This window comes from Halomonas borealis (assembly GCF_004798905.1).
In the GTDB taxonomy this organism is placed as follows: Bacteria; Pseudomonadota; Gammaproteobacteria; order Pseudomonadales; family Halomonadaceae; genus Halomonas; species Halomonas borealis.
On record NZ_SDMO01000006.1, the window covers coordinates 1 to 57,671 of the forward strand.

The 57,671-nt window shown below is 62.3% G+C and carries 48 protein-coding genes, 1 tRNA gene and 1 pseudogene (1 of these 50 running past the window's edge); 17 read left to right on the forward strand and 33 right to left on the reverse strand.

The window, feature by feature from the left end; genetic code table 11:
• The 8 genes from ETC07_RS07440 to aldA form a co-directional block, all read right to left on the reverse strand.
• On the reverse strand, positions 1 to 244 hold a 244-nt coding region (locus ETC07_RS07440; protein WP_497706966.1), incomplete at its 3' end, for an ABC transporter permease family protein.
• A gap of 1,357 nt (positions 245 to 1,601) precedes the next feature.
• Complete coding sequence (locus ETC07_RS07445) at positions 1,602 to 3,023, reverse strand: aldehyde dehydrogenase family protein (protein WP_136247880.1); 1,422 nt, start codon at positions 3,021 to 3,023, stop codon at positions 1,602 to 1,604.
• A gap of 165 nt (positions 3,024 to 3,188) precedes the next feature.
• Positions 3,189 to 4,154 carry an NAD(P)-dependent oxidoreductase gene (locus ETC07_RS07450; RefSeq protein ID WP_136247881.1) on the reverse strand — a complete coding sequence of 322 codons (966 nt, stop codon included), beginning with the start codon at positions 4,152 to 4,154 and terminating at the stop codon, positions 3,189 to 3,191.
• A 222-nt stretch (positions 4,155 to 4,376) separates the two neighbouring features.
• Positions 4,377 to 5,285, reverse strand: a complete 909-nt coding sequence (locus tag ETC07_RS07455) for a LysR substrate-binding domain-containing protein (RefSeq protein WP_136247882.1) — start codon at positions 5,283 to 5,285, stop codon at positions 4,377 to 4,379.
• 39 nt (positions 5,286 to 5,324) lie between these two features.
• Positions 5,325 to 6,080 (reverse strand): IclR family transcriptional regulator, encoded by a 756-nt coding sequence (locus ETC07_RS07460; RefSeq protein ID WP_240724588.1) that lies wholly within the window; start codon positions 6,078 to 6,080, stop codon positions 5,325 to 5,327.
• Between the two features lie 110 nt (positions 6,081 to 6,190).
• Positions 6,191 to 7,810, reverse strand: a complete 1,620-nt coding sequence (locus tag ETC07_RS07465; protein ID WP_136247884.1) for a GMC family oxidoreductase — start codon at positions 7,808 to 7,810, stop codon at positions 6,191 to 6,193.
• Positions 7,811 to 7,814: 4 nt separating this feature from the next.
• Positions 7,815 to 9,050 (reverse strand): mandelate racemase/muconate lactonizing enzyme family protein, encoded by a 1,236-nt coding sequence (locus ETC07_RS07470; RefSeq protein ID WP_136247885.1) that lies wholly within the window; start codon positions 9,048 to 9,050, stop codon positions 7,815 to 7,817.
• A 187-nt stretch (positions 9,051 to 9,237) separates the two neighbouring features.
• Positions 9,238 to 10,662, reverse strand: coding sequence for an aldehyde dehydrogenase (gene aldA, locus ETC07_RS07475; protein ID WP_136247886.1), 1,425 nt, complete (start codon positions 10,660 to 10,662; stop codon positions 9,238 to 9,240).
• A 340-nt stretch (positions 10,663 to 11,002) separates the two neighbouring features.
• Between aldA and ETC07_RS07480 the strand changes: the two genes are divergently transcribed.
• Complete coding sequence (locus ETC07_RS07480; RefSeq protein WP_136247887.1) at positions 11,003 to 11,275, forward strand: gamma-butyrobetaine hydroxylase-like domain-containing protein; 273 nt, start codon at positions 11,003 to 11,005, stop codon at positions 11,273 to 11,275.
• Positions 11,276 to 11,360: 85 nt separating this feature from the next.
• Here the strand turns inward: ETC07_RS07480 and ETC07_RS15905 are convergent, their stop codons facing one another.
• The 3 genes and pseudogenes from ETC07_RS15905 to ETC07_RS07490 form a co-directional block, all read right to left on the reverse strand.
• A complete protein-coding gene (locus ETC07_RS15905; RefSeq protein ID WP_240724589.1) occupies positions 11,361 to 11,570 on the reverse strand; it encodes a type 2 periplasmic-binding domain-containing protein in 210 nt (69 codons plus the stop codon).
• Positions 11,571 to 11,646: 76 nt separating this feature from the next.
• Positions 11,647 to 11,844 (reverse strand): annotated as a pseudogene (locus ETC07_RS16050) (helix-turn-helix domain-containing protein); the annotation flags it as partial.
• A 330-nt stretch (positions 11,845 to 12,174) separates the two neighbouring features.
• The gene (locus ETC07_RS07490; protein ID WP_136247889.1) at positions 12,175 to 13,029 is read right to left on the reverse strand and encodes a LysR family transcriptional regulator; all 855 of its coding nucleotides are present in this window, start codon (positions 13,027 to 13,029) and stop codon (positions 12,175 to 12,177) included.
• Positions 13,030 to 13,118: 89 nt separating this feature from the next.
• Here ETC07_RS07490 and ETC07_RS07495 point away from each other — a divergent pair, with 89 nt between their 5' ends.
• Complete coding sequence (locus tag ETC07_RS07495; protein ID WP_136247890.1) at positions 13,119 to 13,997, forward strand: HalD/BesD family halogenase; 879 nt, start codon at positions 13,119 to 13,121, stop codon at positions 13,995 to 13,997.
• Between the two features lie 131 nt (positions 13,998 to 14,128).
• Here the strand turns inward: ETC07_RS07495 and ETC07_RS07500 are convergent, their stop codons facing one another.
• The 4 genes from ETC07_RS07500 to ETC07_RS07515 form a co-directional block, all read right to left on the reverse strand.
• Positions 14,129 to 14,824 carry a FadR/GntR family transcriptional regulator gene (locus ETC07_RS07500; protein ID WP_136247891.1) on the reverse strand — a complete coding sequence of 232 codons (696 nt, stop codon included), beginning with the start codon at positions 14,822 to 14,824 and terminating at the stop codon, positions 14,129 to 14,131.
• An 83-nt stretch (positions 14,825 to 14,907) separates the two neighbouring features.
• Positions 14,908 to 16,428: a tripartite tricarboxylate transporter permease gene (locus tag ETC07_RS07505; RefSeq protein ID WP_168709189.1), complete on the reverse strand. Its 1,521-nt coding sequence runs from the start codon at positions 16,426 to 16,428 to the stop codon at positions 14,908 to 14,910.
• Positions 16,425 to 16,898: a tripartite tricarboxylate transporter TctB family protein gene (locus ETC07_RS07510; protein ID WP_136247892.1), complete on the reverse strand. Its 474-nt coding sequence runs from the start codon at positions 16,896 to 16,898 to the stop codon at positions 16,425 to 16,427. Before ETC07_RS07510 ends, ETC07_RS07505 begins: the two co-directional genes overlap by 4 nt.
• 33 nt (positions 16,899 to 16,931) lie before the next feature.
• Entirely contained in the window at positions 16,932 to 17,897 is a 966-nt protein-coding gene (locus tag ETC07_RS07515; protein ID WP_136247893.1) for a Bug family tripartite tricarboxylate transporter substrate binding protein, read from the reverse strand.
• 457 nt (positions 17,898 to 18,354) lie between these two features.
• On the opposite strand from ETC07_RS07515, the gene ETC07_RS07520 reads away from it, so the two are divergent.
• A complete protein-coding gene (locus tag ETC07_RS07520; protein WP_136247894.1) occupies positions 18,355 to 19,131 on the forward strand; it encodes an SDR family NAD(P)-dependent oxidoreductase in 777 nt (258 codons plus the stop codon).
• Positions 19,132 to 19,273: 142 nt separating this feature from the next.
• Positions 19,274 to 20,845 carry an aldehyde dehydrogenase (NADP(+)) gene (locus ETC07_RS07525; protein WP_136247895.1) on the forward strand — a complete coding sequence of 524 codons (1,572 nt, stop codon included), beginning with the start codon at positions 19,274 to 19,276 and terminating at the stop codon, positions 20,843 to 20,845.
• A gap of 174 nt (positions 20,846 to 21,019) precedes the next feature.
• Here ETC07_RS07525 and ETC07_RS07530 read toward each other — a convergent pair whose 3' ends face one another.
• From ETC07_RS07530 to ETC07_RS07550, 5 genes are all read right to left on the reverse strand, one after another.
• Positions 21,020 to 22,300: a TRAP transporter large permease gene (locus ETC07_RS07530; RefSeq protein ID WP_136247896.1), complete on the reverse strand. Its 1,281-nt coding sequence runs from the start codon at positions 22,298 to 22,300 to the stop codon at positions 21,020 to 21,022.
• Positions 22,297 to 22,908 carry a TRAP transporter small permease gene (locus ETC07_RS07535; protein ID WP_168709190.1) on the reverse strand — a complete coding sequence of 204 codons (612 nt, stop codon included), beginning with the start codon at positions 22,906 to 22,908 and terminating at the stop codon, positions 22,297 to 22,299. The genes ETC07_RS07530 and ETC07_RS07535 overlap by 4 nt, the downstream gene beginning before the upstream one ends.
• 23 nt (positions 22,909 to 22,931) lie before the next feature.
• Positions 22,932 to 23,906: a sialic acid TRAP transporter substrate-binding protein SiaP gene (locus ETC07_RS07540; RefSeq protein WP_136247898.1), complete on the reverse strand. Its 975-nt coding sequence runs from the start codon at positions 23,904 to 23,906 to the stop codon at positions 22,932 to 22,934.
• Between the two features lie 191 nt (positions 23,907 to 24,097).
• The gene (locus ETC07_RS07545; protein WP_205742517.1) at positions 24,098 to 25,768 is read right to left on the reverse strand and encodes a GMC family oxidoreductase; all 1,671 of its coding nucleotides are present in this window, start codon (positions 25,766 to 25,768) and stop codon (positions 24,098 to 24,100) included.
• Positions 25,765 to 26,466, reverse strand: coding sequence for an FCD domain-containing protein (locus tag ETC07_RS07550; protein WP_136247900.1), 702 nt, complete (start codon positions 26,464 to 26,466; stop codon positions 25,765 to 25,767). Before ETC07_RS07550 ends, ETC07_RS07545 begins: the two co-directional genes overlap by 4 nt.
• Before the next feature lie 206 nt (positions 26,467 to 26,672).
• Here ETC07_RS07550 and ETC07_RS07555 point away from each other — a divergent pair, with 206 nt between their 5' ends.
• The 9 genes from ETC07_RS07555 to ETC07_RS07595 all read left to right on the forward strand — a co-directional run bounded on the left by ETC07_RS07555 (position 26,673) and on the right by ETC07_RS07595 (position 36,812).
• Entirely contained in the window at positions 26,673 to 28,142 is a 1,470-nt protein-coding gene (locus tag ETC07_RS07555; protein WP_205742518.1) for an aldehyde dehydrogenase family protein, read from the forward strand.
• A gap of 96 nt (positions 28,143 to 28,238) precedes the next feature.
• Positions 28,239 to 29,240 carry an ABC transporter substrate-binding protein gene (locus ETC07_RS07560; RefSeq protein ID WP_136247901.1) on the forward strand — a complete coding sequence of 334 codons (1,002 nt, stop codon included), beginning with the start codon at positions 28,239 to 28,241 and terminating at the stop codon, positions 29,238 to 29,240.
• Positions 29,241 to 29,275: 35 nt separating this feature from the next.
• Positions 29,276 to 30,868, forward strand: a complete 1,593-nt coding sequence (locus ETC07_RS07565) for a sugar ABC transporter ATP-binding protein (protein ID WP_205742519.1) — start codon at positions 29,276 to 29,278, stop codon at positions 30,866 to 30,868.
• On the forward strand, positions 30,865 to 31,878 hold the full coding sequence (locus tag ETC07_RS07570) for an ABC transporter permease (RefSeq protein ID WP_168709191.1): 1,014 nt from the start codon (positions 30,865 to 30,867) through the stop codon (positions 31,876 to 31,878). The genes ETC07_RS07565 and ETC07_RS07570 overlap by 4 nt, the downstream gene beginning before the upstream one ends.
• A gap of 1 nt (position 31,879) precedes the next feature.
• Positions 31,880 to 32,860, forward strand: a complete 981-nt coding sequence (locus ETC07_RS07575; RefSeq protein WP_136247902.1) for an ABC transporter permease — start codon at positions 31,880 to 31,882, stop codon at positions 32,858 to 32,860.
• A gap of 7 nt (positions 32,861 to 32,867) precedes the next feature.
• Positions 32,868 to 34,010, forward strand: a complete 1,143-nt coding sequence (locus tag ETC07_RS07580; protein WP_136247903.1) for a mandelate racemase/muconate lactonizing enzyme family protein — start codon at positions 32,868 to 32,870, stop codon at positions 34,008 to 34,010.
• 38 nt (positions 34,011 to 34,048) lie between these two features.
• Complete coding sequence (locus ETC07_RS07585; RefSeq protein ID WP_136247904.1) at positions 34,049 to 35,068, forward strand: zinc-dependent alcohol dehydrogenase; 1,020 nt, start codon at positions 34,049 to 34,051, stop codon at positions 35,066 to 35,068.
• Positions 35,065 to 35,838 carry an SDR family NAD(P)-dependent oxidoreductase gene (locus ETC07_RS07590; RefSeq protein WP_136247905.1) on the forward strand — a complete coding sequence of 258 codons (774 nt, stop codon included), beginning with the start codon at positions 35,065 to 35,067 and terminating at the stop codon, positions 35,836 to 35,838. Before ETC07_RS07585 ends, ETC07_RS07590 begins: the two co-directional genes overlap by 4 nt.
• Positions 35,839 to 35,849: 11 nt before the next feature.
• Positions 35,850 to 36,812, forward strand: coding sequence for a C-terminal binding protein (locus ETC07_RS07595; protein WP_136247906.1), 963 nt, complete (start codon positions 35,850 to 35,852; stop codon positions 36,810 to 36,812).
• A 253-nt stretch (positions 36,813 to 37,065) separates the two neighbouring features.
• On the opposite strand, the gene ETC07_RS07600 is transcribed toward ETC07_RS07595, so the two are convergent.
• From ETC07_RS07600 to ETC07_RS07620, 5 genes are all read right to left on the reverse strand, one after another.
• Entirely contained in the window at positions 37,066 to 38,595 is a 1,530-nt protein-coding gene (locus ETC07_RS07600; RefSeq protein ID WP_136247907.1) for a tripartite tricarboxylate transporter permease, read from the reverse strand.
• Positions 38,596 to 38,657: 62 nt separating this feature from the next.
• Positions 38,658 to 39,161: a tripartite tricarboxylate transporter TctB family protein gene (locus tag ETC07_RS07605; RefSeq protein WP_136247908.1), complete on the reverse strand. Its 504-nt coding sequence runs from the start codon at positions 39,159 to 39,161 to the stop codon at positions 38,658 to 38,660.
• A gap of 165 nt (positions 39,162 to 39,326) precedes the next feature.
• Positions 39,327 to 40,334: a Bug family tripartite tricarboxylate transporter substrate binding protein gene (locus ETC07_RS07610; RefSeq protein ID WP_136247909.1), complete on the reverse strand. Its 1,008-nt coding sequence runs from the start codon at positions 40,332 to 40,334 to the stop codon at positions 39,327 to 39,329.
• A gap of 54 nt (positions 40,335 to 40,388) precedes the next feature.
• Positions 40,389 to 41,135, reverse strand: coding sequence for a ribonuclease activity regulator RraA (locus ETC07_RS07615; RefSeq protein WP_136247910.1), 747 nt, complete (start codon positions 41,133 to 41,135; stop codon positions 40,389 to 40,391).
• 247 nt (positions 41,136 to 41,382) lie between these two features.
• A complete protein-coding gene (locus ETC07_RS07620) occupies positions 41,383 to 42,000 on the reverse strand; it encodes a LysE family translocator (RefSeq protein ID WP_136247911.1) in 618 nt (205 codons plus the stop codon).
• Positions 42,001 to 42,172: 172 nt separating this feature from the next.
• Between ETC07_RS07620 and ETC07_RS07625 the strand changes: the two genes are divergently transcribed.
• Positions 42,173 to 42,787 carry an exopolysaccharide biosynthesis protein gene (locus tag ETC07_RS07625; protein WP_136247912.1) on the forward strand — a complete coding sequence of 205 codons (615 nt, stop codon included), beginning with the start codon at positions 42,173 to 42,175 and terminating at the stop codon, positions 42,785 to 42,787.
• A 22-nt stretch (positions 42,788 to 42,809) separates the two neighbouring features.
• Positions 42,810 to 43,622 (forward strand): DUF1206 domain-containing protein, encoded by an 813-nt coding sequence (locus ETC07_RS07630; RefSeq protein ID WP_240724591.1) that lies wholly within the window; start codon positions 42,810 to 42,812, stop codon positions 43,620 to 43,622.
• 290 nt (positions 43,623 to 43,912) lie between these two features.
• Here the strand turns inward: ETC07_RS07630 and ETC07_RS07635 are convergent, their stop codons facing one another.
• From ETC07_RS07635 to ETC07_RS07660, 6 genes are all read right to left on the reverse strand, one after another.
• A complete protein-coding gene (locus ETC07_RS07635; RefSeq protein ID WP_136247913.1) occupies positions 43,913 to 45,637 on the reverse strand; it encodes a sodium:solute symporter family transporter in 1,725 nt (574 codons plus the stop codon).
• A 64-nt stretch (positions 45,638 to 45,701) separates the two neighbouring features.
• Positions 45,702 to 46,394: an oligogalacturonate-specific porin KdgM family protein gene (locus tag ETC07_RS07640; RefSeq protein WP_168709192.1), complete on the reverse strand. Its 693-nt coding sequence runs from the start codon at positions 46,392 to 46,394 to the stop codon at positions 45,702 to 45,704.
• Between the two features lie 253 nt (positions 46,395 to 46,647).
• Positions 46,648 to 48,438, reverse strand: a complete 1,791-nt coding sequence (locus ETC07_RS07645; protein ID WP_136247915.1) for a sodium:solute symporter family protein — start codon at positions 48,436 to 48,438, stop codon at positions 46,648 to 46,650.
• 203 nt (positions 48,439 to 48,641) lie between these two features.
• Positions 48,642 to 50,717, reverse strand: a complete 2,076-nt coding sequence (locus tag ETC07_RS07650) for a heparinase II/III domain-containing protein (RefSeq protein WP_168709193.1) — start codon at positions 50,715 to 50,717, stop codon at positions 48,642 to 48,644.
• Between the two features lie 76 nt (positions 50,718 to 50,793).
• The gene (locus ETC07_RS07655) at positions 50,794 to 52,947 is read right to left on the reverse strand and encodes a heparinase II/III domain-containing protein (protein ID WP_168709194.1); all 2,154 of its coding nucleotides are present in this window, start codon (positions 52,945 to 52,947) and stop codon (positions 50,794 to 50,796) included.
• 121 nt (positions 52,948 to 53,068) lie between these two features.
• The gene (locus ETC07_RS07660) at positions 53,069 to 53,842 is read right to left on the reverse strand and encodes an SDR family NAD(P)-dependent oxidoreductase (protein ID WP_136247918.1); all 774 of its coding nucleotides are present in this window, start codon (positions 53,840 to 53,842) and stop codon (positions 53,069 to 53,071) included.
• Between the two features lie 361 nt (positions 53,843 to 54,203).
• Between ETC07_RS07660 and kdgR the strand changes: the two genes are divergently transcribed.
• On the forward strand, positions 54,204 to 55,001 hold the full coding sequence (gene kdgR / locus ETC07_RS07665) for a DNA-binding transcriptional regulator KdgR (protein ID WP_136247919.1): 798 nt from the start codon (positions 54,204 to 54,206) through the stop codon (positions 54,999 to 55,001).
• A gap of 516 nt (positions 55,002 to 55,517) precedes the next feature.
• Positions 55,518 to 56,510 carry a polysaccharide lyase family 7 protein gene (locus ETC07_RS07670; protein ID WP_276605506.1) on the forward strand — a complete coding sequence of 331 codons (993 nt, stop codon included), beginning with the start codon at positions 55,518 to 55,520 and terminating at the stop codon, positions 56,508 to 56,510.
• Positions 56,511 to 57,099: 589 nt separating this feature from the next.
• Here the strand turns inward: ETC07_RS07670 and ETC07_RS07675 are convergent.
• A tRNA-OTHER gene (locus tag ETC07_RS07675) sits at positions 57,100 to 57,178 on the reverse strand.
• Between the two features lie 163 nt (positions 57,179 to 57,341).
• Positions 57,342 to 57,671: the 3' portion of a DUF2335 domain-containing protein gene (locus tag ETC07_RS16055; protein ID WP_368733076.1), read on the reverse strand. Its footprint extends 39 nt past the window's final position; 330 of the gene's 369 nt are visible here — the last part of the coding sequence; its start codon lies off the right edge, out of view; the stop codon is at positions 57,342 to 57,344.

Below are 57,671 nucleotides of genomic sequence, written 5' to 3' on the forward strand. Positions count from 1 at the left end.
CCTGGCCGATCAGCGACAGCACCGGGATCATGATCCCGAACAGCGCGATGGAGGGCACCGTAACGATGATCGAGGCGACGTAGAGGACGCCTTTGGCCAGGCGTTCGTTCTTGGTGATGGCGATGCCGATGGGTACCCCGGTGAGGGTGGCGATGCCGACGGCGACCCCGACTAGCGCGATGTGCTCGAGCATTCTCGAGAACAGCAGGTCGAGGTTGTCCACAGCATATTGGATCAGTTCCAAGTCAACTCTCCTCTTGATGGGCAGGCCCCGTCGCCCTGTGTGTGGCAAACGATAAGCGACGGTAACATGTTGCTATTATGGCTTCCTTGTGGTCCTGAGCGAGGTGCCGGTAGCGACGGGTCCTGGCCGAGCCAGCGTAAAAGACTATCATATACCCCCCCCTACCTTGATCTCGCTAGCATGCCGAGTCACGGGGAAAGCCATGAAGCTAAAACGTCAAAAAAGTCCGTGTCGATATCGCAGCGCCCCGTTTCGTGTTACTCCCGGGAGGGTGGCGGCCTTTCCTTGCCAGAGCGGTCTGCTCTGGTGCCACTGAGTTGAGGGAGGCTCCCTCCGCGGCAAAGCCGACACGGCCAGCTTTATTCGGAAAGGCGCGGACAGTGGCCGCTCAAGATCACCCACTCTAGCGCGTGGCTGTCGTGGACAGCTCTTATCGATCAACAAAAAAATAAACGGAGACACCACCTGGCGAGTCATGACTCAAAAAAGCACAACATGAACCCTGTAGGCCTCGACCCGGGAACCATATGGAAGATGTCCTTACCGTACAATTCACTGTTTTTTTCGACTGGTAAATTTTCTCTTAACCCATATTTTCATAGCACCATAATAAAAAATAAATCGCTAAATTATCGATACACTTCGACGGCATTGATGTTTTTTATTCTATAAAAATCGAAGAACAACTACTCATCATGCTATCTAATATAGCCCCACAGCAACGTCCAAAAACACAACCTCTACCGGGAACGCACTTTTTACCATTAACCCCTGAAAAACCGGATTAATGTTTGACGAAGGGATCGCACCAACATCGATATCCCTTGCCGCCATTAGGAAGAAAAAGCGGCACAAGGGAGATGATGATGCACCGCCATTTCCCCGCCCTTTCTGCGCAGAAAAATGGTAGAGACATGAAGTACCCTTCTACATTTCCCTCGATACCCCGAGGAGAGGCGGGAGGATGTTAAAGCAGGAAGCCAGGGAGGCAAGTCCCGTGACGAGCGATAGCCAACCCAGCTGATCGAGGCATCGCGCATTGCGGCATGAGATCAGCGACGGAGCGTGATCCGGCATCGACCTGGGCCATCATCCCTCGCCACCCCATGTCAAAAAGGCCGACACCATGCTCCTCATACCGAGACTTCTTCTTGCTACGGCTTCCACGGCATCAGCTCTCTGCCTGCTGAGCCCGAGGCCCGGCAAGCACGAAATGGTGATGCGATATGAGAGCCTATGCTTCAGCGGGAGGGAGGGGTGGCGCGAATACGGCATAGCCGGCACCACCCTCTCGGAGCTTGTTCTTTTTATGGATAAAATGCATTACCGGTGACCCGAGCGGTCTCACCGGAAGAGATCAGGTCCCGATGATGGACTTGACCTCGACATACTCGAGCAGGCCTTCTTCACCCCATTCGCGACCATTGCCGGAGTGCTTGTAGCCGCCGAAGGGCGCCTCAAAGGAAAACTCGGCATCCTGCAGATAGCATTGCCCCGCCTTGAGTCGCCGGGCGATCGGCAATGCCTCATCCACATCGCGGGCATACACCGCCGAGGACAGCCCGTAGATGGTGTCATTGGCGATCTCGACGGCCTCGTCAATGCTGTCATAACCCAGCAGGCATAACACCGGTCCGAAAATTTCCTCCTGAGCGATCTCCATATCATTTTTCACGTCGCTGAAGATCGTCGGACGCACATAGTAGCCGCGATCCAGATGATCCGGTGCATCGACTCCACCCTCGACGAGAGTCGCCCCCTCTTCCAGGCCACGCCGTAAGAAATGCTGCACGATGGACTTCTGACGCTCGGACACCACAGGCCCCATAGTCGTACCGGGGCTCTTCGGATCCCCCACGACCTGCTCTCTGGCAATCTTACCGGCCAGTGCCGCAGCGTCTTTCAGCAGTGCACGCGGTACCAGCATGCGAGTGAACGCATCGCACGTCTGGCCGGTATTGGCCATCACGTTCTCTACCCCCAGGCGAACGGCCGCTTCGAGATCGGCGTTCTCGGTAATCACCAGAGGAGACTTCCCCCCCAGCTCCTGGCAGACACGTTTCACAGTAGAAGCCGCATTCTCCGCGACCTGGACACCCGCCCTGGTGGACCCGGTAAATGAAATCATGTCCACATCGGAATGAGCGGCCATGACCGGGCCGATATCCGAACCGACGCCGGTCACCAGGTTGAACACGCCGGGGGGAAGGCCGATTTCCTCGAAGATTTCGGCCATGATGAAGTCCTGGAGGGGCGTCTGCTCGGCCGGCTTGGCGACCACCGTGCAGCCTGCCGCCAGCGCGGGGGCCAACTTGCCGATCAGCTGATGCAGCGGGTAGTTCCAGGGATTGATCAACGCACAGACACCGATAGGCTCGCGCACCAGGGAAACGCTCCCTTTCTGCTCGACTTCCTCCATTCGGCTGGCGCGTTCGGCATAGTACTGCATGCCCTCGATCGGACCATCCACGTGAATCGCGCCGGCCATCTCGATCGGGCTGCCCACGGTCAGAACATGCGCATCGCGGAGTTCGTCATAGCGCCGCTGCATTTCCTTCGCCGCCGCCATCAATAGATCATGGCGCTCGCTGGCTGGCGTCGCAGCCCAGGACGGAAGCGCCTGGCGGGCGGCATGAACCGCGGCATCAATATCCTCTTGAGTAGCACTAGGCACCGAGGCACAAGCCGCCTCGGTAGCCGGATCCACTACCTTCAGGCGCTCGTTGCCATGAGGGGTCTGCCAGGTTCCATTGATGTAGAAATGCGTCAAGTGTTGCATGCGATACTCCCGTCATATCGTGGTGAAGCGAGGCTAGGGGCGGCAGGGGCGTGTGACTCCTACCGTGTCATCAACAGACAAGCCCTGGAAGAGCCTGGGCCAACCGCCCCTGCCGACATGTCGGTCATCTCCCGGCGCTGGAGAGATTCCATGCGAATGGATGTATCAAGATGACCGCTTGTGGGGCACGGCGACCTCGTAACCCGCTTCTTCGGGCTCATCATCCGTCAGTTCGTCGGGGAACCCTTCACCCAGCACCTGTACATCGCAGGTCTCCTCGAAACGGCGAACGATGTTGGAAGACCATTCACGCGGGCCAAAGCGCTCCTGGCCGTCACGGAAGATATCCATGAGCAGAGGGGAAATCTCCAGCGGCACCTCCAGATCCTTCGCCAGCTCGTCGAACAGGCCGACATCCTTGAGCACCAGATCCATGGTAAAGCTGATGTTGCGGCTGCCGTTGAGAATGACCTGAGACTCGGTCTCATGGACGAAGGAAGTGCCCGAGGAAATGCGAATGGCCTCATAGGCAGTGTTCATGTCCAGGCCAGCCTTCTTGGCGACGGTCAGGGCCTCGACAACGGAACACAGGTTGGCGGTAGCCAGGTAGTTCGTCATCACCTTGAGTACCGAGGCCGATCCCAGGGGCCCGGTGTGCAGCACACGCCGCCCGAGCGTCGTCAGAACGGGAAGGACCTTGTCGAAGGCCTCCCTGTCGCCACCGGCGAAGATGGAAATGTTCCCGGTGGCGGCTCGGTGACACCCGCCGGAGACCGGCGTCTCCATGGCCAGCGCCCCTATCGCCCGGACCTTTTCGGCGATGCGGACCAGCTCGGCGTCATCGGTGGTGCTCATTTCGAGCCACACCTTACCCTCGGACAGGCCCGCGATGATGCCGTCCTCGTCTTCCATGACGGCACTGCAGGCGGCCGGAGAAGGCAGGCAGGTGATCACCATGTCGGTCGCTTCCGCCAGCGCCTTCGGGGACTCGACCCAGGAGGCGCCCATATCGAGAAACGGCTGGGCCACGTCCCGGTCCAGATCCCTGATGGTAACGTCATAGCCATTCCTAATCAGGCTACCGGCAAGCTTTCCACCTACATTTCCAAGCCCAACAAAACCCACTTTCATGATCAATCTTCCTTTAACCTAACACATACGGGAAATGGCCGGCTCTCCCTTGCAAGGGGACCAACACGACCATTCCACTCATCGAATATGAGAAGAGGCTAGGAAAAACAAAGAACCGGGGCAATTCATATTATTTTTTCAGCGTTAACCCCTGTTTACCAATCATGGTGGGAGGCATGCCAAGGACGAACCTATGAGCCGCACAGAGGGCGTCTCAACAACCTAATTGAGATGAGAAACCAGCCAGTCGGTGAAGGTCATCACCCGGGGATCTTTCGCCACATCTCGGTGACATATGATGCCCCACTCCCCCGATGTTTCCACCACCTTCTTGACAGGATTGGTCAACCTGCCCGCGGCCATATCATCATCTGCGAAAGGACCATTAACCAGCGCGACTCCCTCACCACGCACAGCCATTTCCAAGGCAGCAGCCAGTGTATCCACAATGACATGATCTCTGGGAGGCGACTCATTCAGGGAGGCTGATGATGACTGAAGCCTTAACCAACTGTCCCAACTCCAGCTTTCGGTATAGACACCGACCAGAGGAAACTGCTTCAGGTCCTCAGGAGAAACCTCATCTTCCATCACCATCGACGGACTGCAAACGGGGAAAAGCTCGGAAGGAAAAAGGCGAGTCCAGTGCAAGTGAGACGGCATCGGACTATCGCGAAAGATGATGGCAATATCGGCATTGGCCTCATCAAAAGCCCAGTCCACACTATAGGTCATCAGCTGCAGTTCCACTTCCGGGTGGTCTTCGTGAAACTTGGCAAGCCGCGGTGCCAGCCAGCGTATCGACGTCGTGACATACACCTGAACCCGCAGTGGAGAACTGTGCTGGAGCTGCCGGACGCCCTCCGCGCCATTGATCAGGGTGATAATGGCGTCACGCACATGGGGATAGAAGCGTTCACCCGCGGCGGTCAGCTCGATATGACGCCCCGCGCGCTTGAACAGCTTGACGCCGAGACTCTCCTCCAGGCGCTGCACCTGGTTGGCGACGGCAGGATGCGTCAGGTGGAGCTCTTCGGCGGCCGCCCTGAGGCTTTGCAAGCGCGCCGCGGCCTCGAACCCCCTCAGAGAACTCAGCGGTGGCAGCTTGTGGATCGGTAAGGGCGTCGACATGAGGACTCTCTGGGGTACGGAATGAGTCGCAGGGCGGCGTCAGATGACTCTCGCCGACAACTGGCGAGCCGCCTGGACAAGGAACTTGGAGTAGGACCTGGCATCTTCGGCCTTGATGACCCCTCCATGAATGACGGCACTGATCGCGGCAATCGGCTCATTACGCATATTCAGAACGGGCGTCGCGATACAGCCGGTACTTTCTTGATCCAGATTCGACGAAATGGCATAACCAAGCCGGCGCGCCCTGTCCAGAGAGTCGAACAACGTACCATGCGACTCATCGTCGAGCGCCTGGGGAAGCTCATCATCACAATAGTCTTTCCAATAGGCCTGGGGCCTCATGGAAAGAATCGCCTTCCCGGCTGCCGACTCCTGTATCGCCATCGTCTTTCCAATAAAGATATCAACGCTATCATTGGAAGAGGCATCGACCTTCGACACCACGACAACCTTGCTGCCGATTGGCACACAAAGGAAGATGGACTTATGAATCTCGTTCTTCAGGATCTCTGCTATCGGATAAAATAGCGGCACAAGACTTTGCTTGTTATAGATGGTCGATGATATCTGGAACACCCTGGAGCCAATGCAGTATGCCTTCTTTCTTCCCGGGTCTTTAGCCACCAGCTGATGCTGCAACAGTGCATTGACAACACGATGCCCTGTTGCCGGAGATATGCCGGTTGACTCACAGATCTCCGACAGCGTTAATGGATAGGATGAGGCCGAAAGAACATCGAGAATCATGACACCATGATCGATGGCAGGCGCTTTGGTCTTCTCATGACTCACGATCTACTTCCCTCAATACCCTCTCACTCATAGCGCACGCCATCTATTACCTGTCGGGTCCCGTGTTACTGATCATCCTCTCGGCGATAGCGACTCAGGACGTTCAACCATCACTTCCCGTTATCCTCTAGCACCATATCGGCGCCTTTTTCCGCCACCATCATGACCGCAGCATTCGTATTCCCGGAGGTTATATTAGGGAATATCGAAGCATCAATGACTCTTAGTCCTGCCACGCCATGAACCTTAAGACGCTCATCCACGACCGCCCTTTCTGCATTGGGTCCCATGGTGCATGTACCGCACAGATGATAGATAGAGCCTGAATGCCGTCGAAAATACTCTAACATACTGTCATCATCATGCGCCGCCCCCGCGGGTGAAACCTCGGCCTCGGTGACAGCCTTCATGGCCGGGGCCCGCATCAATCGACGAATGAGACGACTGCCCTGTATCACCTCGTCTTCATCGCGCCGGGTGCTGAGATAGTTGGGCCTTATGCCCGCCGCCACATTCGGGTCCGCCGACACGATGTCTACACTGCCACGGCTGGTGGGTCGACATGAATTGAACGCCACCAGAAACCCGGAGTAGGGGTCAGGCGTCAGTTTCGCCTTCGGGTCGTTGGGAATCTGATAGGACATGGGGTTGAAGTAGAGCTGCAGGTTCGGCTTCGCCTCCTGTTCGCTGCCACGGAAGAATCCCCCCGCCTGGTTGACGCTCATGCCCAGAGGGCCACTACGATTGATCAGGTACTGCAGCCCCGCCCGGGTCTTCCGCCACAAGGAGGAAAACTCGTCATTGAGCGTCTTGTCACGGGCCCTGAAGTAATAGCTGACGGCCAGGTGATCCTGCAGGTTCTTTCCGACGGCAGGCAGGTGACGGACCAGGGGAATGTCGAAGCGCCCCAGGTGCTCACCATCGCCCAGCCCCGACAGCTGCAGCAATTTCGGCGAATCCACGGCACCGGCACACAGGATCACTTCCCGACGCGCACGAACGGCCTGGAGCCTGCCTCGGTCACGATACTCGACCCCTTCGATACGCCGCTGGGCGTCCAGTCGCACCCGCTCCACTCGACCGACTCGCTTCAGATGCAGGTTCGAACGCGAGAGCGCGGGGACCAGATAGGCCGTATTGCTCGAGTCGCGCCGCCCATCACGAATATTGGCCTCGTAGATCCCGGCGCCTTCCAGGGAGGCGCCATTGAAGTCCTCGTTGATCGGATAGCCCAGCTCACGGGCACCGTCGAGATAGGACCGGCAGATCGGGTGCGCCCCATCCCTCAACGGGGTAATGCCGATCGGCCCCTGGCTGGAGTGAAACTCGGTATCCCCGGCGGGATGCTGCTCGAGCCTCTTGAAATAGGGCAGCACCTGCGTGTGCCCCCACCCCCGGTTGCCGGCTTTTTCCCAGTCATCGAAATCATCGGCCTGGCCTCGCACGTAGATCATGGCGTTGATCGAGCCAGATCCGCCTTGGACCTTGCCTCGCGGGGCGTAGATCTGCCGCCCCGCCAGCGACGCTTCCGCGTCGCTGTAGTACATGTAATTGTACCTGGGGTTATAGTAGGTCTTGGCGAAGCCCACCGGGACCTTGATCCAGGGCGAGCTATCACGCCCGCCCGCTTCGATGATCAGCACGCTGTAGTGCCCCGAGGCGCTCAGCCGATTGGCGAGAACGCACCCCGCCGAACCCGCGCCGACGATGATGAAATCGTAATCTTCCATCGCGTCATGCCCCCGGGCGTTGCTTCCAGCCGGCATCCGACTGTTCCTTGACGTCATAGGGCCGCGGATCCATTTTCAGGTGCAGCGGCCCGCCCGTATACGGCGAATGCTCCCGGACCATGGCCATGTCCAGCTCAACGCCCAGCCCCGGCCGGTCGGAAGGAATCACGTAGCCATCACGCCACTCGATCTTCTGCTCGAGGATGTCCGCATGGAACCCGCCCCAGGTGCCGATGCTCTCCTGTATCAGGAAGTTAGGCGTGGCGGTCGCCAGCTGGATGCTCGCCGCCGCCCCGACGGGACCGTTGTAGAGGTGCGGGGCAATCTGGGCATAGTGCACCTCCGCCAGGGTCGCTATCTTCTTGCCTTCGAGGATGCCCCCGACCCGTCCCAGGTTCATCTGCAGGATCGAGGCGGCGTTGTGACGCAACAGATCGTGGAACTCGTACTTGGTGGTCAGGCGCTCGCCGGTCGCCACGGGGATGGAAGTATGGTCCGCCACCCTTGCCATCGCCTCGCTCTGCCCCGGCGGCACGGGCTCTTCGAACCATAACGGGTCGAAGGGCTCCAGATATTGCGCCAGGCGAATCGCTCCCGCCGGCGTCATCTGGCCATGGGTGCCGAACAGCAGGTCACAGCCGTTACCCACCGCCTCGCGAATACGCTGGCAGAACGTGGCGCTCTTCTCCATCGTCTCCAGGGACAGCATATGGCCGGAGTAGGCCGTGTAAGGCCCGGCCGGATCGAACTTCAGGGCAGTGAAGCCCAGCGCCTGATTCTCGAGGGCGCTCTCGACGGCCAGCTCCACGTTGTCGTAGTCGAAATGACCATTGGCGTCGCGCGGGTACAGGTAGGTGTAGGAACGCAGCTTGTCATGCACCTTGCCACCGATCAGCTCGTAGACCGGAAGACCGGCGGCCTTGCCCACGATGTCCCAGCAAGCCATCTCGAGGCCGCTCAACACGCCCATCATGCTCAGGTCCGGGCGTTGTGTGAAACCACTCGAGAAGGCCTCACGATACAGGCGCTCCACGTGGTGCGGATCATGCCCGTTGAGATAGCGTTCGAACACGTCTTCGACGGCCGCGGCCATCACCTGTGGGTGAAAGGAGGCCGCATAAACCTCCCCGACCCCTTCGATGCCACAGGCCGTGCCCAGTTTGACGAAAATCCAGTACATGCCACCGACATGCGGAGGCGGGGTAGCGACGACATGGACCTCGCAACTGACGACTTTCATGAAAATTTCCTCTATGAGATACGCTGGCGTAGGGAGCAGACCAGGCATCATGCGGCGCTCGCCCGACGACCGGCGCCGAGCATGGTGGCAGCATCGATGCCTCTGGTGAGAGACGGTAGGTCATGGGGGCATCGGCGGCGCCCCGGCCAGCCAGGCCGAGGCACCGATGCCATGATCCGGGCGGGGCTCAGTAGTTCAGCACGACCAGGCGTGTCTGGGTGTAATCCAGCATGCCGTGCTTGCCGTCATCGCCGCCGAGGCCGGAACGCTTCCAGCCCGCGTGATAGCCCTGGAAGGGGTCGGAAGGCGTACGGTTGATATAGACCTCGCCCGCTTCGATGTTATTGGCCACGGTCATGGCCGTGCGGTAGTTCTCCGTGAAGACCACCGACGCGAGGCCGAACTGGTGGTCGTTGGCCAGCTCCAGGGCCTCATCGATGTCCCCGTATGTCAGAACGGGCAGCACCGGGCCGAAGATTTCCTCCTGGACGATTTCCATCTCCTGGCGACACTGCGTCAGCAGCGTAGGGGGATAGAAGTGGCCCTTGTGCTCGGGTACATAGCCCCCCGTTTCCAGCCTGGCCCCGTCGTCGATCGCGCGCTCCACCATCTGATGGATGTTGAGGCGGGCATTCTCGTTGATCAGCGGCCCCATATAAGAAGGTTCATCGGCGCGATTGCCGAAGGCACAGGCCTCCAGGTTGGCTTTCAGCAGTCCCACGAATTCCTCGTAGGCCGATTCATGCACATAGACCCGTTCAATCGCGGTACACAGCTGGCCGCAGTTAGTGGTCTTGGAGGCCACGATCTGCTGCGCGGCCTGCTCCAGGTCGGCGTCCGGCTCGACGATGGCCGGCGACTTTCCGCCGAGTTCCAGCGATGACTTGGCAATATTGACCTGGGAGTATTCCAGCACCTTGCGCCCGGCGCCGACGCTGCCGGTCAGGGTGATCATGCCCACCTTGGCATGCGTGCAGACGGCCTCCGCGGTGCCATGGTCCATCGTCAGGATATTCACGACCCCGGCCGGCAACCCGGCCGCCTTGACGGCAGCGGCGATCTCGAAGGCCGAGCGAGGCGTATTGTTGCTGGGGCGCACGACGACGGTATTACCGGTAATCAGCGCCGGCGCCACCTTGCGCAGCAGCGTGAAGACCGGATAGTTGAACGGGATCAGGCAGGCCACCACCCCGATGGGTTCGCGCTGCAGCAGCAGGCTCTCGTTGGGCGTGTCACTCGGCATGACCTCACCCTCGATGCGACGCGCCCACTCGGCATGGTAGCGCGTGATCTCTGCCGCATAGATCGCCTCGCTGGTCGCATCCTCGAGACTCTTGCCGGACTCCTCGGCCAGTGCTCGGCCGATCACCTCACGCCGTTCCATCAGGGCATCGGCCAGCCTGTACATATGGGCCGCGCGCTCGACGCTGGTCAGCTTGCGCCACGCCTTCTGCGCCTGGGCGGCGATGTCCACCGCCTCGAGCGCCTGCTCGGTGGTGGCCGCCTGGACCTGACCCACCAACGCCTCGGTGGCGGGGTTGTAGACCGGGATCATCGCGGCCTGGGGGCTAGAGACGAACTCGTTGTTGATGAAGTTACCGTCGGTGCTCATGACTCACTCCTCTGGAATTTGACGCCTAGGCTAAGGACCCTCTCCTCGAGGCGTCAATAAAATTCTATATACAAAATTATTATTCCATATACAGAATTTTAAAGGAGTGAGGTTCGACGGCCCGAGAGGTCCGCCACGCACCTCGCCGACCGGCCATGCCCTATTCGCCGACGACAGAGGGCTATAAGAAAAATGCATGGCGATGGATAAGGCTTCGCCTCTACTCGCCGGCCGCCGGGTTCTGCAGCATGCGCAGCGCATTATCCGCCCGCAATCGGAGCCTGGCGATGTCACCCACAGCCCGTCGTTACACCTTCGTCATCCATGAGCAGCCCCCGCCGTGATCATCGAGCATGAGGGGCAGCGCCACGAGCTCAGCCCGCTCTGGCTGCGCGAGCGCACCCAGGCCCCGGATCAGCTGGAAGCCATGACCCAGCAGCGGTTGTTCGACTCCCACGCCATCGACGCCGACCTGACCCTCACCCGGGCCGCACGCGTCGGCGAGCAAAAGCTGGGCCTCAGTTTCAGCGACGGCCATCACGAGCACTACGACCTGAGCACCCTGACCAACGAACTCGGCGGAACCGAGGTCTTCCCGACCGCCGAGCCCTAGGATGCCTCGCTGCCACCGCAACAGATCCGCTTCGGCTGGAACCGGGTGCTCAACGAGCCCGCCAACGGCTAGGCGAATTGCCGGCCTATGAAGTGCGCTTTTCCCTCGGCGCCGGCGCACTGATGCTGTTCGACAACAGCCCGCGTGAACGGTAGTCCGCACGCTCGATGGGCATCAGCCTGATCGTATATTCCGGGAAGGCCCGCTTCAGCGCCGGCAGGCGAGGCAACAGCCAGAGGTGGGTGAAGCCGGCATCCGCGGCAATGAGCACCGACGGCCCCTGCCCCTGCTGCATGAAGCGATCGCAGGCCTCGCGGAGGACATCGAGATTGGGCCCTATCTCCCGATAGAACTGCTCCCCCCTGTGCGGTCAGGCTCAAGCGCCCGCCACGTCGGTCGAACAACGGCAGGCCAACATGTTCTTCCAGCGCCCAGATACGCTGGAAAATGGTCGGCTGGGTCGTGCCCTCGGCATCGGCCGCCGCGGTCATCGAGCCCAACCTGGCGGTGGCCACGAAGGCAATCAAGGACTTCATGGAGGCAGGTCCGGGATTCGATGAGGGTTGCATCGCTAATATGCCGAATATCGAATGGTGACGAAGCCCCCTGATCGGGATGACCGGTTAATACTGCCCTGCGACGACATTGCCGTTCCCGGTGGCGATCCGGGTGAGGGGGTTGGCACGGGGATAGCCGTCCCGGATGAGGACCATCTCATGACGATCCAGGCCCGCCAAGCCACGCCAGCGGCGATCATATCGTCGAGCCTCCCCATGAGGGCCTGACGGGTTCAGGCTTGGCGCCCCTGGCTCATGGGCGAAACGGCCGACGGAGTGAACGGCATGCCCCGAGCCGAAGCGCCGACACGTGGCCGCACCTGCTGACAGCAAGACACCCGTTCAATCGGGGGCAATCAGGCGATGCACCTCCTCGATGGCCACCGTCAGTCGCTCCGGCTGGATAGGGTCATTTGGGTGCGCGATGTATGTCGGGCACGAAAACTCCGGGGCTCCCGGCACACGATGGAGATCACCACGTTCCAGATGGGCACGCACCGAGCTTTCCAGAAGATATGCGGAACAACCGCGCCCAAGGACAAAATGAAACGCCAGGCTGGGATGATCAATCTGCAGTTTCGGCGTACGTGCCTCCGGAAACGCGAGCGCATGCTGGTGGCGAAAGTCATCTCCCCAGTCCACGTAGATATAATCTTCCGACCAGGAAGCAGTGAGCTCACGGTCACGAGCCCCCGATACCAGAATGAGCTTCTCCTCCATCAACCGCTGGACCGTGAGATTCGGACGTTTCTGCGGCACGTAAATGATGGCGACATCCAGAAAGCCATCACATAGGAATCGAGTGAGTGGCTCCGAGTAGTCCACCACGGTACGTACCCCCAATTCAGGCGCACGAGACTGGATACGCTGAATCCACTCGTAGCCGATCCGGTCCCAGAGCGCCGTCTGGATTCCAAGACCGACCACCGAGTTCAACGTCTCAGGCAGCACGATGTCATGACGGGCCTGCTCCCAGGCCTGCACGGCCGTCGCCGCATAGCGATGGAATTGACGTCCCGCCATGGTGGGGTCGGCACCACTGGAACGGCGATCGAACAGCACACAGCCCAGGCGCTGTTCTAGCACCTTGATGCGGGCCGACACCGTGGACTGGGTGACATTCAGCCGCTGAGATGCCAGTTGGAAGCTACCCGTGGCGGCCACTTCCAGAAACGCGCGCATGTGGTCGATGTTCATGGCCTGCCCTATCCTGCCTATCGAATTTTTCGATCCACAACACTAACAAATATCGTTTCCCCAATCACAGGTGGAGCATCGACAATGCCGTGAACGAAGTAACGGAGACCATGATGAACACGAGAGCCGCACTGGACGATATCATCGACACGCAACGATATCCGATTCATGAACCCGGCACGGTCGCCTATGACAAACTCGTGGAGCGCTGCCAGGAATCGCTGTCCGATGATGGCTGCTGCACACTGCCGGGCTTCCTGCGTCCGGCTGCCGTTGAGCGCATCGCCCGTGAGGCAGAACTCCTCGCGCCCCAGGCCCATCGTCACCAGGCGAGTCACAACCCCTACTTCTGCGAGCCTCGCCCAGAGCTTGGAGAAACGCATCCGATCAACCGCTTTCAGGAGCGCACCAACGGATTCGTCTGTTCCGACCTGATCGATGCCGACTCGGACCTGCAGACGCTGTACAAAAGCGAGGGCATGACGAGATTCATTTCCCAGGCGTTCGAGATCGATCCACTACACCGGTTCGCGGACCCGCTGGCGTGCATGCCGTTCAATGCCATGCAGCCTGGCGACTCCTTTCCATGGCACTTCGACACCAACGAGTTCACCGTGACCTGGATGATCCGGCCACCCGAGCACGGCGGGGTATTCGAGTACGTGCCGGGCATACGCGACCCTGAAGATGAGCATTATGATGATGTCGCCGCCGTCATGGCGGGTCACCGCTCAAAGGTCCGGACCCTCGACCTCGGCGCCGGAGACATGCAGCTGTTCATGGGGCGCTACACATTGCACCGAGTGACACAGGTTCAGGGCTCACGCGCGCGTCATGTGGCCATTCCCTCATGGGCGCGCCAGCCCGACATGGTGGGAACGCCGCATCGGGTGAAGCACTTGTACGGCCGGGTGCTCCCTGTCCACCTCGAGCGTGCCAATATGCGCGAGGACAACCTCGTCGACTGATACCCCCACTGTGTTCCGGCAAGTGAGGGCGGCCACCTTCTCGGGCCGTGCGGCCTGAGTACCCCGCATGAGTCGATACGAAGCGGCCCGGGAATGCCCCGGGCCGCCGATACCTGCCCTTTTTCGCGGGGTTAGTGGGTGCCCTCGAACATGCGGTGACGGGCATTGTCGAGGTGTGTCCGCATGGCGACCTCGGCCCGTTCGCCATCCTGCGCCTCGATGGCCTCGACGATGGCCAGGTGTTCATCCTGGACCCTCTGCAGGCGCGCTTGTGAGGCGCGCAACGAGAGGCTACGCGTCAGGCTCATGCCCTTCTTGATGCTCTCGTTGAGCGATTTCAGCACGGTAGTGTAGTAATGATTGCTGGCCGCCTCGGTGATGGCCAGATGAAAACGGTAGTCTTCATCGGTGGCCAGGTCCTGCCGGGCATTGGCCGCATCGATGATGTCGTAGCAGCGACGAATATGCTCGAGCTGTTCCGGCGTACGACGCACGGCCGCCAGCTGCGCCGCCCGGGCCTCGACATTGGCGCGAAACTCGAAGCAGCGCTGGATGTCGGCGATGCTCGAGATCGGGGCGAACTCGAGCACCGCACTGTCGGGCTGACGCACCACGAAGCTGCCCGATCCACGGCGAGAGACCACCAGCTCGTCTTCCTTGAGCCGCGCCAACGCATCGCGCAGCACCGGCCGAGACACCTCATAGCTGCGGCACAGTTGCGCCTCGGTGGGCAGCTTCTTGTTGACCGGATACCGACCCTCGATGATCGCCGCCAGGATCTTCTCGTAGACCGCCGAAGCCAGTGAAAACTTCTCGTCTTGTGCCATATTCCCTTGCTCCGGTTATCCGCTCCCTCGAGGCCGCCCATCCTCCGGCGGCGACATCCTGTCATACCCTGGCCGCCGGGCCTTCAACGAGCCTGTGAGGCCGCCGCATCGGTCGGCGAGCCACGGCCCGGTCGCTTCCATATGCCATTGGCGATGATCAGCGTCCAGACCAGGATGGCAAGCCCCGCCAGCACCATGGCGATGGGCCGGTCGACGAAGGCCATCAGTTCACCGTCGGACTTGAGTATCGAGCGCATGAAGTTGCTCTCGATGATCGGCCCAAGGATGAACGCCAGGATCAGCGGCCCCAATGGGAAGTCGTTTTCCATCAAGAAGACCCCCACCAGCCCCAGGCCCAGCATCACCCAGACATCGAACATGCTGTTGTTGGCCGAAAAGGCGCCTACGATACAAAACATCAATATCAATGGGTAGAGAACCCCGGTCGGCACCGCGAGTAGACGGCCCGCTCCCTTGATCGCCATGAACCCCAGCGGCAACAGCAGCAGGTTGGCCAAGACGAAGACCAGGAAGATGGCATTGACCAGCGCCCCCTGCTCGGTAAACACATCGGGGCCCGGGGTGATCCCCTTGGTGGTCAGCACCCCGATGATGATCGCGGTGACGGTATCGCCGGGGATGCCGAACACCAGCGCGGGAATATAGGCACCGGACAGGGCCGCATTGTTGGCGGCGCTGGCGGAGACCAGCCCCTCGGGGTGACCGGTGCCATACTTCTGCGGTTCACGGGACAGCTTGCGGCTGATGGCATAGCTGATCCAGGAGGCGATATCCGCGCCGGCCCCCGGCAGGGCGCCGATCATGGTGCCCAACAGCCCGCCCCGAGCCACGCCCCCCTTGTAGCGCCAGGTCGTGCTGACCACGCCACCGAAGCCTTCGCGGCGTGGCGTGTCGGCCCGCGAGGCGCCCCGGCCGGCGGTGGGCAGGCTGCGTAACAACTCGGTGATCGCGAACAGCCCGATCAGCACCGGCAGCAGCGAGATGCCGGCCAGCAGGTCGTAACTGCCCAGGGTGAAACGCACCTGGCCGGAGACGCTGTCCATGCCGACCATCGCGAGCGACAGGCCGATCAGCATCGAGATCGCGCCCTTGAGCGGATCCCCACCGGCTACCAGGATCGCACACGACAGCCCCAGCAGCGCGAGCCAGAAGTATTCGTCGCTGGTGAACTCCAGGGCGAACTCGGCGATACGCGGGGCGAATAGCGCCAGCACCGCGACCCCGATGACCCCCCCCAGCATCGAGCAGGTCACGTTGATGCCAAGCGCCAGGCCGAGCTTGCCCCGCTTGCCCATCAGGAAGGCTTCATCGGCATAGACCGCCGAGGCCGGCGTTCCCGGCATGCGCAACAGCGCACCGGGGATATCGCCCGCGACGATGGCCATGGCGGTGGCCGACACGATGGCGGCAATCGCCGGCAACGGGTCCATGAAGAACGTCACCGGCACCAGCAAGGCCGTGGCCATGGTCGCCGTCAGGCCGGGAATGGCGCCCATGAAGAGGCCGAACAGGGAGGCGGCGATGATCACCAGGATCACCTCCCATTGGAACACCATCGAGGTCGCTTGCAGTAATTCGCTCATGGGTACAGCACCTGTTCAAGAAGCCCCGGGTCCAGCGGCACATGCAACAGCTGAGCGAACAGCAGCCAGATGACCGCCGTCGCCAGTGCCGCGATCAATAGGGCACGCCCCCAGCCACGACGGTGATAGGCCCGGAACAACAGGCTGAGCAGCACGAAGGCCACGACGGGAAAGCCCAGCACCGGCGTCAGCAGTACATAGGCGACCACGCTCGCCACCACGGCGACGAGGGCCAGCAGGAAGGGGCGTACCGCCACCTTGCTCGTCCAGCGGCACCAGGGCTGGCGCTGCCTGAGGCCCTTGGCCACCAGCAGCCCCCCCATCAACAGCAGCAAGCCGCCGATCACCTTGGGGAAGGTGCCCGCCCCATACACCTGACGCGGCAGCGGGCTCAGGTCAGCCGACGCCACGATGAGGGCAGCCCCCAGGGCTGCCGCCATCGTGCCCGACACCGCATCACTGGTGCGCATGGCGAACACCTCCCGGTCGCCGGAACGTTCCCATCACTGGGCCAGCCCCAGCGTGTCGATGATGGCTTCATTGTTACTGTCCTGCTCGGCCATGAACGACTCGAAGCCTTCGGGCCCCTTCCACACGGCGCCGTAGCCGCGACCGCTCATGAACGACTGGAAGTCGTCGGAGTTCCAGACCTCTTCCGCCGCGGCCTGCAGCCGCTGCGAGATATCATCCGGCAGGCCCTCGGGGGCGACCAGGCCACGCCAGGAGCCGTGAGACCAGTCCTCTTCGGTGACTTCCTTGGAGGACGGCACATCGGGGAATCCTGCCTGGCGCTCATTGGCCAGCACCGCCAGGGTGCGGACACGCCCCGATTCACGCATGGATTCGATCTCGGGCAACGACGAGAACACGATATCCACGCCGCCGGCCGCCAGTTCCTGAAGCCCCGGGGCCGCGCCCTCGCTGGGCACCAGGTTGACCGTATTAGGGTCGATGCCCTGCTGATCGAGGAAGCCGGCGAAGGACAGGTGATAGGCGGCCCCCGGTGCGGAACCCGAGACGGTATATTCGTTGGGCGACTCGGCGATATCGGTGAGCGCCTCGTCCAGCGTCTGCCAGGGCGAGTCGGCATTCACGGTGAAGGCCGCGTAGTCCAGGTTGAGCAAGGCGATCGGGGTGAAATCCTGGTAGGACAGGTCGGCGGTACCGATATGCTGGTAGGTCGCGATCTCGGCCGTACCCAGCCCCAGGGTATAGCCATCGGGCGGCGCCATCTTCATCGCCATATGGCCGACGACACCGGCGCCCCCAGTACGGTTGACCACGTTGACCGGCTGGCCTAGCTCGTCCTGCAGGCCCGCGGCGAACTGCCGTCCGACCGCATCGGTGCCGCCACCGGCCGACCAGGGGACGATCAGCGTGATGGGCTTGGCAGGATAGTCGTCGCCGAGGGCAACCGTCGAAGAGGCCACCAGCAGGGAGGCACAGAAGAGACGGGGGAGCTTTCGCATGAGTTATCTCTCTTGTCGTTAAGCGTTTGAAAGCCCCCGGCAGGGCCTGCAAGACTCGCTGCCGGGAAATACGCCAGTCAGAGTGACCCGCCCTCACGAAATAGACAAGTTATTACAACTTAGACTTTATGCTAACGGCGTCGCATCGGCACCGAAAATCCGTCCAATAGAAAACAAATAACAATTTAATATCAATTTCTTATAAAACAAACCCTATCGACAAGACGAATTCGACCTGACGCCATGGCCCATATTCCTACAGGGCTCTCGCGCCGAGTCCATCGGGATTTGTTATTATTTGTTTGAAACACTCCTGACACTGGTCTAAGGTTGAGCGAACGCCAACAGGCGGGCCACGCTCGAGCCGATTCCCGGTTGCGGCCTTCGGCATGGCCCTCACGCCACCACCCTTCAGCCCCACGGCCTGATGCAGGCCCGATTCGTTCAGGAGCATTGCATGTTCACCGATCTCAACGACAAGACCGTCCTCATCACCGGCTCTACCAAGGGTATCGGTCGCGCCGCCGCGGTCGCTTTCGCCCGCGCCGGCGCCATCGTCGGCATCAACAGCAGCCAGAAAGACGAGGCGGCCCTCGAGCTGATCGCACAGCTGGAAAGCGAAGAGGCCCGCTTCGCCTACTACGAGCGCGACCTCACCAAGAGTGGCGAATGCGAATCCCTGATCCAGGCCTTCGTCGAGCAGTTCGGCGAGCTCGATGTGCTGGTCAACAACGCCGGCGGCCTGGGCGTTCGCAAGGGCCTGGAAACCCTCGAGGACGACGACTTCGAGCGGGTCATGGACCTGAACCTGCGCTCCGTGATCATGACCACGCGCTTCGCCATGCCACACCTGAAGGCCTCCGCCGCCAAGCGTGGCGGAACCGCCAGCGTCATCAGCACCGGCTCCATCGCCGGCCGTGAGGGTGGTGGCCTGGGAGCCTCCCTGTACGGCGGCAGCAAGGCCATGCTGCACAACCTGCACCGCAATTGGGTCAAGGAATTCACCCAGGACGGCATCCGCTTCAACATCGTCGCTCCCGGCACCATCGATACCGCCTTCCACGCCGACAAGAGCGCGGAGGTGAAGGAAAAGATCGCCTCCACCATCGCCATGGGTCGCCTGGGTACCTCCGAGGAATGCGCACCCTCCTTCCTGTTCCTGGCCTCCCACGCCGCCAGCGGCTACATCACCGGCCAGGTCATCGACGTCAACGGCGGCCAGATGTGCCCCTGAGATCGCCCCTGGCGATCCCATCGGCCCACCGCACCGATAACCTCATCAGCGGCCGGACATGTCTCCGGCCGCTGGCCTATTCATCTGTCTATCCGACAACGGACCTGGCGCCCGACGCCACGACCGACCCCAGGAGAGCCTCATGACACTGCAAGGCCATCATCTGATCGGCTTCCAGTCGCTGGCTGGACCGGCCGGCATCTCGGCCATCAACCCCGCCTCCGGCGAAACCCTCGACCCTCAGTACCCCATGGCGGGCCAGGCGGAGGCCGAACGGGCCTGCCGACTGGCGGAGGACGCCTTCCCAGCCTATCGCCGCCTGCCGCCGACCGAGCGAGCCGCCTTCCTCGAGGCCATGGCCGACAACATCGACGCCCTCGGCGACACGCTGACCGAGCGCGCCATAGCCGAGACCGGCCTACCCAGGGCCCGCCTCGAGGGCGAACGCGGTCGCACCTGCGGGCAACTCAGGCTGTTCGCCGAGGTCCTGCGCCGCGGTGACTACCTGGACATCCGCATCGACAATGCCCTGCCCGACCGCCAGCCGATGCCGCGCTCGGCGCTGACCCAACGCCAGGTGCCGATGGGCCCGGTGGCGGTCTTCGGCGCCAGCAACTTCCCACTGGCCTTCTCGGTCGCCGGCGGCGATACCGCCGCGGCGTTGGCCGCCGGCTGCCCGGTGATCGTCAAGGCCCACTCCGCCCACCCCGGTACCTCCGAGCTGGTGGGGCGCGCCATTCAACAGGCGGCCCAGACCTGCGAGATGCCGGAAGGCGTGTTCTCGCTGCTGTATGGCAGCGGCGTCGAGCTCGGCCAGGCGCTGGTCAAGGACCCGCGCATCCAGGCGGTCGGCTTCACCGGCTCGCGCAGCGGCGGCACCGCCCTGCTGCGCAGTGCTCAAGCGCGCCCCCAGCCCATCCCGGTCTATGCCGAGATGAGCAGCATCAACCCCGTGTTGCTGCTGCCCCAGCAGCTGGAAGCCAAGGCCGAGACACTGGCCGATGCCTTCGTCGGTTCGCTGACCATGGGCGCCGGACAGTTTTGCACCAATCCCGGGCTGATCCTCGCGCTCTCCGGCGCGGCGCTCGAGCGTTTCGTCGAGCAGGCCGGCCACTCGGTACGTGACGCCGACCCTCAGGTCATGTTGACGCCCGGCATTCATGCCGCCTACGAACAAGGCGTTGCACGGCTCGGCGAGCAGGCCGGGGTCACACGGGTCGCCCAGGGCAAGACGAGCGATGGTCTCGCCTGTGCCTGCCAGCCACACCTGTATCGCACCACGGCCGCGACCTTCCTAGACGACGCCTCGCTCCACGATGAGGTGTTCGGCGCCTGCGCGCTGATCGTCGAATGCGATTCGCCCGAGCAGATGCAACAGGTGCTGGCGGGCCTGGAGGGCCAACTGACCGCCACCGTCCATCTCGAGGATGCCGACCACGAGCTGGCCGAGCGGCTACTGCCACTGCTCGAGCGTCGTGCCGGCCGCCTGCTGTTCAACGGCTGGCCCACCGGCGTCGAGGTATGCCACAGCATGGTCCACGGCGGCCCCTGGCCTTCTACCTCCGACAGCCGCACCACCTCGGTGGGTAGCGCCGCGATCCAGCGTTTCCTGCGCCCCGTTTGCTATCAGGACATGCCCGAGGCGCTGGCCCCGGACAGCCTCAAGGCAGACAACCCGCTGGGCCTGAACCGCCAGGTGGACGGCAAACGCTGAACCAAGCCCGTGTAACGCGGCAACGCGCGACACACGCAAAAGGCCCTCGCCATCGGCGAGGGCCTTTTTCTGGGTACTCGACACAATTCGCCGGAGATAGTCCGCCGTCACGAGCACGATTCCTCCGACCCGCTGTCTCTTCGTCACCGCGCGTTCGCCAGGCCGGGGCCGGCGCTAACGGTAAATCAGGGTCGGCAACCACATCGAAATAGCGGGCACGAAGGTGACCAGTATTAGCACGACCAGCAGAGGAATAAGGAACGGCAGGGTCGCCGAGGCGCAGCGCTCGAACGGCACCTTGGATACTTGAGACAGCACGTAGAGCACTAACCCCACCGGCGGCGTGAGCAGGCCGATCATCAGATTCAACACCATCACGATGCCGAACTGCACCGGGTCAACGCCCAGATTAACGGCGATCGGCAGTAGGATCGGCACCAGAATGGTGATCGCTGCGATGGTTTCCATGAAGCAGCCGACCACGAACAGGATCAGCGTCATCAACAACAGGATGACAGTGGGGTTCGAGGTGACCGTGAGCATCCAGCTGGCAAAGTTCTCGGCCACATGGTGACTGGTCAACAACCAGGAAAAGATCGAGGAGGCAGCGATGATCATCAAGATGATCCCGGTGGTCTCGATGGTCTCCATGGTGACCGCGATCAGCCTTTTGAATGTCAGGGTGCGATAGACCACCGCCCCCAGCAACATGGCGTAGATCACGGCGGCGATGGCGGCTTCGGTGGCGGTGAAGATGCCCAACACGATCCCGCCGACGATGATCACCGGCGTCAGCAGCGACAGAAAGGCGCGACGAAAGGTGTGAGCGATCCAGCCGAACGCAAAGCCAACATCTCGTGGATACTGATAACGCACCGCGTACCAGCCCACCATCAGCATCAAGGCCAGTGCCATCAGCAGCCCCGGCACCAGACCGGCAGCAAACAGCTGTCCGATCGAAGCCGACGCCATCACACCGTAGATCACCAATGGCAGGCTCGGCGGAATGATCGGACCAATGGTGGAAGAGGCAGCGGTGATTCCCACCGAAAAGCCAGGGTCGTAGCCCGCCCGACGCATCGCCTTGATCTCGATGGCGCCAAGCCCGCCGGCGTCGGCCACCGCGGCCCCTGACATGCCGGCGAAGATGACCGAGGCACCGACGTTGACGTGCCCCAGCCCTCCCGGCATCCAGCCCACCAGGGCCCTGGCGAAATCGAAGATCCGGCTGGTGATGCCGGCGGAATTCATCAGCGCACCGGCCAGCACGAAGAAGGGGATCGACAATAGCGGGAAGCTGTCCATTCCCCCGACCATGCGGTGCAGCACGATGAAGTCCGGCACGCCCCCATCGACCAGGATCGCCGCCAGGGACGAGGCACCCAGCGCCACCATGACCGGGAAGCCCATCACCAGCATCATCAGCAGGCCGCCAAACAGTACCAGTAGCGTCATATCGACTCCTCGGGATTGGTATCGCCACGGTGGGCGGCGAGCCACTGCCTCGGGCCGTTCGCCCGAACCACCTGCCACGCCTGGCGCAGCGCCATGATGGCGATGCTCAACAGCACCACGCTATAGAGCGTGTCCATGCCTACCGCTATCGACGTCATCTTCTGGGCGCTCATCAACGGTAGGATCTTCCAGGTCACCCAACCCAGCAGCACGAAGTAGACGAGTTGACCGAGGTCAACGAACCAGATCATCGCGGCCGAGGCACGCAAGGGCAGGTAGCGATACAGCAGCTCTATACGAATATGGCTACGCTTGCGCACCCCTACGGTGGCCGCCAGGAAGCCCACGCAGATCAGCAAATAGCGCGCTACCTCCTCGGTCCACCCCAGGGGCGAACCCAGCACGTAGCGACTGAAGAACTGGGTAAACACGACCACCGCCATCGTCCAGAAGACCACCAGAGTCAGGGCGTCTTCCAGGCCGATATCTCGCCAAGAGAACGTCGGAAGATCATCGTCAAAATCAATGTCAGGGCCTCGTGCCTCGGCACAGGCATCCCCACGGGATGCCTGTGCGGTGCCGAGAGCCTCGCTATCAGTGTGGTTCATGTGATCCATCCAAAGGCGCCTTCTTACAGCACCTGCAAGCGATCGAATTGTTCCTGGGTCCAGGTCGCCTCTTCACCGTTGACCACCGGCAGGGTTTGCTCGCGGAAGGCCTCACGCTCAACCTCCAGCACCTCCACGCCCTGTTCCTTGAACCATTCGATGGAGGCCAATTCCTGCTCACGCACATCGTCGGAGACCTTCTTCGCCACCTCGCCGAGCACCTCGCGGAAAATTTGCTGGTCCTCTTCGGCCAGACCATTAAAGAAGGGACCGCCGGCGACGATCAGGTTGGAGCCGGTCACATGGCCAGTCAGGTTGATGTAGTCCTGCACCTCGTAGAACTTCTTGGCTCGGATGGTCGGCAAGGGGTTCTCCTGAGCATCCACTACCCCCTGCTGAAGCGCTAGGTAAACCTCGGAGAAGGCCACCGGCGTCGGCTGTGCCCCGACGGCGCGTGGGAACAGGCTATAGATGGGCGCATTGGGCACCCGGATCTTCAGCCCCTCCATATCAGCGGGCTCGACGATGGGGGTATTGGAGGTCACGTGGCGCTGGCCATAGTAGCAATCGCCCAGAATCACGTTGCCCCCGGAGGCCTGGCGGTAACCGTCGGCGAATTCCGCTAAGAGCTCGCTGTCGGCGTAGGCCTTCCAGTGCTCGTAGTCGCGGAACACGAAGGGCGCATCGGACAGCGCCAGCGGACCGTAGGTCTGGGCGGCGAAGCTCTGCCCGGTATAGATGATGTCGACGGTGCCAAGCACCAGCCCCTGGTTGATCTCGACTTCCTTGCCCAGGGTGGAGGCCGGAAAGATCTCTAACTCATAGCGGCCATCGGTACGTTCGGCGATCTGCTCGGCACCCCACTCGGCCCAATGGTGATAGGCCTCCGAAGGCTCGTACACGTGGGCCCACTTGACGGTCTCGGCGGCCTGAGTCACGGAAACCATGCCGGCCAGGCAGGCACACAGCGACAGGGACGTCGGGGAAAGACGTGTCATTGGGATACTCCTTGTCTTGTTGATTGTGATGAGAGTGCTTGGTTTGCAGCCGAGCAGCGGCCGCGCTCGATCCAGCTCCAGAGCGGTGCCCCGCGGAACTCCTCGAGCGGCCTGCTACGGCGTCTTGCCCATTGCTCGCCTCGTCGCCTGAGGCGGGGATTCTGCGATCGCGATCCGGCTTGGGGTCCGCATCAGTGCGCGATGGCTTCCGATGCCGCGCCCCACTGTGTCCGTGACGCCGCTTCTTCGCCGATGAAGTCGGCACAGCGGCTGCCCAGCATCATGGCGGGCGCGGTGGTGTTGCCCGCGGGGATATCGGGAACGGCAGACATGTCGCACACCCTGAGCCCGCTCACGCCGCGAACGCGCAGACGTGCGTCGAGCACCGCCATGGGGTCGTCATCGGCGCCCATAGCGGCGCTGCCTGCCGGGTGGTAGTTGGTCTTGACGAAGCGTCGACAGTGCTCGAGCAACTCGTCGTCGCTGGCGTCGCTTCCGGCGAAGGGCAGTGCCACGCCATGCAGATTTTCCTTGAGAGGCGACTGCTCGAAGGCCCGCAGGAAGAACTTCTGCCCCTCCACCATGGCCCGCATGTCATCCGGGTGACCGAGCAGGTTGGGGGACACCAGCGGCATGTCACCGGGATCGGCCGAGCGCAGGCGAACGCGGCCCCGGGCCTTGGGCTTGATCACCACGGTGGTCACCGTGAGGCCATAGCCATCCTTCAGGGCGTCCCGGGTATCCCGATCCAGGTAGACGATAGGCACGCAGAAGGCCTGGATGGTGGGTAACGCCTGGAAGTCGGCGGGATTGACGAAGGCGCCCGCCTCGACCCCGGCCGAGGTCACCGGGCCGCTGCCGAACAGCTTGAATTGCAGGCCGTTGACGAGCATCCGCCAGCCGACGCCCTGCCGGTAGTAGCCGCAGGGCTTCCGGGCGTAGGCGGTGATCGGCACCTCGGGATGGTCGATCAGGTTCTGCCCCACCCCCGGCGCATCGACCTTCACCTCGAGGTCGTGCTCGGCCAGCTGCTCGGCCGGGCCGATACCCGAGAGCATCAGCAGCTGGGGGGTGACCAGCGCTCCCGCGGCCAGGATCACCTCACCCTTGGCGTGAACCTGGTGCTGCCTGCCCTTGAGGTCGAGGTATTCGACGCCCACGGCTCGGCCGTCTTCCACCAGTACTCGCTGGACCTCGCAGCCGAGTTCGACCCGAAGCCCGGGATGATCGCGCAGCGGTTCCACGTAGGCGTGAGCGGCGGAGCAGCGCTTGCCTGAACGATTCATGAACTGATAGAAGCCGACCCCGGCCTGGCGCTCGCCGTTGAAGTCGCCGTTGTAGGGAAGCCCTGCCGCCTGGGCGGCCTGGATAAACCAGCGCGAGGCCACATCGACGTGCCCGGGATCGGAGACCTTGAGCGGCCCGCCGCGGCCGTGTCGCTCGTTCACCAGACGGTTGTTGTCCTCCATCCGGAGAAAGTGCTCGAGCACCGCCTGCCATGACCAGTCGGCCTTTGCCGCGTTGCCTTCGAGCCGACGATCCCAGTCATCGTAATCCTCGGGGCGCCCACGCATGTAGACCTGGGCATTGACCGAGGTGCCGCCGCCCAGCACGTGTCCCTGGGGGATATCGTGCACCCGACCGTCCAGATGAGACTGAGGCTCGGTCCGGTGATAGCGCATGAACTTCGAGCCATTGATCATCTTGAAGATGCCCGGAGGCATGTCGAGCAGTGGGTGATGGTGGGAAGATCCCGCCTCCAGCAACAGCACCCTGGCGCCCTGCTCACGCACGAGACGAGCGGCCACCACGCAACCGGCCGCCCCGCCCCCGACAACAATATGATCGACGTCGCTATTCACTCTCGCTCTCCTGCAAAGAAGGTGCTGCGCACGAACGCCCATGACGTCTCGAGGTGCTCGACCAGGGCGCGCTCCGCGGCGTCGGGGTCGCGCATCAGGATGGCCTCGTAGATCGCCTTGTGGGCCCGGAAATTGTCGCGATTGCGCTGCTCGCTGCGTGGCATTCGGCTCCACTGAGGCGCCAGCCACTCGACGAAGCCGGTGTGGATGGCGGGATAGGCCGGATTGCCGGCGATCGTGTAGAGCACCCGGTGAAAGGCCACATCGGTGGCGTAGAAGCGTTCGGAATCGCCGATGGCGGCCTCGTTGTCATCCAGGGCGCCCTTCAGGTACTTGAGGTCGTCCTTGTCCGCCCCCGTGGCCGCATCCCGCACCAGCACCCGCTCGAACAGCACCCGCACCTGGTAGAGATCATGCACGCCACGGGAGTTGTCGAGCAGATGCTTGATCACCCCCCCTGCCGCCTGCATCGCCGAACTCGCATCGGGGCGACAGACGATCGGTCGATAACGAGGCCGACTTTTCAGGAACCCCTTCGCGGTCAGTGCGGTGAGCGCCTCTCGGATCACGGTGCGACTGGCGCCGTACTGTTCCATCAGCGCACGTTCGGCGGGCAGCGGCCTGCCTTCCTCCAGCTCCCCGGAGACGATGGAGCGCTCAATATTCAGGGTGATCGAGTCCGCACTTCGTTCGCTCATACAAAACCTCACTTATCGTCGTACCAAAAATAAGCTCAAAAAATAGAACCTTCAACTACAACCAATGGCTAACATCGGCAATAATCTAAAATAAATACATAATTTTCATTGATATACGGAAATTATAGACAATGGTATTAGTCAGGACTCCTTGTCACACCACCGAATAGGAAACACTATATGGTCGTACCAAAAGAGGATGCTCCATGGATTTCCAACAGTTCGGCGTTACTCCCCTGGAAGGCCGCATGTGGGTCGATGGCCACTGGTTCGGCACGCCCGGCACCTCCCCCATCGCGGTGGAAAACCCGGCCAACGAAGCCTTGCTGGGCCACGTGCCAGCCGGTGATGCGGCGGCGGTGGACGCCGCCGTCGGCGCCGCCAGGAGGGCGCAACCTGGCTGGGCTCGGCGGCCGGCCAACGAGCGCGGCAAGCTGCTGGCTCGCTGGGCCGAGGAGATCGACCGCCATCTAGAGCCCTTCGCCCGGCTGATCGCCATGGAACAGGGCAAGCCCTTGTCCCAGGCCCGTGGCGAGGTCGGCGCCTGCAGCGAGTTCCTGCGTTACACCGCCCAGTGGGCCAGACGCATCGAAGGCGACATTCTGCCCTCGGACCAGCCCGACGAGGAAATCCAGATTCGCTCGCTGCCGCTCGGCGTGGTCGCCGGACTGACCGCCTGGAACTACCCCGCAGCGCTGGCCACCCGTAAGGCGGGGCCCGCCCTGGTGGCAGGCAATACCTTCATCCTGCTGGGCCATGAGATCACTCCCTACGCAGGCCTCTACCTCGCAGCGCTGTCCGAGCGTGCCGGCTTTCCGCCGGGGGTATTCAACGTGGTGACGGGCCAGGGCCCGGTGACGGGACAGGCACTGGTGGAACATCCCGGCACCGACCTCATCACCATGACCGGCAGCACCCGCGCGGGACGCCAGATCTTTCGCAGTGCCGCCGAGGAGCTCAAGGTCGTGCGGCTGGAGCTAGGAGGCAAGGCCCCCTTCATCGTGATGGAAGACGCCGACGTCGACGCCGCGGTCAAGGCCGCCGTCACCGCGCGCTACACCAACTGCGGCCAGATCTGCACCTGCAGCGAACGCATCTACCTGCACCGGCAGATCGCCGACGAGTTCATCGAGAAGTTCATCGCCGCCTCCCGCGAGCTCACCATCGGCGATCCGCTGGACGATCCCGATATGGGTCCCAAGGTCAGTCGAGTCGAACGCGACAAGGTCGCCGACATGGTCCGGCGCGGCGTCGCCCAGGGGGACCGTGTGCTGCTCGAGGGCGGCCCGCTCGAAGGAGGCGACTACGCCCGGGGCTACTGGATGTCCCCCACTATCGTCGAGACCCGGGACAATCGCTCGCCGTTGATCCAGGACGAGGTGTTCGGCCCGGTGGTGCCGATCCAGCGGGTCGATGACTTCGAGCAGGCACTGGCCTACGCCAACGACACCTCCTACGGGCTGTCCGCCTATGTCTTCACCCAGGACCTCAAGCGGCTGATGCGACTGCCCTCGGAGCTGCGCTTCGGCGAGATCTACTTCAATCGTACCAACGGCGAGCAGGTTCACGCCTACCACTCCGGATGGGGCCACTCCGGTGTCGGTGGCGAGGACGGCAAGTACGGTTTCTCCGCCTATTTCAAGAAGCAGACGATGTACCTCAACTGGGGCGACTGACCCTCGCCGGCGACAGACGGCTGCCCATCGAGACATCGTCATCCATCGACAACAAGCACAACAAGCACAACAAGCACAACAAGCCAGGAGTCCAACATGCCTTCGACCAACCACTCTCGCCTCTCCCGTCGCGCCCTTTCCGGGCTTGCTTCCATCGCCCTGCTGGGACTGGCCGCCGCCCCCGGCTGGGCACAGGAGCTGCCACCGCTGGAAGAGAAGGACAGCTACCGGGTGGGGTTCGCCCAGATGGAGAGCAACAACCCCTGGCGCATCGCCGAGACCCAGTCGTTTCGCGATATCGCGCCCGAGTGCAACTGGCAACTGACGGTCACCGACGCCGCCGGCTCCGCCGCCAAGCAGGTCGCCGACGTGGACAGCATGATCGCCCAGGGGGTCGACGCCATCTTCCTGCCTCCGCGGGAGGAAAAGGCGCTGATCCCGGCGGTGATGAAGGCCCGGTCCGCGGACATCCCGGTGTTTCTGGTCGACCGTATCGTCGATGACGAGGTGGCCCAGGCCGGCAAGCACTACGTCAGCTTCCTGGGCTCCGACTTCGTCGAGCAGGGACGCATCGCCGCCCAGTGGCTGGTGGACAACTTCGAGGGCGAACAGGCCCACATCATCGAGCTGGAAGGCACCACCGGTGCCTCCTCGGCCAATGACCGCAAACAGGGCTTCGACGCCGTCATCACCGAGCAGGACAACATGCAGATCATCGCCTCCCAGTCCGGCGACTTCGCCCGCGACACCGGTCGTCAGGTGATGGAAACCCTGCTCCAGGCCCACCCCGAGGTCAATGTGGTCTACGCCCACAACGACGAGATGATCATCGGCGCCATCCAGGCGCTGGAGCTGGCCGGACGCACCCCCGGCGAGGACGTGCTGCTGGTCTCCATCGACGGCACCCGTGACGCCCTCCAGGCCATCCTCGACGGCAAGCTCGGTGTCAGCGTGGAGTCCTCCCCCCGCTTTGGCCCGATGGCCTGCGACGTGCTCAACCGCTACGCCGCCGGCGAGACCATCGAACCCTGGGTGCGGGTCGAGGATCGCGTCTTCACCCGCGACAACGCCGCCGAGCACATCGACGACGCCTACTGATCCGTGCTTGCCCACCAACACCAGGTACCCAAGCCATGACAGCGCTCATCGACATGCGCGACATCCACAAACGTTTTGGAGGCACCGTCGCCCTCGACGGCGCCTCCCTCACGATCGCGCCCGGCGAGGTCCACGCCCTGATCGGCCAGAACGGGGCCGGCAAGTCCACCCTGATCAAGGTGCTGACCGGGGTCTATGCTCTCACCAGCGGGGAGATCCTCCTCGACGGCCAGCCCATCACCTTCTCCGGCCCGCGACGGGCGCAACAGGCGGGTGTCGCCACCATCTACCAGGAACTCAACCTGGTGCCCCTGCGCTCGGTGACCGAGAACATGATGATGGGCTTCGAGCCACTCCACTGGTGGGGAGGGATCGACTGGCCCCGAGCCCATCGACGGGCCCGCTCGGTACTCGGGGAACTCGGCGTGGATATCGACGTCCGCCGCCCGCTCAGCGAGTACTCCACCGCCATCCAGCAGCTGGTGGCCATCGGCCGGGCGGTGTCACAGCGGGTCAAGCTGGTGATCATGGATGAGCCGACCAGTTCGCTGGACGAGCGCGAGGTGGCGCGACTGTTCGAAGTCATTCGGCTGCTCAAGTCTCAGGGCACCTCGGTGCTGTTCGTCTCGCACTTCCTCGAGGAGCTCTACGCCGTGTGCGACTGCGCCACCATCATGCGCAACGGCGCCACGGTGGAACAGCGCACCCTCAGCGAGACGCCGCGACTGGAGCTGGTCGCCTCCATGCTCGGCCGGGCGGCCGCGGACATCCAGGCCAGCGGCACCACCAGCTTTCGTGACCTCAGTATCGACGCCGACGAGACACTGCTCGAGGTCGAGGATCTGGCCACCACCAAGGGCCTGCGCCAGGCCTCCCTGGAGGTGCGGCAGGGCGAAATGGTCGGGCTCGGCGGCTTGCTCGGCGCCGGGCGCAGCGAGGTGGCGCGCGCGCTGTTCGGTCTCGATCGGGCCACCCAGGGCGAGATGCGCCTGGCCGGCCGAGCCTACGCTCCACGCCATACCCGCGACGCCATCGCCGCGGGTGTGGCACTGCTCAGCGAGGACCGCAAGGTCGAGGGCATCATTCCCGGGATGAGCGTGCGCGAGAACATGACACTCCCCCTGCTCGGCTCTCTCAGTCGACGGGGCGTCATCCAGAGGCGCCGTGAGCGCGAGCTGGCCGAGCACTTCATCGAGGCGCTGCAGATCAAGACCGCGTCGATGGAGCAGCCCATCGGCCAGCTCTCCGGCGGCAATCAGCAGAAGGTGCTGCTGGCACGCTGGCTGGCCACCCATCCGCGCCTGCTGATCCTCGATGAGCCGACCCGCGGCGTCGATATCGGCGCCAAGCGAGAGATCCAGCGCATCGTCCAGGACTACCAGGCGCGGGGGGGCGCGGTGCTGATGATCAGCTCCGAATTCGAGGAGCTCGCCGAAGGCGCCCAACGGGTGGTGATCATGCACGAGGGCCATGCCACCCGGGTGCTCGACAACCCGGGGCTCACCGAAGACGCCCTGGTGACCGCCATCGCCACCGCTCAGCACGACCGCGGCGATGGCGACCGCCACGACGATGGCGCGCCGCCCCAGGCTGCGCCCCTCCCCGACCACCAGGAGACCGCACCATGACGTCGCTTCGTTCATCCAGTCAGGGGGTCGGTCAGTCGGCCAGCCCCCGACGGCGCCGATCCATGCCGGCGAACTCCCGCAGCCTGACCCTGCTCGTCGCCCTGCTGTCACTGATTCTGCTCAATGCCGCGATCACACCCAACTTCCTCGAATGGCAGACCCTGTCGGTCAATATCTCCCAGGTGTCGACCATCGCCATCGTCGCCCTCGGCATGACCCTGGTCATCGCCACCGGAGGCATCGACCTGTCGGTGGGCGCCGTGATGGCCCTGGCCGGCGCACTGGCCCCGCTGATCTTCCTGTCGGAGTTCGGCCAGCAGGCGCCGCTGGCGATGACCCTGGTCGCGATCGTCGTGGCGCTGGCCATCGCCATGGCCTGCGGGCTGTTCAACGGCATGCTGGTCAGTCGCTTCGGCGTGCAACCGATCATCGCCACTTTGGTGCTGTTCATCACCGGCCGCGGCCTGGCCCAGGTGCTGACCAACGGCAACCTGCAGACCTTCGACAACCCCGCCTTCGAGTTCCTCGGCGCGGGGCGGCTGCTCGGCCTGCCGTTCCAGGGCTGGCTGGTGGCGGTCATCGCCCTGCTGGTGGCCTGGGTCATCGCCCGCACCCGCTACGGCCGCTATCTGCTGGCTACCGGCGGCAACCCCCAGGCGGCACGCATGGCGGGCGTTCCGGTGACTCGCGTCAAACTCGCGGCCTACACCAGTTGCGCCCTGCTCGCCGGGCTCGCCGGACTGATCACCGTGGCCATCAATTCCGCCTCAGACGCCGCCAAGAACGGCAGCCTGATGGAACTCGATGCCATCGCCGCGGCGGTGGTCGGCGGCGCCCTGCTCAAGGGCGGCAAGGCCCCTATCGCCGGGGTAATCCTCGGTGCCGCGATCATTCAGCTGGTGCGCTACACCCTGCTCGCCAACGGCGTCGCCGACGAGGTAGCCCTAGTGGTGAAAGCCGCCATCATCGTGCTGGCGGTGTATCTCCAGATGCCAAGAGGAGCCCACTGACATGATCACCATCGCCTGGCGCCAGCGCCTCGCCGACAACGGCCAGGCCACCGGGGTCTGCGTGATCCTGCTGGCACTGGTCTGCCTCGGCCTACTGCGTTACGACAATTTCGGCAGCGCCTACAATCTGTCGTCCTTTCTCAACTACAACGCCATGTTCGTGCTGATCAGCCTGGGCATGTGCCTGGTGATCATCACCGGCGGCATCGACCTGTCGGTGGGCACGGTGGCGGCGCTATCCTCGGTCACCGCCGCCTATGCGAGCCCCCTGGGCCTCGTCCCGGCCCTACTGGCGGGCCTGGCCACCGGGCTCGCGGCGGGGCTGGTGAACGCCCTGATGATCACCCGCCTACATATCCCGCCCTTCATCGCCACCCTGGCAAGTCTCCTGGCGGCCAAGGGCACCGCCCTGATCATCAGCGGCAACCAGACGGTGCCGGTGGACTGGGCCAGCGGCTTCACCCGGCTAGGCATGGAGTCGATCGGCGGACTGCTGCCCTGGAGCTTCGCCATCACCCTGGTGGTAGGCGCCGGCCTATGGTGGCTGCTGGAGCAGCGCCCCATCGGCCGCACCATGCTCGCGGTCGGCGACAACGAGGAAGCCGCCCACCTGATGGGCCTGCCCGCGCGCAAGGCCAAGACGCTGGCCTACCTGATCAGCGGCGGCTGCGCCGGACTCTCCGGGGTCTTTCTGGCCTCGGGCTTCGGCGCCGGCCAGCCGCTGGAAGGGCTGGGCTGGGAGCTGACCGCCATCGCCGCCGTGGTCGTCGGCGGAACCCTGTTGACCGGCGGCAAAGGCTCGCTGGTGGCAACACTCATCGGCGCGCTGATGCTCGGCCTGATCTTCAACCTGCTGAACTTCGAGAACGGCCTGGGCACCTTCAACCTCAGCGCCTACTGGCAGATGGTCATCCGCGGCGCCTTCCTCTTCGTCGTGATCGCGATTCAGGTGCAGATCACGCGCACACGCAACTCAGGATAATCTTCCCATGTCGACGATCACTTCCATCGAGCTCGACCTCTACCGCGTCCCCTTGAGCGAGCCCATGGGCGATGCCAAGCACGGCGTGCATACGGATTTCGAGATCGTGACCGCCACCGTCACCACCGCGGATGGCCTGTCCGGCACCGGCTACACCTATACCGGCGGGCGCGGCGGGCACGCCATCCTGGCGCTGCTCGAGCATGATCTCGCCCCGCTGCTGCTAGGCCGCGACGGTGCCGACATCGCGCGCTGCTACGAAGACATGCTGTGGCACATTCACTACGTGGGCCGGGGAGGCATCGCCGCCTTCGCCGTCTCGGCGCTGGATATCGCGCTGTGGGACCTCCGGGGCCACCGGCTCGGCGAGCCGCTGTGGAAGATGGCCGGCGGTGAAGCCCGCCAGTGTCGCGCCTACTTCGGCGGCATCGACCTCAACTTCTCCCTCGAGCGCCTGCTGGATAACGTCCAGGGTTACCTCGATCGAGGCGCCGAGGCGGTCAAGATCAAGGTCGGTCGCCCGACGCTCGCCGAGGATGTCGAGCGCGTGGCCAGGGTGCGCGAGCTGATCGGCCCAGAGCGCCTATTCATGGTCGACGCCAACTATGCGCTGAGCGTCGATGGCGCCATCGACGCCGCCAACGCCTTCGCCCCGCATGGCATCACCTGGTTCGAGGAACCCACCATCCCCGACGACTACCAGGGCTACGCGCGCATCGCCGAGCGAACCGGCATGGCGCTGGCCATGGGCGAGAACCTGCACACCAGTCACGAGTTCGGCTACGCCTTCGAGCAGGCTCGGCTATCGTTTATCCAGCCGGACGCCTCGAACTGCGGCGGTATCAGCGGCTGGCTCGATGTCGCCCGCCAGAGCCGGGAATACGGGCTACCCATCTGCAGCCACGGCATGCAGGAGCTGCACGTCAGCCTGGTGTCGGCCCAGCCCAACGCCGGCTGGATGGAGATCCACTCGTTTCCCATCGACCAGTACACCCATCGCCCCCTGGTCCTCGACCAGGGGCGCGCGGCGGCCCCGGACAGCCCCGGCATCGGCGTCGAGTTCGATCGCGACCGGCTCGCCCCCCATCGCACCGCCAGTGCCCGGTTGCGCGCCAATCGGACGACTCTGCGCCATCAGGACAGCGCCTGAGCGCCACCGCTCCACACTCACACACGAGGACATTCATCATGGAAGCACTGGTCTATACCGGCCCCAAGCAGGTCGAGGTCACCGACGTTCCGGCCCCCACGCCCCGTGCCGATGCCGTCAAGGTGCGCATGACCTACTGCGGCGTCTGTGGCACCGACATCGGCATCTACTCGGGCAAGCACCCCCGCGCCCAGGCGCCGCTGGTGCTGGGCCACGAATTCGTCGGCCGCGTGGAGCAGACACCGCCGGGCTCGGCGTTCGCGGTGGGTGACCGGGTGGTGGCCTATCCGCTGATCTCCTGCGGCGACTGTCACCCCTGCCGTAACGGCACGCCCCACGTCTGTGCCAGACTGCGCCTGATCGGCATCGATCGCGACGGCGGCATGACCGACCATCAATGGGTCGACGAGAACGTGTTGTTCAAGGTGCCGGACAGCCTGTCCGATGACGTGGCGGCACTGGTGGAGCCCCTGGCGGTGGTGGTCAGGACCCTGCATCAGGCGCGCTTCGAGCTGCTCGACAGCGCGGTGGTGATGGGCGCCGGCCCCATCGGCCTGTTGACCGCCATCGTGCTGCGTCACTCGGGCGCCTCCCAGGTCATCGTCTCCGACGTCGACGAGGGCCGCCTGGCGCTGTGCCGCCAGCTCGGCTTCGACACCGTGGACGTGCGCAGCGAGAGCCTGGTCGAGCGGGTCGCCGGCGCTACCGGAGGCGACGGCGCCGATGCCGTGTTCGAGTGCTCGGGCGTCGAGAGCGCCGCGCTGGAGATGACCAAGGTGGTGCGCGTCGGCGGCACCATCTGCCTGACCGCGACCCACAAGGCGGCCCACGCGGTCAATCTCATCGACGTGAACTTCAAGGAGCTGACCCTGATCGGCTCCCGGGTCTACACCCACAAGGAGTTCGGCGACGCCCTCACGCTTGCCGACACCCTGGCCGATACGCTGCGACAGACCATCACCCAGGTGGTGCCGCTGTCCGACGCCGCGGGCATCTTCGAGATGATCGCGACTCCCTCTCTCACTACCGTCAAGGTACTGGTGGATTGCCAATCATGACGCGTTTCGATCTCAACGGCCGCAAGGCCATCGTCAGCGGCGGCACCCGAGGGCTCGGGCTCGGCATGGCCGAAGCCCTGCTCGAAGCGGGTGCCGAGGTCGTGATCCTGGGCTCGTCGGACAAGGTGCATGAGGTCGCCGCGGGACTCGCCGCGTCCGGGGACCAGTGCCACGGCGTGGTCGTCGACCTGTCCGGGCACCAGCAACGCCGCGAGGGCTTCGAGTCCGCTCTCGACAAGCTCGGCGGCGAGCTCGACATCCTGGTCAATGCCGCCGGCGTCCAGCGCCGCCATCCCTCGGAGCACTTCCCCTTGGAGGACTGGGAGGCGGTGCTCGAGGTCAACCTGACCGCGGTGTTCGAGCTGTGTCAGCTGGCGGCCCGCGCCATGCTCGAGCGCGACCCGCAGGGGCAAGGCCAGGGCAAGATAGTCAACATCGCCTCGCTGCTATCGTTCTTCGGCGGCATGACGGTGCCGGCCTACGCCGCCAGCAAGGGCGGCGTGATGCAGCTGACCAAGGCGCTAGCCAACGAATGGGCGGCGCGGGGTATCAACGTCAACGCCATCGCTCCCGGCTACATGGCCACCGACATGAACAGTGCCCTGCTAGCCGATGAAGGCCGCTATGCCGAGATCACCGCACGCATTCCCGCCGGGCGCTGGGGCTGCGGTGATGACATGCAGGGCCCCTTGTTGTTCCTGGCCTCGCCCGCCTCCGACTACGTCCACGGCGTCACTTTACCCGTCGATGGCGGCTACCTCGGCCGCTGAAGGAGATTTCCATGAAGATCGTCTTTACCGACCTCGATCACGCCAACCACGACGTGGAGACCGAGATCCTCGACCGTGCAGGCTTCGCAGCCCCGCTGCTTCGCTGCCTGAACGAAGATGAGCTGATCGAGCAGCTCGCAGGCGTCGAAATCGCGCTCAACCAGTACGCGCCCTTCACCCGGCGAGTCTTCGATGCCCTCCCCGACCTCAAGCAGATCATCCGCTATGGGGTGGGCGTCAACAACGTCGATCTCGAGGCCGCCAGCGCCGCCGGCGTGCAGGTCTGCAACGTCCCGGACTACGGCATGCACGAGGTCTCCGATCACGCCCTGGCGCTGAGCCTCGCCCTGATTCGCAAGCTGGTGCCGATGAACGCCGGTTGCCAGGCCGGCCGCTGGGAGTACGCCGATGCCATCCCGATCCGGCGCCAAACCCGCATGACAGCGGGCGTGGTCGGCCTCGGTCGCATCGGCCGACTCTACGCCCGCAAGATGGCGGCGCTGGGCTTCAACGTCATCGCCCACGACCGCTACCATCAGCCCAATGCCGCCGACGGCAACGATGACATTCGCTGCCTCGAGCTCGATGCGCTGTTCCGCGAGGCCGACGTGATCGGGCTGTTTTGCCCGCTGACCGAGGAGACCCGGCACATGGTGGACGACGCGGCGCTGGCGCGGATGAAACCCACCGCCTATGTGGTGAACACCTCCCGCGGGGGCATCATCGATGAGGCGGCCCTGGCCCAGGCACTGACGGCGGGCAAGCTGGCCGGCGCCGCCCTGGACACCACCGAGCGGGAGCCGCTACCGGCGGACAGCCCATTGCGCGGCATCGACAACTGCCTGGTCACGCCGCACATGGCCTGGTACTCGGAAGACGCGGCGCTGGAGCTTAAGCGCAAGGTGGCCGAGGAAGCGGTGCGCTTCGCCAACGGCGAGCAGATCCTGTGGCCGGTGAATCGGCCGGAGAAATGAAGCGGCTGCTCCACCACTGGAACGCCCGACGAATCTGGGGTTCATCGAACCCCAGCCGGGACCACAGCCTCGCAGGTTACTGATACGGGTGGTGGAGCGCCCTCCATTCCACCATCTTCCAAGGGCCACGCCGCTGTCACGCCAACCTGCGAATCGTCATGTAATTCCGGGCATCGCGCCCGTCATATCAACGGCAAGGCCCTCGCCGATGGCGAGGGCCTTGTTGGAAATAACCGACGGAGACAACCGATGGTCAGCTCGCGCTCTTGCTGCCCTTCAGCTGCATCGGCTTGCGAATCACCAGAAAATAGATGAAGACCAGCGTCAGTACGATGAAGAACAGGCTGTCCGGTTGGGTCACGAACACCGTCAGGTCGCCGTTGGACAGTGTCAGGGCGCGACGCAGGTACTCTTCGAGACCCGGCCCGAGGATGAACCCAAGCAACAGGGTCACCACCGGATAGCCGTGCTTGCGCAGATAGAAGGCCAACCCCCCCATGACCAGGGTCATCATCATCTGGAAGGTCGAGTAGGTCGCCACATAGCTACCCACCACCGCCAGCATGGCGATCGAGCCGAACAACACGTCACGACGAATGCGCACGATGCGAATGAAGTAGGGCCCCAGCAGGTACATGGTCAGCGGGATCAGGATCAGCGCGCTGAAGATCAACGCCGCCAGCATGGGCGCGATCAGCCCGGCCTGGGACTCCATCAGCTGAGGCCCCGGCTGAATCCCGTTGATCACCAGCACCCCCAGCACGATGGCGGTGATCGGATCACCGGGGATGCCGAAGGTCAGCATCGGCACCAGGGCACCGCCGCACACCGCATTGTTGGCACTCTCGGCCGCCGCGATGCCCTGAGGGTTGCCCTTGCCAAAGGAATCCGGATCCCGCGAGGTGCGTACCGCCTCCACGTAGGCCAGGAAACCGCCCATGGAGCCACCGGCACCGGGCAGGGTGCCGACAAGATAGCCGATGGTGGAGGACTTCAGGTAGCAGGCGGCCCCGATGCGCCGGATCGCCGAACGCGAGGGAATGAAGTCACGGCGACGGATCCTCGCCACCCCTTTCAGCTTCTCGCGGATGCGTTTCGCCTCGTCATTCTCGGCCAGCTGGGTCAGCAGCTCGCTGATGGCGAAGGTGCCGATGATCACCGGCATCAGGTCGATCCCGGCCGCCAGCTCCCCCATGCCGAAGCTGAATCTAGCCACCGGCACCATGGCGTCCAGCCCTACCGTGGCCAGCATCAGGCCGAGGCAGGCGGCGATCGCGGCGCGGCGGACATTCCCTCGTTGAGCGATCACGATGACGATCAACGCGAACAGGATCAACGCGCACTTGCCGGTGGTCTGCACCAGCAGCGACAGGTCGGCGATCAGCGGCGCCAGCACCACCAACAGCACCGCGCCGAAGACGCCCCCGATCATCGAACCGAAGGAGGCATGCCCCAGCGCCAGAGGGCCTTCGCCCCGCTGCTGCATGGGGTAGCCTTCCAGCGCCGTCATCATCGAAGACGGGGCACCGGGAATGTTGATGGTGGTCGCGGTGATGCTGCCGCCACACATCCCCGCCATGTAGATGCTGGCACAGGCCATCAGCGCGGTGGTCACATCCAGGCTGTAGGTCAGCGGCAGCAACAGTGCGAGCGCCAGGGTCGCGGTCAGGCCGGGAATCGCCGAAAAGATGGTGCCGATCAGAAAGCCCGCCACCACATAGAACAGCACCGTGGGATCGAGCAGCAGCCCGAAGCTCGCCACCACTTGCATCATGAAATCCATGCATCACCCTCCGCGCAGCGACATGCGGGCATTCCCGCCGGTCTCGAGTTGGTCGTCATGATTCACCCCCAGAGTGTCGGCAGACGCACGTTGAAGACCTGGTTGAACAACAGGTAGCCGAGCGCGGTGATCACCAGTGCGATCGCGGCCTTGCTCCACCACCTGTCGAGCCCCGAGAACAGCAGCATCACCGCCAGCACGTAGAGCAGGGTGGACAGCGCGTAGCCCAGCGGCTGGAAGGCCAGCACGTAGACCAGAGTCGCCAGCATCAGCACCAGCTCCGGCGACCAGCGGCGGCCGTCGGAGGAACCTTCCGACGCGTCATCGCTGGCGCTGGCAGCCGCGGCACGCACCGCCGACCACCACTGCAGGCCGCACAACAGCGTGGCGAGCAGACCGGTCAGCAGAGGAAAGAAAGACGGCGTCAACTTGCCCCCTTCGAGGGGTGGTCCCATCGCCAGGCTACCGATCAGGTAACCGAGCGATAGCAGCGCCAGCACCGCATGGAATCTAGCCGCACCGGACCCGAGCCCGCGCACCAGATGAGAAGACAGGAAACGAGACATGCAATACCTCTCCTCGGTCTCCGGCAAAGGAGACCGACAACTACAGTGATCGTCGAGCAGGAACGTCAGACAGGCGGGGCGGCAGGTCCTTGCGCATTGCCCCTGACACAGGGCCGCTCCCCACCACTGGCGAGGCGCCAAGGCGCCCCGCCGGATACTCGAGGCTTACAGGTTCAGTTCATCCATCGCGTCGAAGGTCCGCTCCTGATAGCCATCGATCCACTCGTTGACTTCCTCGCTACCGAGCCAGCCGGGCGCCACGCCGAGACTGGTGACCCATTGCTGAAACTCATCGCTCGAGTAGGCCTCGTGATAGGCGGACTCGAGGGTATCGATGGCATCTTCGGGAGTGTTAGCCGGGGCTGCGAGCACGATGAAGCTGCCGGTCTCCAGGTCCACATCGAAATCCGAGATCGGCGGCACATCAGGATAGGCGGCGTTCTGCGAGCCAGACAGCTCGACCACACCCATGGCATCGCCCGACGACAGGATCCCGGAGAAATCCCCGAGGCTCGAGATAGCGGCGTCGATCTCGCCGGACAGCAACGCTTCGGCCTCCGCGGTGGAAGACCCCGGATAGGAAATCACATTGAAGGAAACCCCGGTGGCCGCCTCCAATCGACGCACCGCCAGATAGGGACCGGAGCCCTCCGGTGCCACCCCGATGCGTACCGTGCCAGGATTAGCCTTGGCCGCCTCGATCAGTTCCTCGTAGGACGAGTAGCCGGACCGTTGGGACACCACGATGGCGTCCGCCTCCTGGGTGACTCGGGCGAAAGGCGTGAGCTTTTCCAGCGAATAGCCCGGCACCATGTTACCCCGCGGCAGAGTCACGACGCTGTCATAGGTCAGCACACCGATGGTGTGGCCATCGGGCCTCGCCGTGGCCAACTGCATCAGGCCGGTGGCCGTCACCGCCCCACCGATGTTCTCCACGTAGATGGAAGTGGGCAGTGCCTCCTCGGCCAGGCTGCTGATCTTGCGCGAGATCGCATCGGCACCACCGCCGGCGGGCCAGGGCACGATCATGCGGATATCACGCTGGGGGAAATCGGCCTGGGCGGTGGGCACCGCCACCACGGCGGCGAGGGCCGTGGTGGCCAGGGTGGCACCTACCACACCCTTGGCGAGGCGTTGGCGAAGGGAGGAGTCGAGGGATTTGAGAGCGAACATAGCGGTTCCTCGCGGTTGTGATTGTCGTTGTCGGTGGATCGCAGTCGCCCGCGGTCAGTCGCGGGTCTCCTGCTGTCGCAGATAGGCCCGGTACTCTTCCTGGGCCTGCTCGTTGGGGGGGTACAGGCCGATGACCGCCGCGCCGGCGTTCACCTTCTCCAGCACGTAGGCCTCGAAGGCCTCCATGCCGCTGGCCTCCTCGGCGATCTCGTCGGCCAGCTCCAGCGGCACCACGATCACGCCGTCGCCATCGCCAACCAGCACATCGCCCGGATAGACCGGCACGCCGCCGCAGCCGACCGGCTGCTGGATATCCACCGCGTGATGCTTGGTCAGGTTGGTCGGGGCGCTGGGCTTGGTGCAGAACACCGGCATAGCCATGGCCTCGGCGTGCTCGGAGTCACGCACCCCGGCATCGGACACGAAACCCGCGCACTCGCGCACCTGCAAGCGGGTGAGCAGGATGCTGCCGGCACTGGCGGCACTGGCATCCTGGCGACAATCGGAGACCAGCACACGCCCCGGCGGCACGCTTTCCACCGCCAGGCGCTGGGGGTGCTCCGGATCCCGGAAGGCGGCGACCACGTCCAGGTCTTCCCGGGCCGGGATATAGCGCAGGGTATAGGCCTGCCCCACCATCTTGACCCGATCGTCGTTCATACGGCCGACATTCTGGATGTAGGTGTTCTTCAGGCCTCGCTTGTGCAACAGGGTATGCAGGGAGGCCGTCGATGCCCGCATCAGGCGCTCGCGGGTCTGGTGGGACAGTTCTGCGTGGGGATAATCGTTGATGATGCTCATGGCTCCGCCGAGTAGCTCGATGAATGTCGAGCCACTATAGGAAGTGCCTGGCCGCTTTTCAAACAACTTTTTACAAATAATGCCTTTTGGCTTCCTGCTCAGGCATTCCGTATATTGCTCCACACGAACAAATAAAAACAAGTTATTGTATTTAAATGGAAAAATGCTCGGGATCTGCTCTCATCAATCCCCACGACAGGCTCTTAGACATAGGTCTAAAAAGGAAATATTTGTCTATAACCCCTCATCAATACAGGGGGCCCGCCACCACTCTCAAGGCCAGCGCCAGTAACAGCATCCCGGTAGCACGGTTGATCCAGTGCGACCGAGCCTGCAACCAAGGCAGCACGCGTGAGTGCGACAGGCCGACGGCCACCAGCACATACCAGGCGCCGTCGATGATCATCGCCGTGAGCACGATGATCGCTCGGGCGGCGAGGCTCATGTCCGGCGTCACGAACTGGCTAAGTAAAGCCACGAAGAACAGGATCAGCTTGGGATTGCCGAGCGCCACCAGCATGCCCTCGCGGGCCGCCTGGCGCCCCGAGGTGGCCATCGCCCCGGCCTCCAGCGCCCCGCCGTGCCCGGCCCGCAGGGCCTTGATGCCCAGCCAGGCCAGGTAGGCCGCCCCACCCCAGGTGATCGCCTGGAACAGCATCGGGAAGCGCACGATCACCGCCCCCAACCCCCAGACGGTGAGCAGCGCATAGAAGCCCACGCCCAGCGCATGAGTGAGCGCCGCGATGATGCCCGGCACGCGCCCGCCACCCAGGGTATGGCGCAGCACCAGCGCCAGGCTGGGGCCCGGCGACATCGCCCCCATGGCACAGATCGCGGCCAACGACATCCACAGCGAAAACGGCATGACGGTCTCCTTGAGTCAGTGATCGAGCGGCGTGGCCTCGCTCCGCCGAGGGAATCCCAGGCATCGCCCCGCTCCGCCGGTGCGGCGGGAAGGACGCAGCGCCCAGCATACGATATCGTGCTATCGGGTGCCCGGCAGGGCCGCCCCTTTTCGACCCGACGCCAAGGACCCCATGACCGACGACACCTCGCGCGGCCCAGGCCACGTTCCTCCTCACGATCTATCCACGCTGATCACACGGGTCCAGCAGGCGGGGCGGCGGCACGACACCGTCAGCCTGGAAGCGATCCTCGACACCGTCGGGCGCCGCAGCTTCGCCCCTTTCCTGCTGATCGCGGGGCTCATCACGCTGGCCCCGGTGATCGGCGACATCCCCGGGGTGCCTACGCTGATGGCCGGGCTGGTGGTGCTCACCGCCGCCCAGCTGCTGCTGGGCCGGAAGCATTTCTGGCTACCGCGCTTCCTGCTCGAACGCCGCGTGTCTCGCGCGCGCTTCCAGCGAGTCACCGGCTGGATGGAACGCCCCGCTCGCTGGGTCGACCGCTGGCTTCGGGCACGCCTGGTCTGGCTCACCCGCGCCCCGGCCCACCTCGCCGTGGCGCTGACCTGCCTGCTGATCGGGCTGGCCATGCCGCCGATGGAACTGGTGCCCTTCTCCGCCAACGGCGGCGGCCTGGCGCTGACGCTCTTCGGCCTGGCATTGCTCGCCGAGGATGGGCTGATGGCGCTGGCGGCCTACCTGCTGACCGGCACCACCCTGGCCTTGGTGGTCATCGGCCTCGCCTGACACTTCGCCCGTGGAGTCCACGATGCCAAAACCCGATTCCCGACTGACGCAGGCGATAGCCATCGCGGCCGGCGCCGGCTATGCCGCCAAGGGCATCGTCTACCTGCTGGTGGGTGGTTTGGCCTTCCTGGCGGCGCTCGGCCTGGTCCGCGACAGCATCGGCACCAAGGAGGTCCTGTTCGGCCTGGCCCGCCAGCCCTTCGGCGACCTGATGATCACCGTCCTCGGCGGCGGGCTCGCCGCCTATGCCGTGTGGCGCCTGCTTCAGGCCCTGCTCGATACCGAAGATACCGGGCACGGCCCCAAGGGCCTGGTCACACGGCTGGGGTTCCTGATCAGCAGCCTCATCCACGCCAGCCTCTGCGTCTACTGCGTCGACCTGCTGCGCGACGCCGCCGCGGCCTCGGGGGACGGTTCCGTCCGCGACCATACCGCCCAGGTAATGAGCCACCAGGGCGGACTCTACGTGACCTTCGCGCTCGGCCTGGTGTTCATCGCCATCGGCCTTCGCCAATTGTGGCGCGCCCTACGACGCAGCTATCTCAAGAACTGGGATCGCCAGGACCTGGGGCCGCTACAGCGACGGCTGGCCGACGCCATCACGCATTGGGGGCTGTCCGCCCGCGGCCTGGTGTTCCAGGTCATCGGCCTGTTCCTGTGCCTGGCGGCCTGGCGCACCGACCCCAGCGAGGCTCAAGGCCTCGGCGGCGCGCTCAATGTGCTCGCCGAGCAGCCTTTCGGCCCCTGGCTGCTGGGCACCGTGGCGCTCGGGCTGGTGAGTTACGGCCTGTACTGCCTGATAAACGCCGTCATCCGCGACACCAGCCTCGACTGAGCCGGCCGGCGGTCGTGCCTCACGCGTCCGCCGAGCATCGAGACACCGGGCGTAAAAAAAGCCGCCCCGAAAAGGAGCGGCGAGAAACCGTGACTAGCATTGAGGAGAATCCGACAACCACCGACCCTAGTGGCCGTCGGCCGTGGCGATTCCTCTACGCCACGCCCCAAACGTAAGTCACTCTCATCGGCACGTCAATGCAAATACGAATATTTTTTATCCACACCCTCCCGGCTCCCTGCACGTACAGCGCCTCGATCACCACTCACCGCGACAGCGGCTAGCCCCGCTCAGCGCTTGAGCAGCCGCGAAACCACCAGCTGACACAGCGCCACCACGATGAAGAAGCCAGCGCCCATCTTGCTCTCAGCCAACACGGCGAGCAGCAGCGAGACCAGGGCCACGCTCATCACCAGCCGGGGAGCCAGATGCCGCGATGGAGCACCGGCATCGACCGCCCCCTGCGCGGCTACCGGCTGCCTCAAACGGACGAACAGCGTATCGACCTCGGCCTGGCGGGAGGGGCTGCGCGACGGATCGTGGATGAAACGCGCCAGATAGACGAATCCCACGACGATGGTGACCTGCAGCATCAACGAGACCGCCAGCTTGATATCGACAAGTTGGCCGGCAGGAATGGGCGGCATCCCCAGCCATTGGCCCAGCGCCTCGACGTCGAGCCATAGATAGCTCGAGGTGGTGACCCCGATTCCCGCCAGAACCCCTGCCCAGCCGGCCCAGTCGGGGGCGCCGGTCCGGGCGATGGAGAGCATGGCGGGAAGCGCGAGCGGCATCTGAAAGATCACCCCGAACATCACCATGATGTCGAACAGGCTTAGATGATGGACCTGGCCCAGGACGATGGCCAACACCACGATGATCCCCCCCTGGAGCACCCCGAAGGCTCTACCTATCGTCACCAGCCGTTGTCCCAAACGCTCGCTAGACGCCAGCAGCGGCGTCAACAGGCTGATGATCACCCCGGCATCACGGTTGAGCGAGGTGGTGATCGGCGCCACGGTGACCGCCAACATCGCCGCCACCACCAGCCCCAGCACCCCTGCAGGCAAGTAGTCCTTGATGAAATGTACATAGGCCGCGTTGGCGGCGTCCTCACCGAGGGCAGGATAGAGGCTCGCCAGATCGATGCCCGCCTGGCCGATCAGCCAGGGAGGAATAAACCAGCTCACCGGGCCGACCACGAACAGGATCGATGCCAGCGCGGCGGCCTTGCGGGCATCACGATCGCCGTTGGTCGTCAGGAAGCGATAGCTCGAGGTGGCATTGTTGATGCTGATGAACTGCTTGACCAACATCGCTGCCGACCAGACCATCATGATACCCAGACTGTAATCATCCCCCCCGATCCAGAAGTCTCGGTCGCTGCTGATAACCGCCATTTCCGGGCCAGTAGCGAGCCACACCCCGAAACCACCGATGACGAAGGTCAGCACCGCCAGCTGTACCATCTGGATGAAGTTGTTGGCGGACACCACCCAGACCCCGCCGATCAGCGTCACGGCAATGATGATGGCACCGATCACCAGGGTCACGAGGGTCACCCGCACATCGAACACGGCCCCAAGAAACAGCGACACGCCGTAGAGCGCGATGGAGGCGGTCATCAAGGTGAGGAATATCTGACTCACCACGTAGAAGATCTGGGTGAACTTCCCGTAGCGCATCCTGATGATCTCGGAGTAGGTGGACACGCGCAGCCGCCTGAAGCGTGGTGCGAAATAGGCGGCTGCCAGCACAAACCCCAGGGCATTACCCCAGAAGATCATCAGCACCGAGAAGCCATCCTCGAAGGCCTTCTGCGCGGCACCGGTAAAGGTCCAGGCCGAGAACTGGGTCATGAAGGCAGTGCTTCCCGCCATCCACCAGGGGATCCGCCCACCCCCTCGGACGAAGCCGTCAGGGGTCTCGGCGCGACGACGATAGGCGATCACCGTCCCCACGATGACGGCGAGTGAAAGCAACAGGGCGACCCTGTCGAGTGTCGGAATAACCAAGGCTCTCCCCTGTCATCGAGCGAGACAAAAAAGGGAGGAGTTTTCCTCCTCCCCCAAGCGAGCATCAATAATAATATTTGATACCGACTCGACTCCTCAATTGCCGGGTATCTGAATCGGAACTCACCCCGACATCCGCAAACTCCGCATAGGGAAACCAGGAGCCCAGCCGCCTGCCCGCACCCAGGATGGCATCGTAAGACTCTCGACCATTATCGAATATATCTTGATCTTCATGATAAACATAGTTCGTCTCCAGCCAGTACTTGTAGTCTCCCGGACTAAACCCGACCTTGAAGGTCACCTTGTTCTTGACCGAGTCATCTCCTTCATCTTCCGTGTAGTACGTGAACTGGCGACGATAGCGAAGCGTCGTCGTCAGAGGCATATCATCGAAACGGTAGCCCACCCGAAACTGGGGCTTCAGGCTATATTTATTGTCACCAAAGGCCACGGGCATGCCCGGCTGTATATACCAATTATCATCCAAAGAGTACTTAAACCCCCAGTCTACCTCACTATCCCCCCGTTCCAGGTCGGAAAACATCCCCTGACTGCCATCCTCTTCCTCTTGGGACGCAAATTTCGACTCAAGCCCGTAATAAAACATGCCGATAGAGTCACTCACCTTAACCCGGTTAGCATGCTGCTCCGTATGGTGTTTAAAGCCGTGACGAAAATCCAGAGTCACCGCACCCACACTGGAAGAAAAGACGATAGCGGAAGAAAGTACACAAAAAACAAACTTCTTAGCCATTATATTCCTCATTGTACTTGTTTGCCTTATAGAAGATAAGCAGGAATCGAGCGAGGAGCCGGAAACATTGAATCAGAGCCTTATACTTCACGACCTTAAGCCCAACGGATACTGCCTTTTGCCTCACCACTCACCGGGCGACGGCATGCCTTTTTCCACAACCCACAAGGGCCGTCACCCATGACGTACATATTGCATCTGACGAGACAGTCATGGCCCTACAGTGAGCAAGACATTGCCTCTTACTTTCTTGTCATGTCTTCGATGATTTCAGCTTACAGCTCTCCTTATCGGTTCTTTCATTGGCTTTTTGAATGGATCCGACCAGCAACAGGCCAATCGTCAGGATAATCCCCCCACACAGCACGAAGACCATGCGTCCCCAGAACGGATTGGGCAGCAGGAACATCAGCGTGACACCCAGGCCGGCGACGATAATCAGATAACCGAGGATGTTTCGCTGACGATTATCCACTGCGAGATGCTCATCATCGTCGGTGACCACCGGAGTATCACGATTGACGAAGAAGGTGTTGACTTCCTCCTCCCGCTCCTCGCTCAACCCACGGTAGAAGACGCGGGTCGAGACGAAGAAGCCGCCGGTGATGAAGACATGTGACATGATACCCACCGCCACTTTCAGGTCGCTCCACTCCCTACCCGTCAGCTCGTTCTCCAGGTTGAAGGTGCCTTGGACGAACTCCGGCGTCATGACGACACCGACCAGATAGGAAACGATGCCACCGACGACCAAGGTCGCCCAGGCGGCCCAATCGGGGGTCTTGCGGATAAAGAAGCCCAACAGAGCGGGGATCGTCATGGGCAGGCCGATCAGCGAACCGACATACATCATGGCGTCGAACAGGCTTAGCCCCTTGAGCGAGTTAATGAAAAGAGCAAAGCCGATGATCGCCAGGCCAAAGACCGTAGACGATATTTTCGAGACCAGTACCAGCTCTTTCTCATTGGCATTGGGGCGTAAAACGACCTCATAGAAGTTTTTGACAAAAATCCCGGAGTTCCTATTCAGCCCGGAATCCATCGACGACATGGTGGCCGCGAACATGGCAGAGATCAGCAGTCCGAGCATACCTGCCGGCATATAAAGCTCGACGAAGCTCATGTAGGCAAAGTCCCCTGCCTTGGCACCCGCCTCCGGATACATGGCAGAAAGATTGACACCTTCACTGGCGATGAACCAGCTGGGCATGAACCAGATAAAGGGCCCCATGGTCATCAGCACGCAGGCCAGCAGCCCTGCTTTCCTGGCGTTGGCCGAATCCTTTGCTGCCAGATACCGATAGGAGTTCAAAATATTATTAGTGATACTGAATTGCTTGACGAATATAAAGACCCCCCAGATGGCGAATATCGACAAGTAGTTCATGTCGTCGCCAACGAAGAAGTCGACCGGGAAGTCTTCGACAACATTGCCAACGCCACCCGATTGATTTATCGCCACAATAGCGCAGGTAATCGTCACCGCCATGATGATCACCATCTGCATGTAGTCTGAGGCGATGACGGCCCAAGACCCCCCGGTGACCGACATGAACAGTACCACCAGGCCGGTGACGACAATCGTCGTCTCCATGTCATAGCCGAAAACCCCTGAGGCCACTATCGCCAGACCGTTCAACCAGATACCCGCAGAAATGACGCTATTGGGCATTCCCGACCAAGTAAACACCTGCTCGTTGACCTTGCCAAACCTCAGGCGAATGGCCTGAATCACCGTGATCACGCGGAGTTGCCGAAAACGCGGCGCGAAATATAAATAATTCATCAGATAGCCAAGGGCATTGGCCATGAAGATGATGGCGACAGCGAAGCCGTCGTCATAGGCCTTCCCGGCGGCACCGGTGAAGGTCCAGGCACTGAACTGGGTCATGAAGGAGGTCGCCCCTACCATCCACCACAGCATCTTGCCGCCACCACGGAAGTAGTCGCTAGTATTAGAGGTAAAGGTCCTGAACAGCCAGCCGATGGAAAGGAGGAATAAGAAATATACCCCTATGATGGCCGTGTCGATATCTAGACTCATGATGGCACACTCGTTTTGTCATTGTGCTTCTGTCCGGAGAGACAACTCACCGATTCTTAAAACCTCACTCAGTAGCGTCTTAAGAAAAAGGGAGTCCATGCCCGGCAAACTGATAAATCAGCTCTCCGAACCAATACGCTTGGTTTTCTTGGGGATTTCTACTGGCGAACTTACGCTCGCTCTCTCAGGTAGCAGCGATCACGTCATGACTCCCTCCCTGCCAAGCTGACGAAGTCATCACCGGACAGCGCTTCCGGATCGATCGTAAGGGTCTCGCTTCGCTGGGCGAAGTGCAGCGTCACCTCGATCTTCGCCGCCGGCGACCGCGTGACGTCAACATGGCGCAGCTCGGGTCTGGCGTTCAGGCAGGTCTCGCTGGCCTCATCGAAGTGCCCATGCTGCTCGAACACGTTGACGAAGAGATTCGTCTCCGAGTGCACACGCGTCATGACCTTCTTCTCGTGGCGCAGGTTGTGTTCGGGGTCGTTGGCGCCGACCAGGAGTTGCATCGCCACCGCCGACTGCTCGGAGCACTGGTGCCAGGTGGTGAACCGATCGCCGTCCAGCCAGGTCATGGCGTGCGTGCTTGGCTCACCGGCGAGAGCCTGCTGCTCCCCCACCACCCACAGATGTTGGTAGCCATGGGCCTCCCCCAGCACCTCAAGGCTCTCGCGGGCCGAGAAGCCTCCCCACCAGCGGATGACCTGACCGGAGAAGTTGAAGACATAGTCGTAACAATGCCGAGCACTCCCTCTTGCCTCGACGACGTCGATCAGCAATGGCGGTGCGCAGGGCTCGAGCGTCAACAGGATGCAATGCCGACGCAGCTCGACTTCCGGGTAGGCATCGTCGGTCATGGCGCTCACCGCGCTCAGACCGTCCACCTCATATCGATCGATGAACCGCTCGATGCGCCCATGGCAACGGTCCGCCAGCTGATGATCCCCCCGGTGCTGACTCGCCTGATCCACCACCACCAGATTGTGGGCGACCGATTGCTTGGCATAACCTTCGTTCTCGGCCAGATAGCGCCCACCGAACTTGGGCTCCACGTTGACCCAACGGCAGAAGCCGTATTCGGTGAGACGCTCACGCCCACCGCTGAAGAAGGACAGCCCCAACTGGTCGAAGTGGCCATGCCCCATGCCATGCTGACCTGCCGCCACGACCAGATGATGGCGCCGCGCGCCCTCCCCCTGTTTAAGGTGGGCCTGGCCACCCGAGCCGTCGGCGAACAGCGCGCTGGGAATCGAGCATGACGCCGGAGCGCCCTCGAGCGCCGCGGCCACTCGCTCGCCGAAGCGATGGACCCAGGTGCCATTCTGGCGAGCCGCCATGGCCACGACCTCAGGTTCGGCACCGTAGCGCCCCAGATGCACCGCCAAGGCGACCCGCACGCCCTCATCGTCGACCCCCATGGTCCTCGAGGCATCATTGAGAGCCGGGAAGGTGCCATCCGGATAGGCGGTGGCGAGCAACGCGCGAATGGACCGGCCGATGCGCCGGCTCGATCGCTCATAGATATTCAGCTTCGGGCGGTGGAGCGCCAGCGCCTCAGCGAACAGGCACAACGGGTGCACCGCGAAGCGATGGTAGTAAGGCCCCTCCACGTAATAGCCATCCGGCGAGAACAGATTATCGATCTGGGCCAAAAAGCCACCGGTATGGCCATCGCCTGCGTTACCGAATATCGCCTGGTCGACATAGCGCGTCTGGCCGATGACGAGACCACAGATGCCAACCGCCGCCACCGCCCACAGGCCGTGGTTGTGGATCCGATCGAAGTCGTGCGCGTAGGTCACGGTAAACATGTCCAGCATGGGCTCGAACAACCCGCTCTCGATACGCGCACGATCGTCATCACCCAGGTCCTCCCGCAACAGCGAATAGCCGAGGGCGGCACCCAACAACCACATGTGTTCGTTGAGGATCTGGTGGAACAGTTTCCCCGGCGGGTTGGTGTTCCGGGCTACCTGATAGGGCATATCACCATACTCTGCCGCGTATGCCAGCAGCAGCTCCCGAGCCAGCTCCAGGTAGGCCCTATTGTTCGCCACACGCCCCATCAGGGCGGCATGTTCGATCAACTTCGCGTTTTGCTTGTGGGTGTTGTGCTCGAAGCTACCCGGTTCGCCCTGGCCGGGCACCACCACCCCCGCCGCCATGGCGGCCTCCACTTCAGCGGTCAGCTCGCCGAGCGTCACACCCAGCTGGCTCGGTGTATCGGCATGGTCGCGGATTCGCGCCATGTCGTCCTGTGTCCACAGTAGTCCCGTCATCTGCATCGATCCGCCTTATCGCTGTTCGTTGGCCCGCAGGCCCTGGCCACGAGCCGGCTACCCGGATGCCGCCGACTCAGACGGCGCTTAGCTCAAACCAGCCATCCCAGGCATGCCGCTCCCCCGCCACGACGACCTCGTGGTGGCCGCCCTCTCGACGTGCCGTGGCCAGGCGATAGGCCTTGCCCGAGTCCAGCGTCAGCCGGACGATCACATGAGCCTCGTCGCTTGCAAGAATCGTCACCTCGGCCACCTGCGGACGCGCGTCACGGGAGATTTCCCGAGACTCGTCGAAGTAGCCATGGGTCTCCATGACGGTCACGAAGACGTGTCGGCACGCGGTCGAGCGCGCCATCAGATAGGGTTCGTTACGCAGATTGTTGTCGGGGTCGGACGCCCCGATCAGACCGTAGGCCAACCGCATCGGGTTCGAAGCACAAAGATGAGCGGTGCTGAAGGTGTCATCGTTCAGCCAGGTCACGCTGGCCGACTCACCAGGATCGACCGACTGACTTTCCGACATCTTCCACAGGTGCTGATAACCATTGGCCTCGCCCAACGCACGGGGCGCCTCAAGCGGAGTGAGGTGCGGGGTCGCGGTCATGAGCTGACCGCTGAAATGCAGCGGGCTATCGTAGCGGTGTTCGCCGCCCCCGTCGGCACACTGAATATCGACCAGCAACGGTTCGGCGATGTCGGGAAGATTCAGCAGCAAGACGCTGCGCTGCAACTCGACGTCCTCGTAGTAGCCGTTCAGCCGGGCGCTGATGCCATGGACATCGGTGCGGGACGTCTCGGCATGGACCAGCGTGCCGTGATTGTCACAGGCCCGCGGGGTGTTCAAGTCATGCTGGGACGACTCGTCGACCACCAGGGTGTTGTGGGCCACCGTCTGCTTGGCGTAGCTCTTGTTCTCAGGGGTATAGCGCCCCCCGAACTTGGGCTCGATATTGACCCAGCGGCTGAAGCCATAGTCGGTCAGCGTCTCGTGTCGACCGTTATAGAAGCCCAGGTGCAGGCCATCGAAATGGCCGTGATCCAGGGCACTATGCAGGTTGGGATCGCTACCATGCTGGCCGAAGGTCAGGTAGGCCATGGCCTCGCGCCCCGACTCGGTGGCGGCGCGCAGCACCCCGATACCGCCCTGCTTGCCGTCGGCCCCATCGGCGATGAAAAGGCTACCCCGAGGCGCCCTCGGCTGCTCCTCGCCCTCCAGCTGCCTGGCCAACTCCAGTCGTGTTGCCAGATAGGGTAACGGCGTCTCCGGGGAGAGCAGGATCGCACGCAGGGCAGGCGGCAAATCCGGCTGGCCGTAGCGACCCACCAGAGTCATCGCGCCGAGGATCGCCCCCTCATCGGTGAGCCCCATGGTCTTGGAGCTGTCGTTGATGGCCATGAATCGGCCATCCTCGAAGGACAGTTCGTAGAGGCAGGTGACCGCCTTGCCGATGATCCCGTCGCGGTAGTCATAGATCACGTCGTCCACCGCATTCTGCTTGAGCGCCTCCGCCAGCAGGATGGTCGGGCGCAAGGCAAAGCGATGATAGTACGGCCCCTCTAGATAGTAGCCATCAGGTGAGAACAGACGATCGAGCTGGGCGTAGAACCCTCCCGAGACGCCATCCCCAGCATTACCGTACAGCGCGCGGCTGATCAGTTCCCGATCGTTGAGCACCATGCCAGCGAAGGCGGCCGCCGCCACGGACCAGATCCCGTGGTTGTGGATCACATCGAAGTCGTCGGCGTTGTGATCGGCGATCAGCGCCACCATAGGCACGAATAGATGCTGCTCGATGACCCGCCGCTCATCCTCGGGCAGCTGCGCACTGACATTGCGGTAAGCGTCGCAGGCATACAAAAGCCACATGCTCTCGTTCAGGCACTGGTGAAAAAGCCGGCCCGGCGGATTGCTGTCCTTCGATACATGGGACGGCAAGGTGGCATAGATGTCGGCATAGCCCAGCAGCAGCGTCCTGACGAAGGCCAGGTAATCGGGGTGCTCGGTCACCAGCCATAACTGAGAGGCCAGGTGCAGGCGCTGGTAGTTCTGCTTGTGTTGGGTATGCTCGACGCCCCCGGCCTCTCCCTGGCCGGGAATGTTCGGTGGTGCGCCAAGGAATGGGCGCAGCCTTGCCTGATCCTGAATGATCTGCTCCATGTACGCTGCAGGCAGGCGTTTACTCTCGAACGCCTCCCGCAGCTCCTGAATCTCACTCACGTTAAACAGCAAGGCCTTGTCCATTGTCTCGACTCACTTCAGTAGACGGTTGATGGCGATACGACAGGGTGTGCCGGAGATTCCATGAGCGAGTCCCCGCCAGGCATCTCCGGCATGCATATCGACGCACGTTTCAGGGGCACATTTGACCGCCATTGACATCGAGCACCTGGCCGGTGACGTAACCACTGAGCGCATGGGAGGCGAGATACAAGTAGGCCGGAGCCAGTTCAGCGGAAGTACCAAAGCGCCCCATGGCGATGGTGCCGCTGATCTTGTCGCGGGTCCCCTGATCCTTGTCCTCGTGGAAGGCGGTGTCGATGGTGCCCGGCGCCACCGTATTGAAGCGAATGTTGTCCTTGGTAAACTCCTTCACCCAGTTACGATGCAGGTTATGGACCATGGCCTTGCTGCCGCCGTAAAGCGAAGCGCCAGGGCCACCCCCTTCACGCGCCGCGATGGAGCCGGTGCTGATCACACTGCTGGTTTCCCCACTCTTCTCGGCGGACGCACGCAGGAAGGGAATGGCATACTTGGTGACCATCACGACGGAGCGAATGTTGAGATCCAGCACCTTGTCGAAGAATTCATCGTCGATGCTCTCGAGGCCATTACGCCCCCCCAGGCCACCGGCATTGTTGATCAGCACGTCGATGCCACCGAGGTAGTCGGCGGCGGCCTCGACCAGCGTCTTGCACTCGGCACTCGAGCACACATCCGCCTGGAAGTAGGCCACCTCACAGTCGCCGCCGAAGTGCTCGAGCACAGGCTGTGCCGCCTGCGCGGAACGGCTGCCATGAATCGCCACCTTGGCACCGGCACGGGCCAATGACTTGGCCGCCTCCAGCCCGATGCCAGCGGTGGAGCCAGTCACCAGGATCTTCTTGCCTTTCAAATCATTAAACATCGTCTTGCCTCACGAAGGTTGCGGGTGGATATCTCTACAGCAGCATTGACAAAATTTGTTCAGCCAGACAGCGGCCAGCGATGACATCATTCGCTTTATATCGGCCTTCATTGACCGAACCATCAGCTCGCCGCCGAAAACTATTTGTAAAAATTTGGATACCGTTTCAGTCAAGCTAGCAACGACGCCTGTTTTTTAAAATGCCATTTCATATATTTTTTAGGAATATCAAAATAGCGTATAGGAATTTGTAGGCGGCACGCGGAGTCACGCGTGCAGGAGATTGCATGCCTACGACAAAAGACGTATAACTCGAAGAAGAGTTAAAATCATATTTCACAATTCTCGGAATTTTGGCCCTATGGCTACTGAAGCGAAGGTCGACAACGTCACGGCAGTCCTCAAGGTGATCTCCATCCTGGAGTCACTCGACGAAGGAGGGGAGTCCAGCCTGGCGGCGCTTTCACAACGAGCCGTGATGTCCAAGAGCACCGCCTATCGCTTCCTGCAGACGCTGAAGAACCTGGGGTATGTCGCCCAGGATCCGGAGAGCGAGAAGTATCGGCTGACGATGAAGGTGTTCGCGCTGGGCAGTTCGGCGCTCGGCGAAGCCGACCTGATCAAGATGGCCGACCCCGATATGGCGGCACTGTCCGAACTGACCCGAGAAGCCATCCACCTCGGCACCCTGGACACCGCCACCGCCGAGGTGATCTATGTGCACAAGTACAATTCACACTTCAACCTGTGCATGCATACGCGTATCGGTGATCGCAGCCCGGCCTATACCAACTCCATCGGCAAGGCACTGCTGGCCCACCTGCCCGCGACTCAATTCGACGCCCTGCTCGAAAACGTCAAGTTCGAGCCGCGTACCGAGAACACCGTGACGACGGAAACCGGGCTACGCGAGGAACTGGCCACCATCGCCGAAAGCGAGCTTTCCGAGGATCTGGAAGAGATGGACGAAGGCGTATGCTGTTTCGCCACCCCGATCTTCGATCATACCGGGAAAGCCATCGCCGCCCTGAGCATGTCGATTCCAAGCATCCGCTACCACCAAGACAAGACATCAGAATACAAGCGAGTGCTGGTCGAGTCGGGAAGGAATATTTCCCATAACCTGGGCCACCTGCCGAGCCGACCCGGCAATCGCTAAGCCCCTGCCGCCTGAACAAGAATGGTGTTACGCCTGCCACTTACCTGAATAATAAGCGGCAGCCGCCGCTCTGCCTGCGCGAGCATCGGCGAGGGGCAGCCATATCTGGCCCATAAAGCACTATTTTTCAAATAGTTATATTATAAGATAAGAAGCACCCTCTTCCCCATCGCAGCATCTCACCTGATTCACCCGGCAGGCTACGAGATAGCCCCGCTCGGCATCCCTCATGAACATGCTTCTCGCCTTCCGGTTCAGGGGTGCATGACAGCCGCCACCATGCCAGCCACTCCCTGGAAACGATGATCATCGCCACACAAGCCGTTGATTTAAAATAATAAAAATAAGAAATGTCATTTTATTTTTATTTAATGCTTATTGACTTTTTTAAAACTCGCTCCTACCTTCAAGCTTGCTCGTCAAACACAATAACGGAGCTTTATCACTATCATGCGTGTTCAATCATCGTACCGTTCAGCGACAGCCGTTGGCCTCCTAACCCTCGCTTCATTCTCCATGGTGCCCACCGTTCTGGCTAATGATGCCTCTCCCGCCGAAGCCTTTGACCTATCACATTGGAAGCTGACACTCCCCATGGATGGCGACCAGGATGGCAATGTTGACGAGGAGTCGGTTTCTGAATTGCAGTCGTTTACTCATCCAGATTACTTCCACCTCGATGATCACGACCGACTGGTTTTCGTGACACCAAACAGCGCTTTTACTACGCCAAACTCGAGCAATGCACGCACAGAGCTTCGTCAAATGCTGAGAGGGGAAGACACTAGCATTGGCACCAAAGATCCGGGTAATAACTTCGCCCTCGCCTCCCACCCTGATGCCGATGAATACAATCGGATCGGTGGTTTTTTAGAGGCAACACTTGAAGTCGAACATGTCTCTATGCGCACCGAAAATCCCGAAAGGAAATCGGCCTACTCGGTCGTAGTCGGGCAGATACATGCGGGAAAAGATACAGCGCTCATGCAAGAGGAAGGAGGGTTCGGCCATGGCAACGAGCCACTGAAGATCTACTACAAGAAACGTCCTGGCGACGATACGGGCTCCGTGTTCTGGAACTATGAGAGGAACCTGGGAAAAGAAGACCCGCTGCGGACCGATATCAGTCATGCCGTCTGGGGTGGGGATTGGAACGCGACCGATGCTCCTGACGAGGCAGGCATCGCCTTGGGCGAAAGCTTTAGCTATAGGGTCGAAGTGAAAGGCGATACCCTGCACCTGACCTTCAGCGCCGAGGGTCATCCCACGCGCCGTTTCGAGAAAGACCTCGCCAGCAACATCGGCGTCGACGGGAAAATCGACAGTGACGACAACCCGAACGGTTACGCCGGTGACGGGATGTATTTCAAGGCTGGATCTTACAACCAGTGCAATACCAAGCCGGACTCTGGCGCTTGTGAAGGCACTGGCAACTGGGCAACCGACCAAGCCAATGGAGACTACGTGAAAGTCGTATTCTCAAGCTTAGAGAGCGGCCCCACCCAATAAAATCCGCCCTCTTCAGAGAACAAGACCTACACCTTATTGCCGAAGAAAATAAGGATTACTGATGCCATGTCGACGGACATTCATGTCAAACGATGTGGCATTCTTCTTCCAGGCTCCAAACCACCTTCTAAATCTTCTCCTTCATACTGCCCTTGAAGGCGGCCCCACTAACCATGCCCCCCGACATCATTACCCCTTTTTACTGTTCTGTAGAACTAACGACAGCCTCCACACCCAACATCCGAGAAGCGATTCCCAAACTGCCTAGGCCAGTGCTTTACGAAACATGAGGTCTGATGCCTCCCCCAACGTTAAGGTAGAGGGAGAACGCGTTTCGCCGCTGGACGGCCGACATTCCTTGACGGGGTAGTGCGACCTTCACCCCCGGCCCTAGCCTAGATAACGCGAAAAACGGACCATCGACGCCGCCCACCGTTCGGTGGCCAGAGAACAGGCGTTATACAAGAACGAATATGTCACAGGTCGTCCTTGGCATGACTCGGTCCCCATATCAGCCCATAAAAGGAGATGATGGATACTAGATGGTGCCACGCTAGACGATAGGAGGGAGGTAACGACTTGATCTAGATGGTGCCGGTGGTCGGACTCGAACCGACACACCCGTGAAGGCGGCGGATTTTGAATCCGTTTTTCGATCATTTACAGGCCGCGCTTGCTACGGGCCTTTCCATAAAAATCAGACTCTTATAGCTCTACACTCATCACACCAGCCATTGTGGTCGCACCTGATCTGCGACCAAATTGCGACCACATCGCGGCGTCGCATGTTGGAGCAGGGTATAAGAAAGGCCCCGTTCAAGGGGCCCTTCGCTATTCATTCTCTTGGGAGTCGGAGCTCTTCGCTGACGAGCTATCTTGCCTACTCCAGACGAACGCCCCCGACAGCGCTGCGACCTCTGCAATCACGATGGCGACGCCGTACCCTGACGCACCTACAGAGAATGCAAAGCCTGCAACGAATAGCGCCCCTGAAGCGATGAAGGTCCCGACGAATTGTCCGATTCGCTGAGTTGTCGCTGAGGTTGTAAGCTCTTCCTTAAGATACTCATGAGCCCTCTCATCGCCCCGGTGCCGAAAATCCTGCTCCCTCTCTGCCATCTGCAGGATTCTCTCAGCAGCTCCGGGCACGACCTGATCATA

Excerpts from the sequence above, each read along its gene's own strand:
- ETC07_RS07560 (WP_136247901.1), top strand. The coding sequence starts at position 28,239 with ATGCCTTCGACCAACCACTCTCGCCTCTCCCGTCGCGCCCTTTCCGGG.
- ETC07_RS07610 (WP_136247909.1), bottom strand. The coding sequence starts at position 40,334 with ATGTTCGCTCTCAAATCCCTCGACTCCTCCCTTCGCCAACGCCTCGCC.
- ETC07_RS15905 (WP_240724589.1), bottom strand. The coding sequence starts at position 11,570 with ATGCAGCAGGGGCAGGGGCCGTCGGTGCTCATTGCCGCGGATGCCGGC.
- ETC07_RS07595 (WP_136247906.1), top strand. The coding sequence starts at position 35,850 with ATGAAGATCGTCTTTACCGACCTCGATCACGCCAACCACGACGTGGAG.
- kdgR (WP_136247919.1), top strand. The coding sequence starts at position 54,204 with ATGGCTACTGAAGCGAAGGTCGACAACGTCACGGCAGTCCTCAAGGTG.
- ETC07_RS07615 (WP_136247910.1), bottom strand. The coding sequence starts at position 41,135 with ATGAGCATCATCAACGATTATCCCCACGCAGAACTGTCCCACCAGACC.
- ETC07_RS07445 (WP_136247880.1), bottom strand. The coding sequence starts at position 3,023 with ATGCAACACTTGACGCATTTCTACATCAATGGAACCTGGCAGACCCCT.
- ETC07_RS07585 (WP_136247904.1), top strand. The coding sequence starts at position 34,049 with ATGGAAGCACTGGTCTATACCGGCCCCAAGCAGGTCGAGGTCACCGAC.
- ETC07_RS07530 (WP_136247896.1), bottom strand. The coding sequence starts at position 22,300 with ATGACGCTACTGGTACTGTTTGGCGGCCTGCTGATGATGCTGGTGATG.
- ETC07_RS07620 (WP_136247911.1), bottom strand. The coding sequence starts at position 42,000 with ATGCCGTTTTCGCTGTGGATGTCGTTGGCCGCGATCTGTGCCATGGGG.
- ETC07_RS07670 (WP_276605506.1), top strand. The coding sequence starts at position 55,518 with ATGGTGCCCACCGTTCTGGCTAATGATGCCTCTCCCGCCGAAGCCTTT.
- ETC07_RS07515 (WP_136247893.1), bottom strand. The coding sequence starts at position 17,897 with ATGCGAAAGCTCCCCCGTCTCTTCTGTGCCTCCCTGCTGGTGGCCTCT.
- ETC07_RS07605 (WP_136247908.1), bottom strand. The coding sequence starts at position 39,161 with ATGTCTCGTTTCCTGTCTTCTCATCTGGTGCGCGGGCTCGGGTCCGGT.
- ETC07_RS07500 (WP_136247891.1), bottom strand. The coding sequence starts at position 14,824 with ATGGCACAAGACGAGAAGTTTTCACTGGCTTCGGCGGTCTACGAGAAG.
- ETC07_RS07630 (WP_240724591.1), top strand. The coding sequence starts at position 42,810 with ATGCCAAAACCCGATTCCCGACTGACGCAGGCGATAGCCATCGCGGCC.
- ETC07_RS07455 (WP_136247882.1), bottom strand. The coding sequence starts at position 5,285 with ATGTCGACGCCCTTACCGATCCACAAGCTGCCACCGCTGAGTTCTCTG.
- ETC07_RS07590 (WP_136247905.1), top strand. The coding sequence starts at position 35,065 with ATGACGCGTTTCGATCTCAACGGCCGCAAGGCCATCGTCAGCGGCGGC.
- ETC07_RS07465 (WP_136247884.1), bottom strand. The coding sequence starts at position 7,810 with ATGGAAGATTACGATTTCATCATCGTCGGCGCGGGTTCGGCGGGGTGC.
- ETC07_RS07520 (WP_136247894.1), top strand. The coding sequence starts at position 18,355 with ATGTTCACCGATCTCAACGACAAGACCGTCCTCATCACCGGCTCTACC.
- ETC07_RS07550 (WP_136247900.1), bottom strand. The coding sequence starts at position 26,466 with ATGAGCGAACGAAGTGCGGACTCGATCACCCTGAATATTGAGCGCTCC.
- ETC07_RS07600 (WP_136247907.1), bottom strand. The coding sequence starts at position 38,595 with ATGGATTTCATGATGCAAGTGGTGGCGAGCTTCGGGCTGCTGCTCGAT.
- ETC07_RS07570 (WP_168709191.1), top strand. The coding sequence starts at position 30,865 with ATGACGTCGCTTCGTTCATCCAGTCAGGGGGTCGGTCAGTCGGCCAGC.
- ETC07_RS07660 (WP_136247918.1), bottom strand. The coding sequence starts at position 53,842 with ATGTTTAATGATTTGAAAGGCAAGAAGATCCTGGTGACTGGCTCCACC.
- aldA (WP_136247886.1), bottom strand. The coding sequence starts at position 10,662 with ATGAGCACCGACGGTAACTTCATCAACAACGAGTTCGTCTCTAGCCCC.
- ETC07_RS07450 (WP_136247881.1), bottom strand. The coding sequence starts at position 4,154 with ATGAAAGTGGGTTTTGTTGGGCTTGGAAATGTAGGTGGAAAGCTTGCC.
- ETC07_RS07510 (WP_136247892.1), bottom strand. The coding sequence starts at position 16,898 with ATGCGCACCAGTGATGCGGTGTCGGGCACGATGGCGGCAGCCCTGGGG.
- ETC07_RS07540 (WP_136247898.1), bottom strand. The coding sequence starts at position 23,906 with ATGACACGTCTTTCCCCGACGTCCCTGTCGCTGTGTGCCTGCCTGGCC.
- ETC07_RS07555 (WP_205742518.1), top strand. The coding sequence starts at position 26,673 with ATGGATTTCCAACAGTTCGGCGTTACTCCCCTGGAAGGCCGCATGTGG.
- ETC07_RS07645 (WP_136247915.1), bottom strand. The coding sequence starts at position 48,438 with ATGAGTCTAGATATCGACACGGCCATCATAGGGGTATATTTCTTATTC.
- ETC07_RS07580 (WP_136247903.1), top strand. The coding sequence starts at position 32,868 with ATGTCGACGATCACTTCCATCGAGCTCGACCTCTACCGCGTCCCCTTG.
- ETC07_RS07640 (WP_168709192.1), bottom strand. The coding sequence starts at position 46,394 with ATGGCTAAGAAGTTTGTTTTTTGTGTACTTTCTTCCGCTATCGTCTTT.
- ETC07_RS07625 (WP_136247912.1), top strand. The coding sequence starts at position 42,173 with ATGACCGACGACACCTCGCGCGGCCCAGGCCACGTTCCTCCTCACGAT.
- ETC07_RS07535 (WP_168709190.1), bottom strand. The coding sequence starts at position 22,908 with ATGAACCACACTGATAGCGAGGCTCTCGGCACCGCACAGGCATCCCGT.
- ETC07_RS07525 (WP_136247895.1), top strand. The coding sequence starts at position 19,274 with ATGACACTGCAAGGCCATCATCTGATCGGCTTCCAGTCGCTGGCTGGA.
- ETC07_RS07650 (WP_168709193.1), bottom strand. The coding sequence starts at position 50,717 with ATGACGGGACTACTGTGGACACAGGACGACATGGCGCGAATCCGCGAC.
- ETC07_RS07490 (WP_136247889.1), bottom strand. The coding sequence starts at position 13,029 with ATGAACATCGACCACATGCGCGCGTTTCTGGAAGTGGCCGCCACGGGT.
- ETC07_RS07470 (WP_136247885.1), bottom strand. The coding sequence starts at position 9,050 with ATGAAAGTCGTCAGTTGCGAGGTCCATGTCGTCGCTACCCCGCCTCCG.
- ETC07_RS07575 (WP_136247902.1), top strand. The coding sequence starts at position 31,880 with ATGATCACCATCGCCTGGCGCCAGCGCCTCGCCGACAACGGCCAGGCC.
- ETC07_RS07505 (WP_168709189.1), bottom strand. The coding sequence starts at position 16,428 with ATGAGCGAATTACTGCAAGCGACCTCGATGGTGTTCCAATGGGAGGTG.
- ETC07_RS07565 (WP_205742519.1), top strand. The coding sequence starts at position 29,276 with ATGACAGCGCTCATCGACATGCGCGACATCCACAAACGTTTTGGAGGC.